The 57,671-nt window shown below is 60.2% G+C and carries 52 protein-coding genes and 2 pseudogenes (2 of these 54 cut by a window edge); 34 read left to right on the forward strand and 20 right to left on the reverse strand.

Going from position 1 to position 57,671, the window contains the following annotated elements:
* On the reverse strand, window positions 1-486 hold the 5' portion of the coding sequence (locus CK228_RS24830) for a DUF4142 domain-containing protein (RefSeq protein ID WP_095789571.1). It extends 258 nt beyond the left edge of the window; 486 of the gene's 744 nt are visible here — the first part of the coding sequence; its start codon is at window positions 484-486; its stop codon lies beyond the left edge, outside the window.
* 703 nt (window positions 487-1,189) lie between these two features.
* Here CK228_RS24830 and CK228_RS24835 point away from each other — a divergent pair.
* Window positions 1,190-3,301 carry a catalase gene (locus tag CK228_RS24835; protein ID WP_095789572.1) on the forward strand — a complete coding sequence of 704 codons (2,112 nt, stop codon included), beginning with the start codon at window positions 1,190-1,192 and terminating at the stop codon, window positions 3,299-3,301.
* 361 nt (window positions 3,302-3,662) lie between these two features.
* On the opposite strand, the gene CK228_RS24840 is transcribed toward CK228_RS24835, so the two are convergent.
* The 3 genes from CK228_RS24840 to CK228_RS35395 form a co-directional block, all read right to left on the reverse strand.
* Window positions 3,663-4,220 carry a group 1 truncated hemoglobin gene (locus tag CK228_RS24840; RefSeq protein WP_095789573.1) on the reverse strand — a complete coding sequence of 186 codons (558 nt, stop codon included), beginning with the start codon at window positions 4,218-4,220 and terminating at the stop codon, window positions 3,663-3,665.
* 818 nt (window positions 4,221-5,038) lie between these two features.
* On the reverse strand, window positions 5,039-5,506 hold the full coding sequence (locus CK228_RS24845) for a DUF2231 domain-containing protein (RefSeq protein ID WP_095789574.1): 468 nt from the start codon (window positions 5,504-5,506) through the stop codon (window positions 5,039-5,041).
* A complete protein-coding gene (locus tag CK228_RS35395) occupies window positions 5,487-5,915 on the reverse strand; it encodes a hypothetical protein (RefSeq protein ID WP_179296029.1) in 429 nt (142 codons plus the stop codon). Before CK228_RS35395 ends, CK228_RS24845 begins: the two co-directional genes overlap by 20 nt.
* Before the next feature lie 449 nt (window positions 5,916-6,364).
* On the opposite strand from CK228_RS35395, the gene CK228_RS24850 reads away from it, so the two are divergent.
* Entirely contained in the window at window positions 6,365-6,994 is a 630-nt protein-coding gene (locus tag CK228_RS24850; RefSeq protein WP_095789659.1) for a methyltransferase domain-containing protein, read from the forward strand.
* Here the strand turns inward: CK228_RS24850 and CK228_RS24855 are convergent.
* Window positions 6,988-7,305, reverse strand: coding sequence for a YMGG-like glycine zipper-containing protein (locus CK228_RS24855; protein WP_095789575.1), 318 nt, complete (start codon window positions 7,303-7,305; stop codon window positions 6,988-6,990). The genes CK228_RS24850 and CK228_RS24855 overlap by 7 nt on opposite strands.
* A gap of 218 nt (window positions 7,306-7,523) precedes the next feature.
* Between CK228_RS24855 and CK228_RS24860 the strand changes: the two genes are divergently transcribed.
* The 6 genes from CK228_RS24860 to CK228_RS24885 all read left to right on the forward strand — a co-directional run bounded on the left by CK228_RS24860 (window position 7,524) and on the right by CK228_RS24885 (window position 11,988).
* Window positions 7,524-9,086: a recombinase family protein gene (locus CK228_RS24860; protein WP_095789576.1), complete on the forward strand. Its 1,563-nt coding sequence runs from the start codon at window positions 7,524-7,526 to the stop codon at window positions 9,084-9,086.
* Between the two features lie 14 nt (window positions 9,087-9,100).
* Window positions 9,101-10,015: a plasmid partitioning protein RepB C-terminal domain-containing protein gene (locus tag CK228_RS24865; RefSeq protein ID WP_095789577.1), complete on the forward strand. Its 915-nt coding sequence runs from the start codon at window positions 9,101-9,103 to the stop codon at window positions 10,013-10,015.
* Between the two features lie 91 nt (window positions 10,016-10,106).
* On the forward strand, window positions 10,107-10,262 hold the full coding sequence (locus CK228_RS35400) for a hypothetical protein (protein ID WP_179296042.1): 156 nt from the start codon (window positions 10,107-10,109) through the stop codon (window positions 10,260-10,262).
* A gap of 475 nt (window positions 10,263-10,737) precedes the next feature.
* Window positions 10,738-10,941 (forward strand): CsbD family protein, encoded by a 204-nt coding sequence (locus CK228_RS24875; protein WP_095776116.1) that lies wholly within the window; start codon window positions 10,738-10,740, stop codon window positions 10,939-10,941.
* A 435-nt stretch (window positions 10,942-11,376) separates the two neighbouring features.
* The gene (locus tag CK228_RS24880; RefSeq protein WP_095789579.1) at window positions 11,377-11,697 is read left to right on the forward strand and encodes a DUF982 domain-containing protein; all 321 of its coding nucleotides are present in this window, start codon (window positions 11,377-11,379) and stop codon (window positions 11,695-11,697) included.
* A 6-nt stretch (window positions 11,698-11,703) separates the two neighbouring features.
* Window positions 11,704-11,988 (forward strand): DUF982 domain-containing protein, encoded by a 285-nt coding sequence (locus CK228_RS24885; protein WP_095789580.1) that lies wholly within the window; start codon window positions 11,704-11,706, stop codon window positions 11,986-11,988.
* Between the two features lie 866 nt (window positions 11,989-12,854).
* Here CK228_RS24885 and CK228_RS24895 read toward each other — a convergent pair.
* The gene (locus tag CK228_RS24895; RefSeq protein ID WP_095789582.1) at window positions 12,855-13,262 is read right to left on the reverse strand and encodes a DUF427 domain-containing protein; all 408 of its coding nucleotides are present in this window, start codon (window positions 13,260-13,262) and stop codon (window positions 12,855-12,857) included.
* 566 nt (window positions 13,263-13,828) lie between these two features.
* A complete protein-coding gene (locus tag CK228_RS24900; protein WP_095789583.1) occupies window positions 13,829-14,740 on the reverse strand; it encodes a hypothetical protein in 912 nt (303 codons plus the stop codon).
* Between the two features lie 580 nt (window positions 14,741-15,320).
* On the opposite strand from CK228_RS24900, the pseudogene CK228_RS35925 reads away from it, so the two are divergent.
* From CK228_RS35925 to CK228_RS24925, 4 genes and pseudogenes are all read left to right on the forward strand, one after another.
* Window positions 15,321-15,836 (forward strand): annotated as a pseudogene (locus CK228_RS35925) (type IV secretory system conjugative DNA transfer family protein); the annotation flags it as partial.
* Between the two features lie 275 nt (window positions 15,837-16,111).
* Window positions 16,112-16,357 carry a WGR domain-containing protein gene (locus CK228_RS24915; protein ID WP_095789586.1) on the forward strand — a complete coding sequence of 82 codons (246 nt, stop codon included), beginning with the start codon at window positions 16,112-16,114 and terminating at the stop codon, window positions 16,355-16,357.
* Window positions 16,358-16,735: 378 nt separating this feature from the next.
* Complete coding sequence (locus tag CK228_RS24920; protein ID WP_095789587.1) at window positions 16,736-17,602, forward strand: Ku protein; 867 nt, start codon at window positions 16,736-16,738, stop codon at window positions 17,600-17,602.
* 12 nt (window positions 17,603-17,614) lie between these two features.
* Window positions 17,615-18,424 (forward strand): Ku protein, encoded by an 810-nt coding sequence (locus CK228_RS24925; protein WP_095789588.1) that lies wholly within the window; start codon window positions 17,615-17,617, stop codon window positions 18,422-18,424.
* 141 nt (window positions 18,425-18,565) lie between these two features.
* On the opposite strand, the gene ligD is transcribed toward CK228_RS24925, so the two are convergent.
* Complete coding sequence (ligD, locus tag CK228_RS24930; RefSeq protein ID WP_095789589.1) at window positions 18,566-21,214, reverse strand: DNA ligase D; 2,649 nt, start codon at window positions 21,212-21,214, stop codon at window positions 18,566-18,568.
* A gap of 1,034 nt (window positions 21,215-22,248) precedes the next feature.
* On the opposite strand from ligD, the gene CK228_RS24935 reads away from it, so the two are divergent.
* The 3 genes from CK228_RS24935 to CK228_RS24945 all read left to right on the forward strand — a co-directional run bounded on the left by CK228_RS24935 (window position 22,249) and on the right by CK228_RS24945 (window position 23,851).
* Window positions 22,249-22,539 carry a hypothetical protein gene (locus CK228_RS24935; protein ID WP_245437891.1) on the forward strand — a complete coding sequence of 97 codons (291 nt, stop codon included), beginning with the start codon at window positions 22,249-22,251 and terminating at the stop codon, window positions 22,537-22,539.
* 20 nt (window positions 22,540-22,559) lie between these two features.
* Complete coding sequence (locus CK228_RS24940) at window positions 22,560-22,766, forward strand: KTSC domain-containing protein (RefSeq protein ID WP_095789590.1); 207 nt, start codon at window positions 22,560-22,562, stop codon at window positions 22,764-22,766.
* Between the two features lie 161 nt (window positions 22,767-22,927).
* On the forward strand, window positions 22,928-23,851 hold the full coding sequence (locus CK228_RS24945) for a cytochrome c (RefSeq protein ID WP_095789591.1): 924 nt from the start codon (window positions 22,928-22,930) through the stop codon (window positions 23,849-23,851).
* Between the two features lie 2 nt (window positions 23,852-23,853).
* Here the strand turns inward: CK228_RS24945 and CK228_RS24950 are convergent, their stop codons facing one another.
* From CK228_RS24950 to CK228_RS25010, 10 genes are all read right to left on the reverse strand, one after another.
* A complete protein-coding gene (locus CK228_RS24950) occupies window positions 23,854-24,228 on the reverse strand; it encodes a c-type cytochrome (protein ID WP_095789592.1) in 375 nt (124 codons plus the stop codon).
* Between the two features lie 34 nt (window positions 24,229-24,262).
* Window positions 24,263-25,141 (reverse strand): cytochrome c oxidase assembly protein, encoded by an 879-nt coding sequence (locus CK228_RS24955; RefSeq protein ID WP_095789593.1) that lies wholly within the window; start codon window positions 25,139-25,141, stop codon window positions 24,263-24,265.
* A 292-nt stretch (window positions 25,142-25,433) separates the two neighbouring features.
* Window positions 25,434-26,036: a cytochrome c oxidase subunit 3 gene (locus CK228_RS24965; protein ID WP_095789595.1), complete on the reverse strand. Its 603-nt coding sequence runs from the start codon at window positions 26,034-26,036 to the stop codon at window positions 25,434-25,436.
* Window positions 26,033-27,904, reverse strand: a complete 1,872-nt coding sequence (ctaD, locus tag CK228_RS24970) for a cytochrome c oxidase subunit I (protein WP_245437894.1) — start codon at window positions 27,902-27,904, stop codon at window positions 26,033-26,035. The genes CK228_RS24965 and ctaD overlap by 4 nt, the downstream gene beginning before the upstream one ends.
* Before the next feature lie 38 nt (window positions 27,905-27,942).
* Complete coding sequence (gene coxB / locus CK228_RS24975) at window positions 27,943-28,920, reverse strand: cytochrome c oxidase subunit II (protein ID WP_095789597.1); 978 nt, start codon at window positions 28,918-28,920, stop codon at window positions 27,943-27,945.
* 11 nt (window positions 28,921-28,931) lie between these two features.
* Window positions 28,932-29,492, reverse strand: a complete 561-nt coding sequence (locus CK228_RS24980; protein WP_095774659.1) for a cytochrome c — start codon at window positions 29,490-29,492, stop codon at window positions 28,932-28,934.
* A gap of 56 nt (window positions 29,493-29,548) precedes the next feature.
* Window positions 29,549-31,942 carry an FdhF/YdeP family oxidoreductase gene (locus CK228_RS24985; RefSeq protein WP_095789660.1) on the reverse strand — a complete coding sequence of 798 codons (2,394 nt, stop codon included), beginning with the start codon at window positions 31,940-31,942 and terminating at the stop codon, window positions 29,549-29,551.
* Between the two features lie 333 nt (window positions 31,943-32,275).
* Window positions 32,276-32,500: a hypothetical protein gene (locus CK228_RS24990; protein ID WP_245438106.1), complete on the reverse strand. Its 225-nt coding sequence runs from the start codon at window positions 32,498-32,500 to the stop codon at window positions 32,276-32,278.
* Window positions 32,501-34,012: 1,512 nt separating this feature from the next.
* Window positions 34,013-34,390: a response regulator gene (locus CK228_RS25005; RefSeq protein ID WP_095789599.1), complete on the reverse strand. Its 378-nt coding sequence runs from the start codon at window positions 34,388-34,390 to the stop codon at window positions 34,013-34,015.
* Entirely contained in the window at window positions 34,387-37,497 is a 3,111-nt protein-coding gene (locus CK228_RS25010) for a CheR family methyltransferase (RefSeq protein WP_095789600.1), read from the reverse strand. Before CK228_RS25010 ends, CK228_RS25005 begins: the two co-directional genes overlap by 4 nt.
* Window positions 37,498-37,763: 266 nt before the next feature.
* Here CK228_RS25010 and CK228_RS25015 point away from each other — a divergent pair, with 266 nt between their 5' ends.
* Window positions 37,764-38,423, forward strand: coding sequence for a response regulator (locus tag CK228_RS25015; protein ID WP_095789601.1), 660 nt, complete (start codon window positions 37,764-37,766; stop codon window positions 38,421-38,423).
* A 42-nt stretch (window positions 38,424-38,465) separates the two neighbouring features.
* Here CK228_RS25015 and CK228_RS35930 read toward each other — a convergent pair.
* Window positions 38,466-38,737, reverse strand: a pseudogene (locus CK228_RS35930) (hypothetical protein).
* A gap of 220 nt (window positions 38,738-38,957) precedes the next feature.
* Here CK228_RS35930 and CK228_RS25025 point away from each other — a divergent pair.
* From CK228_RS25025 to CK228_RS25065, 9 genes are all read left to right on the forward strand, one after another.
* Entirely contained in the window at window positions 38,958-40,064 is a 1,107-nt protein-coding gene (locus CK228_RS25025) for an NAD-dependent epimerase/dehydratase family protein (RefSeq protein WP_095789602.1), read from the forward strand.
* Entirely contained in the window at window positions 40,061-41,140 is a 1,080-nt protein-coding gene (locus tag CK228_RS25030; protein WP_095789603.1) for an NAD-dependent epimerase/dehydratase family protein, read from the forward strand. The genes CK228_RS25025 and CK228_RS25030 overlap by 4 nt, the downstream gene beginning before the upstream one ends.
* Entirely contained in the window at window positions 41,137-42,429 is a 1,293-nt protein-coding gene (locus CK228_RS25035; protein ID WP_095789604.1) for a TIGR04295 family B12-binding domain-containing radical SAM protein, read from the forward strand. The genes CK228_RS25030 and CK228_RS25035 overlap by 4 nt, the downstream gene beginning before the upstream one ends.
* Complete coding sequence (locus CK228_RS25040) at window positions 42,414-43,514, forward strand: glycosyltransferase family 4 protein (RefSeq protein WP_095789605.1); 1,101 nt, start codon at window positions 42,414-42,416, stop codon at window positions 43,512-43,514. The genes CK228_RS25035 and CK228_RS25040 overlap by 16 nt, the downstream gene beginning before the upstream one ends.
* 2 nt (window positions 43,515-43,516) lie before the next feature.
* Window positions 43,517-44,647 carry a glycosyltransferase gene (locus tag CK228_RS25045; protein ID WP_095789606.1) on the forward strand — a complete coding sequence of 377 codons (1,131 nt, stop codon included), beginning with the start codon at window positions 43,517-43,519 and terminating at the stop codon, window positions 44,645-44,647.
* Window positions 44,644-45,738 carry a glycosyltransferase gene (locus CK228_RS25050; RefSeq protein ID WP_095789607.1) on the forward strand — a complete coding sequence of 365 codons (1,095 nt, stop codon included), beginning with the start codon at window positions 44,644-44,646 and terminating at the stop codon, window positions 45,736-45,738. The genes CK228_RS25045 and CK228_RS25050 overlap by 4 nt, the downstream gene beginning before the upstream one ends.
* Complete coding sequence (locus CK228_RS25055) at window positions 45,735-46,838, forward strand: glycosyltransferase (RefSeq protein WP_095789608.1); 1,104 nt, start codon at window positions 45,735-45,737, stop codon at window positions 46,836-46,838. Before CK228_RS25050 ends, CK228_RS25055 begins: the two co-directional genes overlap by 4 nt.
* Before the next feature lie 23 nt (window positions 46,839-46,861).
* The gene (locus CK228_RS25060) at window positions 46,862-47,908 is read left to right on the forward strand and encodes a UDP-glucuronic acid decarboxylase family protein (RefSeq protein ID WP_095789661.1); all 1,047 of its coding nucleotides are present in this window, start codon (window positions 46,862-46,864) and stop codon (window positions 47,906-47,908) included.
* Window positions 47,909-47,989: 81 nt separating this feature from the next.
* Window positions 47,990-48,190 carry a hypothetical protein gene (locus CK228_RS25065; RefSeq protein ID WP_245437890.1) on the forward strand — a complete coding sequence of 67 codons (201 nt, stop codon included), beginning with the start codon at window positions 47,990-47,992 and terminating at the stop codon, window positions 48,188-48,190.
* A 6-nt stretch (window positions 48,191-48,196) separates the two neighbouring features.
* On the opposite strand, the gene CK228_RS25070 is transcribed toward CK228_RS25065, so the two are convergent.
* Window positions 48,197-50,023: a hypothetical protein gene (locus CK228_RS25070; RefSeq protein WP_245438107.1), complete on the reverse strand. Its 1,827-nt coding sequence runs from the start codon at window positions 50,021-50,023 to the stop codon at window positions 48,197-48,199.
* Between the two features lie 69 nt (window positions 50,024-50,092).
* On the opposite strand from CK228_RS25070, the gene CK228_RS25075 reads away from it, so the two are divergent.
* The 9 genes in view from CK228_RS25075 to CK228_RS25115 are tightly spaced (at most 14 nt apart) and all read left to right on the forward strand, a layout consistent with a single transcriptional unit that may run on beyond the window.
* Window positions 50,093-51,196: an inositol-3-phosphate synthase gene (locus CK228_RS25075; protein ID WP_095789610.1), complete on the forward strand. Its 1,104-nt coding sequence runs from the start codon at window positions 50,093-50,095 to the stop codon at window positions 51,194-51,196.
* A complete protein-coding gene (locus CK228_RS25080; protein ID WP_095789611.1) occupies window positions 51,193-51,789 on the forward strand; it encodes a histidine phosphatase family protein in 597 nt (198 codons plus the stop codon). Before CK228_RS25075 ends, CK228_RS25080 begins: the two co-directional genes overlap by 4 nt.
* 14 nt (window positions 51,790-51,803) lie before the next feature.
* Window positions 51,804-52,904 (forward strand): glycosyltransferase, encoded by a 1,101-nt coding sequence (locus CK228_RS25085; protein ID WP_095789612.1) that lies wholly within the window; start codon window positions 51,804-51,806, stop codon window positions 52,902-52,904.
* Window positions 52,904-53,707, forward strand: coding sequence for a sugar phosphate nucleotidyltransferase (locus tag CK228_RS25090; protein ID WP_095789613.1), 804 nt, complete (start codon window positions 52,904-52,906; stop codon window positions 53,705-53,707). Before CK228_RS25085 ends, CK228_RS25090 begins: the two co-directional genes overlap by 1 nt.
* A gap of 2 nt (window positions 53,708-53,709) precedes the next feature.
* Window positions 53,710-54,471, forward strand: a complete 762-nt coding sequence (locus CK228_RS25095; RefSeq protein ID WP_095789663.1) for a TIGR04290 family methyltransferase — start codon at window positions 53,710-53,712, stop codon at window positions 54,469-54,471.
* Window positions 54,464-55,498 (forward strand): beta-xylosidase, encoded by a 1,035-nt coding sequence (locus CK228_RS25100; protein WP_245437888.1) that lies wholly within the window; start codon window positions 54,464-54,466, stop codon window positions 55,496-55,498. Before CK228_RS25095 ends, CK228_RS25100 begins: the two co-directional genes overlap by 8 nt.
* Window positions 55,495-56,559: a glycosyltransferase family 4 protein gene (locus tag CK228_RS25105; RefSeq protein ID WP_095789614.1), complete on the forward strand. Its 1,065-nt coding sequence runs from the start codon at window positions 55,495-55,497 to the stop codon at window positions 56,557-56,559. The genes CK228_RS25100 and CK228_RS25105 overlap by 4 nt, the downstream gene beginning before the upstream one ends.
* 11 nt (window positions 56,560-56,570) lie before the next feature.
* Window positions 56,571-57,548 (forward strand): GNAT family N-acetyltransferase, encoded by a 978-nt coding sequence (locus CK228_RS25110; protein ID WP_245438108.1) that lies wholly within the window; start codon window positions 56,571-56,573, stop codon window positions 57,546-57,548.
* A 4-nt stretch (window positions 57,549-57,552) separates the two neighbouring features.
* A protein-coding gene (locus CK228_RS25115; protein WP_179296044.1) for a class I SAM-dependent methyltransferase crosses the window boundary here: on the forward strand, window positions 57,553-57,671 show its 5' end (the start). Its footprint extends 847 nt past the window's final position; the window shows 119 of its 966 coding nt (coding positions 1-119); the start codon lies at window positions 57,553-57,555; its stop codon lies beyond the right edge, outside the window.

Below are 57,671 nucleotides of genomic sequence, written 5' to 3' on the forward strand. Positions count from 1 at the left end.
TGCAAGCTTCTGGATCATGTCCTGATGCATCTTCAGCGTGGGCAACGTCTCCGATGCGAAGGCTTTCAGGGCGGGATTGTCGCCATCCTTCGCGTACGTCTCGAATAGACTGACTGCATCGGCATGCGCCGCCTTCTGCAAGTCCGCATACGGCCTATCGACCGGTGCTGGGGCTGATTTTAGCTTGTCGACGTCGGTCTTGTGAGAAGCATCGAGGTCGGCAGGCACCTGCAGTTTCTGCTCGCCGGCGATGCTTTCGAGCTTAGCATTGGCAGCCCCATGATCGGAGATCATCTTCTGGGCGAAATCCTTGAGCGTCTGATCCTGAATCTTGTCTTGGACGACCTTACTCGACTGGACTTCGAACATTCCGCCAATCGCGGCCTTGGTTACGAAGTCTTGCGCGGTTTCGGCGGCGAGCGACGGCAATGCAAACGCCAGTGAGGTGGCGAGCGATAGAGACGCCAGGCGAAAAGAATTTCTCATGCAGCTACTCCCTTGTTGGCGATGACGATGACAGGCAAACCTCCCGGACTTTGCTTGGTTCCAATGGAAAAACGCTCGGGCCGATTGTTAAGCGAGTGGGGTGCTTTACGCCCCCGATCGAGACTTTAGGTTGGAGAGACGGTTGCCAGGTCCTTCACATGGATGATGTCATGGCAGACAGGTCGAATACCGATATCGAAGCTGGCCCGCATTACAGGGAGCAGCGCGGAAGACGAGTGCCGACCCGCACCTCATGTCAGGCTAGCCGGGAAGCGTTATGCGCTGACTTGGAAAGCCCCGGTGAGATTTCGGTGAGCGTGATGCTTTATGCCGCCTTCCCCGGTTGAACCTGCCATGGTTCGTGCCGCGCCAGCTGCACTAGCCAGGAGCAGTTACGCGGTCCCGTTTCAGCGAGGCGAAAGCGTCGCGTTGCCATCAGTAGATCGAGGGCGGCGTTCTTTGCCGTGCCCCTGCACGCGTTCGCAATGACCGATCGCCCATTAAGAACCGCGCAAGCTAACTCCTCCGCGTGTAGCGCGCCAACGGTCGCTAACCGCGCAGTGACGGCAGCTGCCCTCAAATCCCTTCGTCATCAGTCCAATTAAAGAAATCCGACAACTCGCAGTTTCGGGCGGAACCTGTCGCTTCTGCGCTGGTTGCTGAGCAGCTTGTTCAGTGAAACTGTTCCCTCAAGGAGGACCATATGGCGCGCAGGGCGACGACCAAGAAGATCAATACTGCAACCATCCATGATCAGACCCTTGTAAGAGGGGAGGGTGGAGAGCTACACCAACTTGCTGGAAGCAGCGACAAGGCCCTGACCACCGCGCAGGGAAGCCCAATCGCCGACGACCAGAACTCTCTCAAGGTCGGCGCGCGCGGGCCAACTCTCATCGAGGATTTCCATTTCCGAGAGAAGATTTTTCATTTCGATCATGAACGCATCCCCGAGCGGGTGGTGCATGCGCGTGGATATGGCGCGCACGGTTTCTTCGAGACCTACAAATCGCTAGCCAAATACACGCGCGCGGATATTTTCCAGCGCGCCGGCGAGAAGACACCGGCGTTCGTGAGATTTTCCACCGTCGCAGGAAGCAAGGGCTCATTCGACTTGGCTCGCGATGTGCGGGGATTCGCGGTCAAGCTCTACACGCAGGAAGGAAATTGGGACATCGTCGGCAACAACATCCCAGTTTTCTTTATTCAGGACGCCATCAAATTTCCCGATGTGATCCACTCCGTGAAGCCTGAGCCAGACAGGGGATTTCCGCAAGCGCAGTCGGCACACGATACATTTTGGGATTTTATCAGCCTGACGCCGGAATCGATGCACATGGTCATGTGGGTGATGTCGGATCGTGCTATCCCACGCTCATTCCGCTTTATGCAGGGTTTCGGCGTTCACACATTCAGGCTGGTCAATGCGTCAGATGAATCCACTTTCGTGAAATTCATCTGGAAACCAAAGCTCGGCATGCAGTCTGTCATGTGGAACGAAGCCGTGAAAATCAACGGCGCCGATCCGGACTTCCACCGCCGGGATCTTTGGGACGCGATAAAGTCGGGCAATTTCCCGGAATGGGAGCTCTGCGTCCAGCTCTTTGACCAGGAGTTTGCGGACGGTTTCGACTTCGATGTCCTCGATGCGACAAAGCTGATCCCCGAAGAAGTCCTTCCACCGATCCCCGTTGGCCGATTGGTCCTTGACCGGATGCCCGACAATTTCTTTGCCGAGACGGAGCAGGTCGCGTTTATGACGCAGAATGTCCCTCCCGGCGTCGACTTCAGCAACGACCCTCTTTTGCAGGGCAGGAATTTCTCCTACCTGGACACCCAATTGAAGCGCCTTGGAAGTTCCAACTTCACCCACCTGCCTATCAATGCACCGAAATGTCCCTTCCATCATTTCCAGCAGGACGGGCACATGGCGATGCACAACCCCACAGGACGGGCCAACTACCAACCGAACTCCTTTGGTGAAGGGCCCAGGGAGTCACCTGACCGAGGATTCCGATCCTTTGCCGACGGCGAGGACGGCCAAAAGGTGAGACTGCGCCCCGAAAGTTTCGCGGATCATTACAGCCAGGCAATCCAGTTCTTCAACAGCCAGAGTTCTACCGAGCAGCGCCACATCGCAATGGCCCTCGCGTTCGAACTGAGCAAGGTCGAGGCACCGGTTATCCGAGAGCGAATGATTGCTCATCTCCTCAACATTGATGAGGGCTTGGCACAGACGGTGGCGGACAAACTTGGCATCGCCGACATGCCTAAGGCGGCGGACGCTGCCGTGACACCGCGAAAGGATCTGGAGCCGTCTCCTGCCTTGAGCATCATAGAAAATGGCCCTGACAGTTTTGAAGGACGCAAGGTCGGTGTGCTCGTCAGCAATGGTATGGATGCTGCTCTTTTCACCGCGCTGCAAGCGGCCCTAGAGGCGGAGGGAGCAACAATGGAGGTGATCGCGCTGAAAGCAGGCAACGTAGTCGCCGACGATGACACTACGATCGTCGCCAGGCACATTGTGGATGGCGGGCCGTCGGTGCTCTTTGACTCGGTTGCTCTGCTGTTAACGGAAGAAGGTGCGGAACTGCTGACGAGGGAAGCGGCGGCGCGGGATTTCGTGGCAGACGCGTTTGCGCACTGCAAATTCATCGGGTTCACGCCAGGGGCATTGCCTTTGCTTATGAAAGCTGGCGTTGACTCCGCCGCCGATGAAGGCCTCGTACCATTGACGGACGCGGACGCCGTGGACGCGTATGTTGAATCCTGCAGAAAGCTGCGGCTTTGGGCGAGGGAGGCCAGCGTAAAAGTTTAGGACAATAGCGAAGAACGCCACCGCACGCGAAAAAGATGCCCGCCGCAGCATCAGCATAGCGATGGTCTGGGTCTGGTGGGTTTTGGTCAGCGTGCCAATCTACACAAAGATAAGCCGCGATACTGAGACAACTACTTGATTTAAAATAATAAAAAATGGTTCCATAATGTATGTTATGCAACTTTACATTGTAGCATCTATTTAGTAATGCGGTTAGAGATGCGACACTTCCCTCTTCCGAGGCTGGTCGGCTCAGATGACTGTACACATTTCCAGGCAGGCCGGGACTTCTACGAGCAAAGCAGCCCTTTCCGACAAGGCAGGCGATGAAGGTGCGCAAGCGCGTGTTGGGCGAGCCTCTTCAGCCCTTTTCGCGGTAGCCGGCGGTAACCTCGTCTTTGTGCGCGGCGAAGGCTGCCAGCACTTCGTCCTTCTCGGGCTTGGCAATCTTGAAATGGTCCAACGTGCGCCCGAGCTCCGCTGCGACCTCATCGAATTCCGGGGGCGAGATTTTCAGGCGGCGATGGGCTTCCTCAAGGCCGAGTGGCGTCGAGCCCGGCCTGGTGGCCACAAACTTGTAGGGCCCGCCCGAAACGTCGCAGACCCAAAGTGTCCGCATGAACTTAAGACCGGGCAGCCGTTCGAGATTCTTAGTGTGCCATTCCCGTAGCTGCGGGTTCTTGGACTTCTGGCCGACAATGGGATTCTTCACGACGGCGTCGCTGAAGTAGTCCACCACGGCAGCTATGGCGAACACGCCACCCAGCCGTTCATATAGACTTTTCTCAGGCGTGGTTTGCTTGGTCTGCGCCAGCGCATTGTGAGCTGGCAATATTGCGGTCGACGCGGCGGCCGCGCCCAACACAGCAACAGTGACGACGCCCCGTCTTGTAAAAGAGGTTGGGATAGCCGTTTTCATCTCTAATCTCCTCCCTGCTACGCCAGGGCAAGCTGCAGCTTGTCCGGTGGCTTCAATGAAGTCGTTTCGGTCATTTGATGCTCTTTGCCCGTCAGAAGAACTTGGCGCAGCCAACGGCTTCGTCAACATGAGCATTGGCTAATATAACAGAAAGAGGTACCCGCGGGCCGAACATTTCCGGCACTATGATGGCGAGAAGCCGCGCCGCAGCTACGATCTCGATAATGCGTGGGTCAGGATCTCTCCTGTGAAGTGGGACCGTAGGCCGCCCGGCCCCCATACATGCAGCATCACCACAAGTACCAGCCAGAGATCGTCTTCGGGAACGTCAACTGCGATCCGGCGGGAATAAAAGCTCAGAGTAAATAAATCGGCCCCGGCTTTGCCGCCGCCTTCTCCTGAGACTTCTCCGCCGGCTCCCTCTATCCGATGTTCGGTCTCGGCCTGACAAGATTGAGGCCTTATGTGGACGATGGGCCGAGGCGATCGTAGGAGCGTCGCAGGGGCGGAAACGCGTGCGATTAATAACGGCGGTTCTCGCGTTGCACACCAAGCGGGCCTTAGACCCATTCTCGTTCCAGTGCCATTTGCTGCTGGCATTGGCATGCACGGCGCAAATGTTGCGAGTCCACCGGTTATACCGAATCAAGTGGGACTTATGCAGATCGACAACGTGTCATGGCAACAGGTGCCGGAGAGCTTGGTATTTCGCCCGAGGCCGATTGAGGAACACTGCGGGAGATGCGCCACAACTGACCACGAGGCTCTTCGGCCGACATCACGATTGAATGTCTCGAAATCGCGATGACGCCAGGCGATCAGCGCACCTCACCTGAGCCGTCGTCGGCGACACCTACGCGACGCCGGTAGACCATTTCCCAACCCATCCAGCCGGTGAACAGCATGATGAGCACCACGATCAATGACAGGAGCAGTCCAGTGGGCACCACCGCCGCCTCGCCATGGGCATAACGCGAATACCAGTTGTATACCTCGATCAGGACAACAACCACATTGCCGCCGGCGTGAAGCCAAGCTTCCCGAAGATTGCGGATTTGAACGTCACCGAACACGTCCGTCAGGCCGGCAAGAGCGGCCAGCGCAGCCATAATCAGGCCTGCCCCAAGAAGCCAGAGTGAACCGGCCACCCACGCCGGATTGGCCGTTCGCCAGAAGATCAAATCGCAAACAAAGGTCGCTACGAAGAAGGCTATCGGAAACGGAATCAGCATCGGGTGGATCGGATGGCCGGCAATGCTTGCCGTGCTACGCGGGTTGTTGGTCATGCGACGTCTCCACAGCAGGGCGCAAAAAGTGCACAATCCAAAAGATTCGTGCAGCATCAACCGAACCTATATGGAACGCGGGCCTTGGGGGGATGTTCCATAAATCCAGTGCTGTCGGTGGCTTCACTGCGTCGACGACGATAGCGGCCGCTACGTGTGCCGCACCGTTCCTGGGCTGCCTGGCTGCTCTATCGCCGTCATAACGTCGCCGCTTCAATTCTAGGGTCAGATAACTGTCCACACTTCCTAGCGCTTCTTGGGATTCGGTGTGATCTCCTGCACCGCACTCGTTGCCGCTCCCCTTCGCCGTATCGAACGCTTTCTGCTTGTCCTTGGTGGTCAGAACGGTGCGCCAGTGCGGCTTCTCGAAGACGCTTACCAGGTAAGTCGTTTCCGGCTTGTCGACCATCGCTGCTCCCCCTTAATGTCGAAAGCCCACATTCCTCTGGCGGAGAGAGCGCAGGCTGAACTGAGGCCCGATCTTCGCCAGGCGATGGAGGGCACCAACCTGGCGCTCGCATCAACTTTTAGAGACGGCTAATGTCACAGATCAAGGAGCCGTAGACTGCGGTGTCGATCTCGGGGAATGGATGATCAGGAACTATGCGGTCGACTGGCCGAAATACAGCGCAGGATTATACCCGGGTCGGAATGGAAGCCAGGACGGCCAACCGCGGCCATTGGCTGGAGCGCTCGATCGGCCGTGGGAACGGCGCAAACAGATGACGGTTCAGTAGGCTATTCGCGCCTTTGCTGATCTCCTCCTGGCGCTCTTGGAGAGATCGGCTGTTCTGTCATCTTTTGCCCATTTGCCTGGGCTAGGCTGTTTTCACGGCGGGCTTGGAGGAGGTCGATCTGATGACGACAAGCCTTGCCGGCACCCTGAAAACCCGCGGCAAACAGGTGGCCAAACGCCTGCTCGGCTATGATTCCCGCAACTGGCTGCGGATCCGCCAGATCGAGGCCTTCACTGTCTTTCTCGAAGCCGGCAACCGCAAGGCCTCCCACGTCATCGAGATCTCACCAGGCTGGAACCGCTACTGGCGAGCGATGTGCCCCAACTACCGCTCGGTCGATTTCCCGGCCTTCGACATCTGCAAGGACCGCACCGAGCAACAATATTCGATCGTCATTGCCGACCAGGTGCTGGAACACGTGCAGCGGCCGCTGGCCGCGGCCCAGAACATCCACGCCATGACCAGGCCCGGCGGCTGGGCGATGGTAGCGACGCCCTTCCTATTCAGGGTCCATGCCCGGCCGCACGACTACAACAGATGGACACCCGCCGGCCTCAAGCAGCTGATGGTCGAGGGCGGTTTTGCCGAAGAAAACGTCAAGGTGGATGGCTGGGGCAACAAAGCGTGCGCCCGGGCTCACATCGGTGGCCCGGTACGCGCCTACGGCCTGTGGCGGGACCTCAGCAACGACGAGGAATACCCGCTAATGGTCTGGGCCTTCGCAAAGAAGGAGCCAGCGGCGCCTCAATAATTGCCGTTGTAGTAGCGATCGTCGCAGGGCGCGGTGTAGATGCGGCCGTAGCGGTCCTGGTAGCGGCACATTTCCTCGCCGCGGCGCTGCGGGGTGGTGGCGGAGCCGACGACGGCGCCGAGCAGCGCGCCGCTGGCCGCTCCAATGACCGTGCTCTTGGTGTTGCCGCCGATCGCCTGGCCGACGAGAGCGCCGCCGGCGCCGCCGACCAGGGCACCGGTCGTGGCCCGTTGCTGGCCTTCGGTCTGCGACTGGCAGCCGGCAAGTGCCGCGGTCATCAGCACGGCGGCTATGGCTTTGTGAAAGGTCATTTGAGGTCTCCCTTAAACGTCTGAAATCCCTATCGATCGTCCCGTGAGGCCGCATTGCGGCGGAACGGGGGCACGCGCTCTCACGAAGTGAGTCAGCGTTTACCGACAGTTGAAGACCAACAAGAAAAGCCGGGCATTCGACATAAACTAGAGAGGTATTTTGAACCAAACCTCAGGCCGAAGATCGTTACCATGTCCGATTGGCGGGAGCGCAAGCGATGGACGAGGTTGTAACTATCCCAAAAGCTCCTTCGGGTAGGCGCGTAGTGCGTGCGGCCCAATATCTGCGCATGTCGAAAGACCATCAGACCCACTCGATCGACAACCAGAAAGATGCCATCCGCGACTATGCCGATGTGATGGGCTACGAGATCGTCGCCACTTACGAGGACGCTGGTCGCAGTGGCCTTAATTTGGGCGGACGCCTTGGCCTTCAACGCTTGCTGGCCGATGTGGAGAGCGGGCGTGCCGATTTCGAAACCATCGTTGTCTATGATGTCAGCCGCTGGGGGCGATTTCAGAACATAGATGAAAGCGCCTCCTACGAATACCGTTGCCATATGGCCGGCGTGCGGATCGAATTCTGCGCCGAGCAATTCATGAACGACGGCAGCGTCGGCTCTGATGTTCTTAAGGCCATCAAACGCAGCATGGCGGCCGAGCACAGTCGCATGCTCTCGCAAAAGGTGTTCATCGGCCAGGCAAGGCTGATACGGATGGGGTTCCGCCAGGGTGGTAAGCCGGGTCTCGGCCTACGACGCCTGCTGGTCGACCATTCGGGCCGCCCCAAATTCATCCTTTCAAATCGCGAACAGAAGAGCGTGCACACCGACCGAGTAATCTTGGTGCCCGGACCGCCGGACGAGATCGCGACGGTACAGTGGATTTTCAGCCACTTCGTCAAAACGCACCGGACAGAGCTTGAAATCGCTAGGCTGTTGAACAGGCGTGGCGTGATGTCGGACCTTGGACGCCCTTGGAAGCGGGAAAGCGTGCGTAGGCTTCTGACTAATGAAACGTACATTGGCAACAGTGTCTGGAACCGGCGTTCCTGTAAGCTCAGAGGCAAGGGGGTAGACAATCCTCCCGACCAGTGGGTGCGAATGGAGGGTGCATTCGAGCCGATTGTTGACCGCAAGCTATTCAAGCGGGCGCAACTCATCCAAAAGACGCTCTATTTGCGCATGAACAATGACGAGATGCTGGCTGCGCTCAAGAAGGTCTTGGCGCGCCGTGGCGCCTTGTCGACCGCGATTATTGACGCTGCACCCGAGTGCCCCGCAGCTAGCCTCTATTACACACGTTTCGGAAGCCTTCTGAAACTCTACGAATTCATCGGATATCAGTTGCCAAGGAATTGCCGGATCATCGCCGCGAAAAAGCGGCTGAAGACGGTGCGTTTGAAGGCAATAGATGACCTGCTGGTCGCGATTGAGAGGACTAGCGGACAGGCGACTTATGACCTAAGAACCGGCCTTCTCCGGATCAACGACGAGTTCACTGTGGCGATCGAAATCGCGCGTTGCGGTGCTTCCGTGTTCGGATATCCACTTTGGTCGCTGGACATCAAGCGCCGGTTACTGCCCGACGTTTTCGTCCTGATCAGAATGAGTCCGGGTGACCTTGTCATCCGGGACTATCTGATTGCTCCTACATTGGAAATCGTCGGCAAATCAAAGCTGCGCGCTAATAATGGCGCACAACTGGACACCTACCTTTTTCCCACGCTCAGCCCCCTCATCATGCTGGCAGAGCGTGCAGGTGCGGAGAACATAGTGTGAGTCCGAAGCATCCTATGACCAGCGAGGCCGCTAACAATGCTCTGCAAAACAGCGACCAGAGACACGCCCGTAGCATTGCTGCCGATCAACCAGGGTCAAAGTTGAAGCTGTTCGCGCCCAAGCTCTTGGCAGCCTATGAAGCAGAGTGCCGACGCAAGCGCGATTTCATAAGAGAAGCCGTGGAAACTGAAGAGCGGTTGGGCAGCCTGGTCGAAGCGCTTCGCCCGATAATGAATGATAAAAGGTTTCGCTCGTTGTTGGTGTCCGAGGGGCTTGCCACCATACCAAAGACCTTGGCCGAGAGGTTGCAAGGCGAGAAGTTTAGACCGGGAGCAGCACCGCGTGCCAGCAACCCCTTTCCTAGCAAGAATGCAGGCCGTCAACCTGTCAGCGGGATTTGCCCGGATGTCCTCGATTTCCTTCAAGACCACCCTGTGAAGGTGAAAATCTTCGGCTTGCTGCGGTATGTGCTCCCCGACAGGCAGTTGGAAATTGCCCGACTGATGGTCGCGATGGAGCGGGTCACATTCACATATGCCAAGATCCTTATCGCTTTTACGCCGCGTCCGCTGCTGGCCGAGGGTTTCTATCCGGCGATGATTGCCAACGTGTCTGAAGACCAACTGGGCGCGATGACGCCGGAACTTAGCAGGCTAAGCAGTGAATTTCTGAGCGCTATGGAGCGACTTGGCTCTGTGAGCCTGGAACTGTTGGCGGCCGGCCGTTATTTGGACCGGCTGATGGATAACTCCAGGGTCGTGCGCTACCTGGCTCATACTTTTCCCGGCAATTTTGAAGAGTTTCACAAGTTGTCGGGTGGCCAGGCATTTTCCAACTCCCTCAGTTTGGCGGCAGGCTGTGGACCTCAAGGCGAACCGGCCCGCCGCCATCGCAGTTCGTGCAGAAAAGCGCCCGCTCGCCCGAGCTGAACAGTATCCCGATCGAATAGTCGCAAATACCGCATCTAGTTATAAAACGAGCTCTCGGCCGCCGCGAAGAAAAGGTGCGCGGATAGTGCTCGTGGAACCACGTCGCCGACAACCTGTTCTCGAAATGGGTAATGGCAGGCGTGTCAACACCATCATCAGGGCCTTTTTCGCCATGATGCTCGGCATTCTTCTGGGTGTCGTCGCGGCCATCATGCGCATGTCCGACATCCGGTGCTCCGAAGCATAGCGGCTGGTTATGTCTGGCTATTCTGCGGCACGCCGGCGCTGTGCTCTCTTGTGGTTCAACCTGGCATTGGATCAAACATCTAGGGAGGAGGCGGGGCGTTCGGGTGGGGGCAGTCAGAGAATTGCTCACACCCAGAGGGCCGGTGTCCAACGCCACCATAACGTTCCACGAGTTTTGTGAATCCGTAGGCGAAGGCCACAAGAAGCACCAGGACAGCCACTATTCGGACGGCCATGAGACATTATAGCAGGATCGTCCCGCATAGGATCCCGCAATCCCCGCTACCTTGTTCAAATCGTTAAACGCGTTGTCGAAAGGTGCCGGCTTGCGCACACCAATAGTTGCGCGGTTGTCCCATCCAGGGCTGGGCCGGCCCCCGGCCCCCGAACACGGCGCTGCGGTCCAACAGCCTGGGGTGGCCTGGAACTTCCGTGGCGAAACGACGTTCGATCTGTTTGTAACTAAGGAGGTCGTGATGGACTGGAACCGCGTCGAGGGAAATTGGAAACAGGTGAAGGGCAAGGTCAAAGAACAGTGGGGGAAACTCACTGATGATGACCTTGATCGCATCGCCGGCAAACGCGATCAACTCGAAGGTAAGATCCAGGAGCGCTACGGCATCGAACGCGACCGTGTCCGGCGCGATATCGACGACTGGTACAACAGGCAAGGCTGGTAAGAAAATAGCCCGCCGCCTCCTTCGCGGCGGCGGGCCTTTGCCGGCCGGCCGGGCGCGTTCGAGACCTGCAATGAGCCCAGCCGGTCATGGAATAAGTCCTCGCAATCCTTTGACACCGCGATTTCTTCCTCCACCATCAGGCCAAGGCTCCGGGAAGTATCAAGCTCGGCAACGATGTGGCAATCAAGGCACTTGAAGCGGCATGATCAAGCTTCAGACGTAGCTCATCCAACATTGGATGCGGCAAGGCGGCGAGCCCGCCACCAGACGGCCGCAGGATGGTTGCGGAGGTGGAAACGGTCGCGCCAATTTTTTTGAGGCCCGTTTTGACCGATCTTGACGGCCAAAATCCTTAGACCCATATCGCCGTCGGGCGTTCACCGTAAGGTGCGCCAGCATCAAAAACTCAGTTGTTCGTTCGACTTGGAGGATCCTATGAACGATCGGATTTTCGACAGCCCTGTTTTCGTAAACGGCGGCGGCAATCTGGTACAGGAAATTGCTGATCTCGAGGACGCCCTGGAATTCCTCTACGAGTGGCCAAAGGAGAGACGGGGTGCTGTCTACCAAACCGCTCTTCGCGCCTGCCAGAGAGCGTTCGACAGCGACTACCCGCTTTCGGCTGCCCGCCAAGCATTTTGTGGATTCGCAAAGACAGCCAAGATCCATCAAGAAGTAACAGGGGCATCCCCTGGGTGGTTCCCGAAGGCCGGAGCCGAAGCGGCGGGTTGGTCACGTGAGCATGGGAGGAGGTAGTCAGCGATGCTATCAAAGCCTTTTGAACAACCGGTTCGCGTCTGGGTTGGGTTAGGCTTTCCCCGTCAACTCAACACAATTGCCGAGGCCTATCAATTTGCAGTGGAGTGGTGCGGCAATAGCCCGGAACAGAAAGCGGCTATTCGAGCCTGCAAAGCCGCTTTGGTAGGCGATATCGACCCTGAAACCGCACGGGGCATTTTTACGGCCTTCGCTCGGAAAAAAGATATACTGATGGATGATGGGGTCACGACCTCGCCCCTCTCAACGTGGACGCCCGACCACGTCTAAGGCCAAAAAAGGCGGTTGCCACAGCCGGCGGCCGCCTTTCCCTCAATCTTGTTATTTTCACGAGAACGTTGATGGTAAAGGAAGCCGCAATTAGACCCCCAACTCATGAGGTAATCGCGACTCCGTATGACGCCGATTGCCAAGATGCCTTAACGTCCCATGTTGACGAGCTGATAACCCGCGCCGAAACAGCCGGTTGGGACCGAGGTCGTGTTGCTTCGGCGTTAATGTACTTGGGTGCCAAGCGGCTCACTTCAGCCTCTTAGGCAATGCCATAATCCTGGGCGGTGACGCCTATCTCGACTCGCGACCGCCTCTACCCTTAGCATCGTAACTCCGGCCGAGACATCCGAGTGGCCGAGCGCGTCCTTCCGGCCCTAAATCGGACACTTACAGCGAAGCCAGCCCTTGTTCGAACTGCCGGGAGGTGGGCGGGACGCTCGGAGGCAACAAAGTTCTGGCGTTTTATGGCGAGAGCGGGCCGCCGCTTTGCGGGGGTATAGAGTGCAACGCCATGTCGTTTGCATGCGCTTGCCAAAGGTATCCCTGCGCTTGTGGGTTGGCCGCCGCGGTAAAGAATCTCGCCTGCTCTGCAAAACTCCTTGAAGCGGCGAGCGCCTCTTTCCTGGGTGGCGATATTGCAGCGTGCGGCGGCGCAAAGCCCCCCGCGGAGGCTTTGAGCGGTTGCAGCTTTGAGGGGTGCTGCGGACAAAGAAGGCTGAGATCGGAACGACCAACCTTGGACGCTTTCCAGCCAGTCCATCCTCACTGTTTCGGCCCGCTGCGCAAACCTTGACCGACGCCCCGTCGTCAACCGATGCGCTGCTAATCGAGATCTCGGCGGTCCGTACGCTTCCTCCACACAACTATTCGGGGAGGTGCGGCGTATGCTGCTTGTCCTCTGCCGGATCGGCATCAATGCGAGCCTTGTGGGGGTCGAAAGCGCCGTGCCGAGCGATGGCCAAAGCGGCCCTTTCAGGAGTCTCATAGGCCCACATGAAATTATCGGCGGATGCTCCGGCTGCATGAACGCGCCAATAGCCAGCCGTGCCCCACGGGGATTCCGAGGCGGCGTTGGTTTTCTCGAAAAGCTCGAAATAGATATCCTCGAAGGGGATGTAGAAGACCGGATTTCGTCCGTCTTCGTAGAGCAATTTTGCGTGCTCGCTGGACGCGACAATGGCGTCGGAGAATCTGACTGTCACTGTACCATGAAAGGGAACGATGGCAGGCGCCATCGCAGAATGCTCGGGACTCAGGGGGGAGGTTTGCATTCTAGCTCTCCTTGACTGCGTGTCCCTGGAAACGTCGCTCCGTCATGCCAGTTCCTGCCAAGGACGCAATTGGTGCAAATCCTTTTACCCCTACGCGTTGTTCATGGATGTTTTTAGTCCCGGCATTTTGCTGGATCAGGGCGAGTTTGAAGCCTGCTCGGTGTCATCCCCCATTTGAAGGTCAAACCTTGAGGGTGCTGCTCCTGCGGGCGACGTCGTAGGCGGCCGCGAAGTAACGCGATGAGTTCGGAGTTGTCGTGGCTCTCGCCGCCGAAGCGCTTGAGGGTGGCGTCTCTAATGTCCGGTTCATTCTTCGGAGGCGGCGGCGAGCGACAGCGATGACCGCCTCCTCCTAAATCATGAGCACCGTCCATCTTGGTTCCTTCGAGCCAGCAGGTAGATCGGCGACCGAGGCTCGCCTGTTTCATCCTGACCTTCCTCTGGTTGATCGCGAAGCCTGATCAGAGCCCAGCAGATCCCCTGAGGCGCGCCCGAAAGCCGGGGTGCCTCAGGTAACCCGCCGCTTATCGAAGAGCCCAGTATGTTTGCTGTCTTGTTGATCCGTCTCATTCAGACTGCAAGTCAGCTCGCCGTCTTAGCTTGCGACTTAATTCTTTCCGTTCGAGGCTCCGGGCATTTCGACGGGCGACTCTCAGTTCGGCAAGCGTCGGTTGCCACCAGCCGCGCAAAAGTTCGTCCGCTCCTGGCGGATTGCGTGCGGGCCACGTCCTGACCAGCTCGGCGAGCGTAGCCGAACGCCACCTACCCCAAACGCAGTCGATTTCTTCACCCATTGCGTTTGGATATGAAGCCATCAAGGCCGACGGCTCAACATGTTCACCCGACACTTCGGTGAAAACGATGACACCGTATTGCGCTGTCGCAACCGGTCGGCCAAGAGGCGGTAAATCTTCGGCTGGCAGTGGATAGCGATGACGCCGACGTTCGGCATTCCGGATTTTCGAGGCCTTGTAAGCTTCAGTGTCTCTGGCGGCCTCTCGTCGTCGCATCCTTTCTGCGGGCTCGGCATGTCGGGCAGCCTTTTCTATGTTCGGCCATCGGCGCCGAAGCTCCTCAAACGAACGGAACGGCACCCGCCAGGCTCGCAGCTCGTCGTCCCAACTTGCCCAGGGAATTGCCCGCAGTTCCTCGAGGACGGACTTCGAATAAGGCGTGCGAACACGTAGGTCGTCGGAAACCTCTAGATATGAGCTGGATAGCGGATCGAAGGCGAAGGCATCACGACCCTTGCTGTCGTCGTGGAGAGCGAACATCTCTGTTTCTTGTGTCAACCAGCGGTCGATCCGGCGCCTTGCCGTCTTGCCAGGGACAAACCAACTCTTGCGCTCGTCACTCCACCTCGCTCGGGGAAAGGCGCGCCGAAATCGCTCGATAGCCATTCTATCGAACGCAAAGCGAGCTTCGGCGCCGGGAGCATTGCCCTTCCGTGGCACGTGATGAGCGTCCGAGTGTACCATCGTGCTGATTAACGGCGTTTCCCTTCCATGAACGCCTTCCCCAGCCTTTAGGTTCACGAGCGTTGATCCACAATGCACAGGTCAAGGGAGCGCCACAGGCCCACCCCATCTAACGCATCGCTGTGGCCGTGAAACCTTCTCGTCCGCCGGTGATTAACTCTGATCTGAAAGGCGAATCCATGCCGAGACGACAGGAAATGGCTACAAAAGACCTACGGCCAAAGAAGCCCCGTTCACGCCCGCTAAAAGGCGAGGAGTCGGAGGTGAGGCATATCGTGGCGAGCCATAACGTCTCGCCGGACCAGGCGCGGGAACTTTTGCGCCGATATGGCGACGATTGGCGCAAGATAGAAGAAGCCGCCAAGTCCTACAAAGACGAAAAGTAAGTGTTGCTCATGGTGCGCTGGAATTGAGCATCTGATTGGCCTCAAGAGGCACATGGCGGGCCGCCTATCCGCTTCCGGGCCGCGCTTTTGGCGTAATGGTGTCGGTGGCCGCAATCAGCGAAACCGCCAGGCTGCGTTTACTTGCACATCAGGTCGTCGCTCCTCTCCTTTGAGGCGGGCAAAACTCACGTCGTCTCAACCTCGACCTCAAGGCACTTCAGAACCGGAGCCTTGCGCGCGTCATAATCCGTTCGCTGATGAACGCCATCTATAACCGTAACGGTGAAGACGGCACTTCTTCCAAGAGGTGGCATCCGGCTTCATACGCGTTCTCCAAGCAGCGAGGGATGCAGGGCGCAAGACCGGCATTATGCTATTTGAGGCACTCGGCCAGATGCGCGAGGCCTATGGCGAACGCAACGCCTCCGAAATGGTTCAAGTCGGCCTCTTGGATATCGTTCGCGGCCATCACGATCCGGAGACCGAAGAGTATGTTCGAAGCGTTGCGGCTACACGACTGTCGAGGTCGCACAAACCAGCACATCCCCGCGAATGAATGGGATGTCGAGAACCCGCTTAAGGCTACTCATCTGACACCCGCTCTCCTGCTTCACGGAGTCATGCAAAGGTGCACCGACGAACAGACCCTCTTCACCGCTGGCAATCCGCCTCCGCGTTATGGGTGCGCGATCTATTTCCGGCGAATGGAGACGATCCCAGTCGCGCGCGCTAACAGGTTCGGACCGAAGAAGAAGAATGACTTGGCGCATCGCTCAGGGCTTTTCTTTCAATTGAAGCTCCGGGGCTTCTCTTCGGCGCAGTTTGGATTGCGCGCTCAGCCCCTCCGCTTCTCAGTCGGCATGCTCGCCGGCGGTCTTTGGGCAGCGGCTCCGGTTCAAATACATCAGTATTGTGAATCAATTGGGTGTGATCGATTCATCGAACTCGTTGGACGCTTCGGCGCTCGAGAGCGAGACTCCGCAGCATGTGTACCCTACAGACACGACCAGCTCATCTGCACCGCATTGATGCCGCCCGCAACATGGCCAGGTTCTATTCGCTGACTATTCAGCCGACCCTGTTCGGCGGCGCATCACTCATCCGCAATTGGGGGCGGATCGGGACGAAGGGCCGTATCAAAATCGAGACCTTTGATGAGCCACAAGACGTCGACGGCGCATTGGTTCGGCTTGAGCGCGCAAAGCGACGGCGAGGCTATGTTGTTCCTTAGCTCAAAAGCTGAATATGAGGGTTATCGCCGAGAGCGTCGAAGCCGACGGCCACGGGGCCTTCCTGCTCAAAAACAACTGTGATGAAATGCACGGCTACCACCACAGCAAGCCGGTCTCAGCTCGAGCAATCGAGACATTGCGCAAGGCAGCGGCCTCGCTTCCATTCCGCTTCCCGCTAAAATCAGCCGGACTGAAACGCCTCCGCGACCGAGCCAGGCGCCATCGCCATGCACTTGTCGATCGCCTGCCGGGTGACGCCTCTCGTCCTCTCGACCGACGCCGCCAACTTGTTGAATTCAGATTCTTTTTGACTCTGGAACCATATCGGCGGCCAGCGGCTTATTGACTCGCAAAAGTTGTGCTGGAGGGTGAGTGTCGTGGTTGCAGCGCGAGCGAATTGGAAGGGGTACATCAAATTCGGCGAGGTTGCCTGCGCGGTGGCGCTCTATAGCGCCGCGTCGTCGTCCGAGCGCATCGCCTTCAACACGCTTAACCGAGCTACCGGTAACCGCGTCCGCCGCGAGTTTATCGATAGCGAGACTGGCGATCCGGTCGAGCGCGACGATCAGGTAAAGGGGTACGAGATGGAGAACGGCGACTACGTAGTGCTCGAACCCGAGGAAGTCGCTGCCGCAGTCCCGGAGAGCGACAAGACGCTTAAGATCGAGGCCTTCGTGCCCTGCGATGAGATTGACGACGTCTATTTCGACAAGCCGTATTATCTCGCGCCCGACCGGATGGGCGCCGACGCATTCAAGCTGCTGCGCGACGGCATGCGACAGGCGAAAGTCGCTGCGCTGGCCCGAACGGTCCTGTTCCGGCGGCTGCGCACGGTGCTGATCCGCCCGCATGGCAGCGGCCTGATCGGCACCACGCTGAACTTCGACTATGAGGTGCGCTCGGCGAAGGAAGCGTTCACGGATATTCCCGCGATCCAGATCGAGGGTGAAATGCTCGATCTCGCCAAACACATCATCAATACGAAGAAAGGCTCGTTTGACGCCAAGACCTTCAACGACCGCTACGACGCAGCGGTCGCCGAGCTCGTCAAGGCAAAGATCGAAGGTAAGCCACTGCCGAAGAAGAAGGCGCCGCCATCGTCGAAGCCAAGCGATCTTCTGGAGACCCTGCGCCGGAGCGCCGGACTGGTACCTACCCAGAAGCCGAAACGCGCTGCTGCCGCCAAGACCGACCGCAACCGAAAGCAGCCCAAGCGCGCCGCCGGTTCCAGACGCGCGGCCTGATCGGAGATCATCATGGCCGTTCGACCTTATTGGAAAGGATATCTGAAGCTCTCGTTGGTCACCTGCCCGGTGCAGATGATGCCGGCAACGTCGGAGAGCGAAAAGGTCCGTTTCCATACGCTCAACCGCGAGACGAACAACCGCGTGGTCAGCCACTACGTCGATGCCGTCACGGGCAAGGAAGTCAAGGAGGAGGACGAGGTCAAGGGGTATCAGCGTGGGGAGAACGATTACATCATTCTCGAAGACGAGGAACTGGAGGACGTCGCCCTGGACAGCACCAGGACTATCGATATCGATGTGTTCTCGCCGCGCGATTCCATCGAATGGATCTGGCTCGACACCCCCTATTACCTGTCGCCAAACGATCCGGTCGGCCAGGAGGCCTTCTCGGTCATCCGCGACGCAATGGCAGCAGAAGACATGGTCGGTATCTCCAGGCTGGTGATCTCGCGGCGCGAGCGCGCGGTGATGCTAGAACCCCGCGGCAAGGGCATCGTACTGTGGACCCTGCGCTATGGCGACGAGGTCAGGGACGAGGACGCCTATTTCGAGGGGATCGACGCGAACAAGTCCGATCCCGAGATGATGCCCCTCATCCAGCAATTTATTAAGAAGCAGACCCGCCATTGGGACAGCAAGCTGGTCTCCGATCCCGTGCAGGACAAGCTCCTGGACATCATCGAGGCTAAGCGCAAGAAGACAAAGCGTCCGGCCAAGGCGAAGGCCTCCCAGCCGAAGGCGACGCCAAACAACGTCATCAATATCATGGATGCCCTGCGCAAGTCCGTCGAAGCTCAGAATCGTCCCGGCAAGCGCTAGACGTCGAGATAGAGCCGTTTCAAGGGTCGGGCTGCCCCGGTCTCCCAGGCCACCTCGTGGACCATGTCCGGGGCCAGGCGATCATGCCCTGCAAGCTCACATTCTCGGTGACTTCGTATGGTAGGAAACTCCCGTCGCGCGTCAGACCGCCCGCCGCATCGATCTTGCCAGTCGCTTGAGGGATGCTTCCAGGGGGCGATGGCCATCGCCATAGTCTTTCCAGGCCGTGCTCTTTGCCAGGAGCCCGGGCACCGTGCGCAGGGTGAAGCGCTTCGGATCGAGATCGGTTTTGACCTGCGCCCAGGTGAGCGGCATGGAGACTGTCGCGCCGGGTCTGGCCCGCGGCGACAGCGGAGCCACGGCGGTCGCCATGCGATCGTTGCGCAGATAGTCGAGGAAGATGCGGCCGAAGCGCTGGTTCTTCGCCATCTTGGTCAGGTAGAGGGCTGGATTGTCCCGCGCCATCTGCAGGCAGACATCATGAGCAAAACTTTTGGCCTCCGGCCAGGTGAGCTTGCTGCGCTTGGTGACCGCTAAGGGCGTGACGACGTGCAGCCCTTTACCGCCAGTCGTCTTGCAGAAGCTGACGAGCCCAAGTTCGTCGAGGCGGGCGCGCATTTCCTTGGCCGCTTCGACAACCGTTTTGAACGGAACGTCGGGACCTGGATCAAGATCGAAGACGAGCCGGCCCGGCACCTCCGGCTGCTGTGGCTCGCAATTCCAGGGATGCAGTTCCAGCGCACCGATCTGGCCGACGGCGGCGAGGCCCTCCATACGGTCGATCTGCAGGTAGGGCTTCTTGTCGCCGAACACTTTCACCAGTTCAAGAAGATTTGAGGTTCCCGGCATCGCATGCCGCTGGAAGAACTGCTCGCCGCCGATTCCATCCGGCGCGCGGATGATTGAGCAGGGCCGCCCGCGGATGTGCTCTATCAGCCAGGGACCGACCGCTTCGTAATAGCGGGCGAGATCTTCCTTGGTTACCGGGGTGCCATCATTGGCATCCGGCCACAGCGGCTTGTCCGGGTTCGAGATCAGCACACCCATGACATCGACCTTGCCGCCACTGCGGGAAGGCTTCGCTGAGGTCGGCTCCCGCGGCTGGGGCACCTTGGTCTTCTCCGGCGAGGCAGGTCTATCGGCTTCGACCTCCTCGGCCGGTTTGTCCTCACGCAAACCTTTGAAGGCGGCTTGGCGCACGAGCCCGTCGGACGTCCAGCCGGCGAATTCGATCTCGGCCACCAGCTCCGGCTTCAGCCAGACGACGCCGGGTTCGTTCTTCGGCGCGCCGGTGCCGGTGAAGGGTGATTTCCCAGTCGCGGCAGCTTCCAGCTTCGGCAGCAGGTCCCTGACCTTGGCTGCGCCATAGCCGGTGCCCACGCGGCCGACATAGACGAAGTGATCGCCGCGGTTGACGCCGACCAGAAGCGACCGGAACTTGCCATTGGTTGTGGCATAGGCGCCGATGACGACTTCATGGCCCGCACGACACTTTGACTTCGCCCACGTCTCGGTGCGGCCGGAAACGTAGAGCGCATCCGCGCGCTTCGACACGATGCCTTCCAGGGACAGCCGGCAGGCCGAGCGAAGCACTGCCTCGCCGCCAGTTTCGAAATGCTCAACGAAGCGGATGCGATCATCCTGACCCGTGTCGGTCAGAAACTGACTCAATCGCGCCTTGCGCTTACTCAGTGGCAAGACACGCAAATCCTCAGCGCCTTCGAACAGCAGGTCGAAGGCGAAGTAGACAAGCGCATCAGTCTTGCCCTCGGCCAGCGCTGCCTGAAGGGCGGCAAAGTCCGGGGCGCCGTTTTCGTCGAGCGCGCAGATCTCGCCGTCGATGATCGCATCGGGCAGATTGCCGGCGGCTCGGGCAATGGCGGGATATTTGACCGTCCAGTCGAGACCCTTGCGGGTCTTCAAGATCGCTTCGCCCCCCAGAACGCGCATCTGGATGCGATAGCCGTCGAACTTGATCTCGTGCAGCCATCCGCTCTCGGAGGGCGGCCGTGCCAGCGTCTGGCAGAGCTGTGGGGCAATGAAGTCGGGAAGATCGGCGTGAATGACTGTCCCGTGCTTATTCCTTTTTCCGCGAACGTTTGTTTTCCGTTCCTGCGCCGCCAAGCCTGTACGACTGTCCCACACAGCATCGGCCTCGGCCTTGCCGCCTTGCAGCATGAAGGGTTTCGGGCTGCGGCCCTTGCCGGCAGCAATTGTCTCCATCTTGCGTCCGGACGCGACAGAGATGTCATTCTTGTCGAGGATAGCGGCGCCGTTTGTCTCTACGGAATATTCATCGCGATGTTTGATCAGCAGCCAGTTGGTGCGCTTGCCGCCTTCGCGGTCGTTGGCCATCCGCACCAGCACGAAACTGCCATGCAGCCGCTCCCCTTCGAGCGTGAACTTGAAATCGCCCTTGGCCAGCGCCTGCTCGGGGCTCTTCTTTCCCTCGGGCTCCCAATAGCCGCGGTCCCACAGCATGACCGTGCCGCCGCCATACTGGCCTTTTGGAATCGTCCCTTCGAAATCCCCGTAGTCGAGCGGATGATCTTCCACCTCGACGGCGAGCCTCTTGTCATGAGGATCGAGAGAGGGACCGCGCGTCACAGCCCAGGATTTGAAAACGCCGCCGAGCTCAAGTCGCAGATCGTAATGCAGTCGCGTCGCGTCATGTTTCTGAATGACGAAACGGCGGCGGCTCGAAGGCTTGACCGACCCTTGACCGCTCGGCTCCTGCGTCTTCTTGAAATCGCGCTTGGCCTTGTATGTTGTTAGCTTGTCGCTCGCCATTCGATGCCCTCGGACCACGGACCAATCGGCCTACAAGCAGGAATGTTCGGCGTGGCAAACATGTTCCCCCCGGGCGTCGCGCCCGCGCTGGCGTTATGCCAGTGCGGGCTCGGGATAAGCAAAGGCACCGCCACCGCCAGTTCTGGCGGAACGGCTGCAAAGGCAGGACAAGGCGGCGGGTCGTCATCGTCATCGCGCCGGCGATGGCGCGTGATGCGAGCCCAATGCGGGAAACACAATCTCCCGCGACGCCGGGCCTGCCTTCGCGACGGACCTGGTGCCTGCGTGCTTGCGGAAATGTCCGCATCCAGCGCCTTGAGCGCTTGGAGAATCTCATCCCACGCGGCTATCGCTTGCTGAGGTTCTCGCCATGCTGTTTGCGAAGATCAGCCGCTTCGGCGCGCCGCCCAAGCCGGCGGCTTTTCAGGGCTGCCCGCCTAGCGAGCGCGCAAACGGGATCGACCGCGTCGCGGCTCGAACCGATCAGTCAGCGTCTGGTATTGCGCGCGGCGGCTATCCGTCATAGGCGTATCGATGCGTGGCTTCAGTTCTCGACGCCATTGATGGAATGGCCGACGCGGCTGGGCGCGATCCGGTTACCATCGTTTTGAGCAGCTCATTGAGTTGCTTGCCCCGCCCGACGTTTGGGGTTCCAGCGCCATCTCATTGAAACCGGCGCTGGGGCACTCATCGCCACGCACTTACGGGCCCGTGCTAGGCGGATGCGACGGCACTGCCGTACTCGCGCAAGTAGAGCAGGCAAAGGTCACAGCGTAGAAGGCTGCTGACGCGGCACCAAATCCGACGCAACCGTTTGCCTTATTGGTGCACTGTCACTCATCGCCGGCGCTTTCATTGCCAGCCGCTGCGGCAGCCAACGCGGAGTCCATGGCAGCACGGTGGCGCGGCGAGAAGGCGTCGACCCATTCGACGAACGCGCGCGGAGTGAGCACGGCCAGGCATAGCAGAGGTCTTCAAAGAAAGGGAACGCGGTAGGCTCCGCAATCGTTAACTGCGGTCAGCGAGTATCGAGCATGCACCTTTTCCAGATCCTTCTCCCCCGGGCCGATAAGGCGGGCCAGCCTTTCGCGAGGAAAAATTTCGATCGGGTCAAGGAGGAACTGGCGAGCCGATTTGAAGGCGTCACGGCCTATCTTCAGGCTCCTGCGGGTCTGTGGCGGCAAGGCGCGGAATCCGACAGCGACGAGATCGTTATCTTCGAGGTGATGACGGAGGAAGTCGATCTGGCGGATTGGCTCGAGCGCCGTGCCGCACTCGAACGAAGATTCCGGCAGGATAAGTCATCATCCGCTACATGCCGATGACGATCGTCTAGGTCGACGCCATGCCTTCGACGTCGATCCGCAAGAGTGAATACGATCCCGAGAGCGAAGTTCTCTCCGTCTGGTTTGTCGCGAGCGGCAAGCGCTATGACTACGAGGGAGTTCCAGTGGAGGTCTACGCCGCATTCCGAAGCGCCTTCGCAAAAGGCCGCTTCTTTAATGACTGCATTCGGGACCGTTATCCATATCGGCGGTCAACGGACGTCTAACGACCACCTTGATTAAGCGCCGGCGGTAGAGGAACTAAAGTCTCAAACCCACGTTTGGATCTCCGCGTAGTCATCAAATTTCATCTGTTTGGGGGGACACAGGACTTTCCGCAGTCACGGGGGAAAGCGCGGTGCAATCAAGACCCGGACGTGGGAGCATCATGCTGGGCGGTTCACGTAAATCCGTTTTTATTGCCTTACTGCTTGCAGGGGCTGCGCTTGCCGTGGCTGCGTGGTATCTATCGAAAGCTCGCCCTCCTTTTTCTCAAGACGACCCGCAGTTTCAAGGCACCGGCGACGCCTCGCTTGGCAAGCTCGTTTTCGCGGCAGGCGATTGTGCTTCGTGTCATGCGACACCCGGGCAATCGGACCGGCTGAAGCTCGGCGGCGGGATGGCACTTGGCTCGCCATTCGGCACCTTCCGGCCGCCAAACATTTCTCCCGATCCGATCGACGGTATAGGCAGGTGGACCGCGGCCGACTTGGCGAATGCACTTGTCGGGGGCGTCTCGCCAAGCGGCGAGCATTACTATCCCTCCTTTCCCTATACGAGCTTTACGGGAATGACGGTTGCGGACATAAAGGATTTGTATGCTTACCTGCGGACGCTTCCGGCGGTCTCGGGCCGGCCGCCGCCCCACTATCCCAAAATTCTGTTTATGGTCCGCCGGTCAATCGGGTTCTGGAAACTTCTGTTCTTTCGGCAAGGTCGATCGGCGGCAGACACGAGCGGGATACCCACGCGTGATCGCGGGGCCTATCTCGTTGAAACGGTATCGCACTGCGCAGAGTGCCACTCGAGCCGCAACGCGTTCGGAGCGATCAAGTCCGGCACCCTTTTTGCAGGTGGCATCGATCCGCAGGGGACGGGGTTCGTGCCCAACATAACTCAGCAGAGATTGCGCAGCTGGGGCGAGGCGGATATCGCAACGATGCTCAAGACGGGCGAGACGCCCAATCATGGACGCGTGGGATCGTCCATGGCCGATGTGGTAACGAACTCTGCGATGTTGCCTGATAGCGACCGCCAGGCGATCGCGCGCTACGTCAAGGCGCTTCCTGCGATTGCAACGCCTGGTCCATAGGCTCATTCGGCATAGAGATAGGCCGCAAGGTCTCGTGCTTCCTGTTCGGAGATACCGGTGGATGGCATCGCCGTCCGCGGGGAAAAGCTACTCGGCGAAACGATCCAGGCGACGAGATTGTCGGAGCGGTTTTCCAGCACGCCAGCGATGTAGACGCGCCTCGATAGTCCCGTAAGCGGAGCGGCTGTCTGACCGTCCGCCCCCGGGATCCCGCGAATCGTATGACATCCGGAGCAACCATACCGCCGAAAGATTGCCGGAGCGCGATCGGGATCGCCACCGGTCACCGTTTTCGCGGTGGCGGCTCGGGTATGATTGTCACGCGCAATGTTGGCCGTGACGAACGCAGCTGAAGCCACGATAAGGCCGCCGGCCATTAAGGCTGCTCGACCGGGAACAGACCCCAGCAAGCTAGGCATTTTGCGCCTTTCTTCCGCTCGAGTGCCGGATCCAGAGCGCCAGCATCGTCATTGCCGCGGCCGCATAGACCGTTCCTGCCGGCACCCACATGATCATGCCCGCCAATTGCTGGTCCTCCAGCGGCGTTAGTCCCCAGTCCATCGCGGTTTGGGTCTGCGCGACATAGAGCACGCGCGGGGCAAGCGCCATCAAGACCCCCAGGATGCTGGTGTGGATCATGGTCAGGAACAAATGCCATGCCGAGGCGCCATAATCACTTCGCCAGACAATTGCCCACCAGAACAGTATCGCCGTCGCGAAGAAGCTCAGATGCTGGAGGCGGTGAAGGAGCGTGTCGGTCACGGCGGCGTCGAACAGGACGGGCACGTGCCAGGCCCAGATGGCAACGCCGTGAATGATGGTCGCGTTGGTGGCGCCAATACACCAATCCCATGCCCTGCGGACAACGGCCATACGCATCACCGAGCCAGCGGCGTGGCGCGTTGTTCGGGGCAATCCCCAAAGCAGGAGACCCACTGGCCGAGCCAGCACGATCAAGGGCGCCGATACGGCCATGACAATCTCGTGCTCGATCATATGGAAGGTAAAGAGGTGTTCGCCAAGCCAATGAAGCGGCGAAAGCAGTGCACCTGCCAACGCCAGCGTGCCGCCGCAGTAAGGCAAGACCCGGATCAACATGATGCCCGGTCTCCTGATCCGCCAAGTCAACCTTATGACGCCAACGCCGTACAGTATGGTAAGTACAGCTAGCGGCACGACGATCCACGGGTCAAACGTCCAAGGGTATGCCGAACCGTGTGTCTCGTTCCCATGCGCCATAGCCGGGCTGGCGATGATCAAGCAGACCAGTGTGCGGATCAGCGTTGGCATGGATCCAGCAGCATCGTAGCCGCCCCCTGCAACGACAGCGCCAACACAAATGCCAGCGCGATCAGGAAACCCGCATCGGTGATAAATCGCTCGGATCTGGCCAATCCGGCGGAGCCCGTACGTGATGCCACGACACCAACTATCGACGCCGCTAGGAGCGCGGCACAAAGGGCGGCCGTCCAGGGAAAATTCTGTCGGCAATCCACATAGGGCGTGATTTGTCCAAGCTGGGTGGTGACCGCCCAAGCGGCAGGCGGCACGACCAATCCCGTGTATCGCAACCAGCGTCTGCTCAAAGTCGTGGAACCCAATAGAGGCACACGTACATCGGCAACCACGTCAGCACCACAAAGTTCCAGTACATCGCATTGTCGGCCACATCGCCAAACCGTCGTGCATTGTCGCCATGGCGCGTGAACATCAGGCTGGTCAGCACGACGGTCTCACCCAGATCGGTCAAGATGTGTGTCGTATGCAGGCCGAGCATCACCCATACAATCGATCCATAGGCGTTTTGGTCCCACTTGATGTGCATGGCGGGAAACTCGAAAACACGCAAGATAAGCGGCAAGACGCCGACCAGCGACATGACAATGAGGCCCATTCGGACCTTTCGTAGGTCTTGGCTACGCGCCCAGCGTGTAACAAAGACATTGGGTATGAGGCTTACAAGCAGCACGACCGTCAGGGTCGTGCCTGCAAGCAGATCAGGCGGCGCAGTATCCAGCGGCCACCGCGGTGCCACGCTCATCAGATAGAGATAAATCACGATCGAAAGGACAAAACCGGTGCCTTCGATAAGCATGAAGGCGAGCGTTCCCCACCAGGACAGGCTGGCAGTGCCAAGGCCATGCGCGGGAAGCTCCGTCACGTCAAGGACGACGTCGTGCTTCATGTCTCGTCCTCCGGGTCGCCCTTTGGCCAGAACCAGCCAATGAGTGCGACTGCAATCGGTATGGAGCCCCAGACCACGGCCCAAGGGGTAAAGATCGACCAAATCAGCATTGCTGACGTAGCGAGCGCCGCCAGGAGCGGCCAAATCGAACTCCCGACCGATGATTCACGCGCTTGCGCACGCGCCTCCACGACACCGGTGATAAGCAGTTCGCGCCTGTCCGTGTACAGACCCTCGACGATACCAAGTGGGTCCGATCTGTCCGACAAGGGCTCTAGGCGTTCTATGACAGGCAGCCGCGCGAAATTATAGGACGGCGGTGGCGAAGACGTCGCCCACTCCAGCGTTGAGGCGCCCCACGGATTGGCTGGTGCGACGGGACCTGATCTGGCGCTGCGTATGGCGTCAATGAAGAACAGCAGGAAACCGGCGGCCAGCACGATCCCGCTGAGACTGATGAACATGTTCAGGCCGGACCACGGCATCTCCGGCTGATAGGTATAGATGCGCCGCGGCATGCCTTGCAGGCCGAGAATGTGCATGGGGAAGAAAGTCAGATTGAAACCCGAGAAGATGAGGCCAAACGACCAGCGGCCAAGCGTTTCGCTCATCATTCGGCCTGTCAGTTTCGGAAACCAGTAATAGACGGCGCCCAGCAAGGGAAACACGGCGCCACCGACCAGGACGTAGTGGAAGTGCGCGACGACGAAATAGGTGTCGTGAACCTGTGTATCGAACGGAACCGATGCCACCATCACGCCGGTCAGCCCACCAATGACAAACACGACAATGAACCCGATGACGAACAAAAACGGCGTCTTGAAGATTGGCCGTCCCGCCCAAATCGTCGCCAGCCAGCAAAAGATCTGCAGGCCTGCCGGAACGGCGATCGCCATGCTTGAGGCGGTGAAGAAACTTTCGCCCAGCCGCGGAAGGCCGGCCACGAACATATGATGCACCCACAGCCCGAAGGCCAGAACGCCCGTCGCGATCAAGGCCATCACCATGGCCAGATATCCAAACACCGGCCGCTGTGTGAATGTAGCGACGATGCTGGAGACCATGCCCACCGCGGGCAGGAAGATGATATAGACCTCAGGGTGGCCGAAGAACCAGAACAGATGCTGCCACAGCAGCACGTCACCGCCTTCGGCCGGGTTGAAGAAATGCGTCCCCACGAGCCGGTCGAGGATCAGACTGGTGCTGGCGATCATGATCGCCGGCATGGCGAGGATGACCAGAAAGGACGTGACCAGCATCGACCAGACGAACAGCGGAATCCTGTCGAGTGACATTCCCGGCGCCCGTTGCTTGAACACGGTGACGACGATTTCGACGGCGATGGCGAGAGCGGAAACCTCGGTAAAGGTGATCATCTGGGCCCATATGTCGGCCCGCTTCCCGGCGGCATATTGAGGCCCCGATAGCGGTACGTAGGCGAACCATCCAACGTCCGGACCGGTATCGACGGCGAAGGCGATCCACAACAGCAGACCGCCGGCAAGGTACATCCAGTAGGAAAACGCGTTGAGGCGCGGGAATGCGATGTTTCGCGTTCCCACCATCAAGGGCACCAGGTAGATGGCCATCGCCTGCATGACGGGCACGGCGAACAGGAACATCATATTCGAGCCATGCATGGTGAAAATCTGGTTGTAGCGATCGGGCCCGACGAACCGGGCTTCGGGTTGCGCCAGCTGCAGCCGCATCAGCAAAGCCAGCACTCCGCCGAGTGCCAGAAAGACAAACGCCGTGACGATGTAGCGGCGGCCGATAATCTTATGATCGACAGTCGATAGGGCACCCCATAGGCCGGGGGGCGTTGACCAGGTCGCGGCAAGTCGACGATCAAGTTCGACGGCTTCCATCCCGGTGTCCCGAACGCCTTCGCGATCCGCTACTGCCCTCATTTGAGACTTTCCATATAGGCGGAGATATTCTGGAGCTCGATGCTGGTCAGCGGAACCATCGGCATATTGTTCCCCGGCTTCAGCGTCTGCGGGTCGGCAATCCAGGCCGCCAGCGAACCGCGCGTGGTCTCCAGCAATCCGGCGGCGATTGTCTGGCGACTGCCGATATGCGTCAGGTCGGGTCCCGTCGTACCGGTAGCTTGCGTTCCGCGGACGGTATGGCAGGCCGCACAGGGCTTTGCCAGAAAGGCCGCCTGCCCCGACGCGGCATCGGGATCGGCCGGCATCATCGCATCGGCGCGCTGTGATGTGATCCAGCGCGCGTAATCGGAGGGAGCCTCTGCGACGACCATAACCGCCATGTGGCTATGCTGCAGGCCGCAGAACTCGGCGCATTGCCCGCGATAGATGCCAGGCTTTTCCGCCCGAAGCAGCAAATCGTTTGAGCGACCCGGAACGAGATCCTGCTTCCCGGCCAGACTGGGAACCCAGAACGAATGGACGACGTCCGCGCTTTCAAGCTGAAGCCGGATATCTTGACCGACGGGGATATGGATTTCGTTGGCGGTCTGGAAGGTGGGCGTGCCATCGGACCCGGCGTAGATGACCTGCCACCACCATTGCTGTGCTCTCACGGTGATCGTCACGGCAGCACTTTGCGGGACCCCGATGCTGCGGGTGGTGAAGAAGCTGGCGATTGTCATGCCGGCGATAATGGCCACCGTCACCGCGACCGCGGCCGAGACCGTCATTGTGAGCCGACCTTCCGATGTCCGGCCTTCCGTCTCGGCCCCACGCCCCCGCCTGAGCGCCAGGACGAGCATGACCATCACCAGCAACCAGATCATCGCGGACAGGGCAACTATCCCGATGATCAGATTCTCGAGATGAATGGCGGGAGCCCCGTAGGGGTTAAGCGCAGACTGGCTGCCATTGCAGCCTGACACCAGAGCACCCGTCGACAACAGGCCCATGCAAGGGGCTCTCACGGCGAAGGTCCCTGATCTGGATGGACACCCACCGGGCCCTCATCGAAGAGAATCTTAGCGGGGCCGCGGTTCTCGGCCGGGCGGGTCTGCTTGTCATCGTTGCGGCTAGGCGCCGCTGTCTTCGGCGTATACGAGCCGATCGTCTGGACATAACCCGCGAGCTGCCAGATCTGCTCGATAGTCATGCGGTCGTGAAAGGCGGGCATGCCGTGCGGGCGGCCATCGCGGATCGAGGCGACGATGGAGACCACTTCAGGACCATACAGCCACCAGCCGTCAAGGAAGGAGGGGCCGACACCGCCGCGTCCGTCTCCATGGCATGTCGAGCACCCGAACCAGGCGTAAAGGCGCTTGCCTTGGCTCAGATTGTAGGCATCCGTTTCATAAAGCTTGCCCTGCGCAAAATAACTCTCTGGCGGTGTTCCGCTGATCGCATTGGGCATGAGCCGGAATTGATCGAGATCGGCCGCTACGGGGGGATCCACACGAAGCTCCCTGGCCTGGCGAAACCAGCCCAACCAGGCACCGACACCGATCAGCAGAAACGCTGCCGCCACGAATGCCCAGTTTGGGTTTCTTGAATCTATCAAGGGGCCCTCAGCCCATAAATGAATTAGCCGTCCGGATTAAGGCTCGATCTGGTAAGGCGCACAGGTAGAAGTTTATAGGAAGGTGTTTTTGCCTTCGGATCATGATGAGCCAAAGGGAAAAGCGGGTTTGCCTCGGGGTAATACGCCGCACAGCATCCCTTCGGAATGTTGTACTGAACGATCCTCAGGCCAGTGACCTTACGAATGTTATTATCGTCGATCGCCGTCGTCACATCGATGTGCTCGCCATCGACGAAGCCCAGGCGGCTAATATCCTCGCCGTTCATGAACACGACCCGGCGAGTGCCTTCAACGCCACGGAATCGATCGCTGTAGCCGTAGATCGTGGTGTTGAATTGGTCGTTGGATCGCAGTGTCGAAAGATGCAGGACGTCGGCCCTCCCCGATGTGGAGAACTCGGGAAACAATCTGTGCGGCGTGATGAAGTTGGCCTTTCCCGTTTTCGTCACCCACTTGCGTTCTCGCGCGGGCAACGGCCTGGCAAATCCGCCTGGTTGAAAAAGCCGCTTGTTGAAATCCTTGAACGTCTCCGGGTAAGTGCGCTCGATAGCGTCTCGTATCTGCGCATAGTTCCCGACCCAGGCGTCCCACGGAACCTTCGTTTGTCCGAGTGTAGCCTTGGCGATGCCGGCAACGATGGCAGGTTCGGAGAGAAGCTCGGAGCTGGCCGGTTTCGCCTTGCCGCGAGAGCCATGGAAATGAGCTATCGAACTTTCAATTGACACCGCCTGCGGACCGCTTGCCTGCTGGTCGACTTCAATGCGCCCCAGGCACGGCAGCAGATAAGCGACCTCTCCATGCAGCACATGGCTGCGGTTGAGCTTTGTCGCGATCTGCACACTCAAATGCAGCTTGCGCCATCCCTCTTCCATGGCGGCCGTGTCGGGTATCGCTTTCAGGAAGTTTCCGCCCAGGCTGATGAACGCGCGGCACTGGCCGTTGATGATCGCTTCGCAGGTCTCGACCGTCGAGCGGCCCGTCCATGTCGGCGGCTCAAAGCCGTAGAGCTGGGAAAGCTTGTCCAAAGGCGCCAGCCCGGGTTTCTCGGTGATCCCGACGGTCCGCTGGCCCTGCACGTTGGAATGGCCGCGCACGGCGCAGATATTTGCTCCGGGCTTGCCGATATTGCCGCGCAGCAGTGCCAGGTTGCAGACCATGTGAACGTTCTCGACACCCAGGAGGTGCTGCGTCAGGCCCATGCCGTAAATCATCATGACGGCGCTGGCGTTCGCGTAAGTTTTAGCAGCCTGCATCATCTCTGAGCGGCTGAGCCCCGACACGCGTTCGAGTTCCTCCCACTGATGGGCTCGCGCGGCCTGAGCAAATTCCTCAAAACCGGTGGTGTGTTCCTGGATAAAATCGTGATCGAGCACGTGCTTCTTGTCTGCCGAGGCCATCGAAGCCGCAAAGGCGACCATCGCCGCATTGTCCTGGTCCTTCGGCTTCCCGTCCTGCCCCGCCACGCGGCTCTCGCCCGATGCCTTGAGGGCGTCGTCAGCTTCAATCAGCGCCTTGCATACCCCGAACAGTGCTGCGATATCGCCGCCATTCCTGACCTGATAATATTCCGACGAGATCTTTGTCTCTTTCCCGGTCAGCATCTGTGCCGACTGCGGATTGACAAAGCGCTCCAGCCCCCGTTCGCGCAGCAGGTTGAAGGTGACGATCTTGACGCCCCGGTTGACGGCGTCCTGGAGATCATGAAGCATCCGAGGCGACGATGTTCCAACGTTCTGCGCGATGTAGAAAATGCAGTCGGTGTTCTCGAAATCGGACAGGATCGCCGTCCCGACGGATGAGCCGATGCTTTCCGGGAGCGCCACGGAGGAGCTCTCGTGACACATGTTGGAGCTGTCAGGCAAATTGTTGCTGCCAAACATACGTGCGAACAGCTGGTACATGTAACTGGTCTCAAGCGAGGCACGCCCGGACGTGTAGAGATCAACCTGATGAGGATCGAGAGAACGCAACTCTCTCCCAATCTCATCAAAGGCATCGGACCAGGCGACCGGAATGTATTTGTCGCTGGCTGCATCCCAACGCATGGGATGCGTCAAGCGACCTTGTTCTTCCAGGTCGTGATCCGACCAGGTCTCCAGCTCGCCCAGCGTGTGGTTGGCAAAAAATGCCGGACCGGCTCGACGCGACGTCGTCTCCCACGCAGTAGCCTTGGCGCCATTTTCACAGAACTCAAGCGGATGTGGCTGAGCAGGCTTTGCCCAGGCGCAGCTGACGCACATATATCCTTCAGGCTTGTTCTGGCTCGAAAGGAGCTTTGGGTCTCGCAAGAGGACACGTTCTCTCGAGTTAATCGCTGCGACGGATTTCGCCGACCCCCAGCCGCCAGCGGGTCCCTTATATGGTCGGATGGTTGGGGACCGTGTCTTTGATGTCATTTCCGCCTCGCCGCTCACTTCGCCGGCGTGGCACGAGTCTTGCGCCGGCAATATAGAACTTAGCAGTTGTCGGACGGTTCCACGGATGACGCCCATCTCGTCGGTGTCGCCCTGGGCGAGCGACGAGGTCAGCTTCCTGATCTGGTCATATGTGAACTGCGGTGGCGACACTTCGCGATGGGTTTTGACCTTGAGGATCGACCATGCGATCGGATGCCAGGGCTTGGTCCCAGGCTCCGCCAAGTTCTTCGGGGTGATCGGCGAACAGCCCCTTCAGCCCGATCAGGTCCGCGAAGCGACGACAGGGTAGGGAAATTGCCTCTACCAGATCTGCTAATCCTGCTCGGCCGCGCCGGCAGGGTTCTCGATCCTGTATTCGTGGACAAGCCCGAGGACCTGTCTTCTCACTACCTCGCGCGCTTCGGGCTGAATGAAAGGCATCAGCCGGTCGACGTTCCGACGACCGCCCTCGGCAGGTCGGCAGCGGGTTCGGTAAGCTCGCCCCTGTTCATACAGATTGTCCGTCAGCTTCTTGTCCAGATCGGCAAGGATGCCCATCACCACGCTCCATGCCCGTATTCTCACCGTGTGTTATGATCAGCCCAGCAGAGATGTTCCGCACCTGGACGCCCCCAGACGGCTGGAGGCATCGTTTCCGATGAGCACGTCAATACGATGTCGTCCGCCTTCGTCGAGTGGCGCGTGCGGGGCTTGCGCGCGAAACTCTATTGCTTGCCCAAAGGAAACTGCGCCAGCTAATATCAGAGCTCAAACTCCTGGTGCACCGCGCCAAGAAAGCCCATGCCCGCCGCGAAATCGGTTCTAGTAAGAATTATTGGCAGGATGTCGCTTCGCATTTTCCCGGCGACGTCGCAAACCCGGATAAGCAGCGGCGGCCACCTGAACCGCCGGATGGCCGCTAACCGCTAGAGGGTTTGGGCGACACGTGCCTTGGGTTCCCTGCCAGCACTAGTATCCATCTTCGAATTCTTGCCGACTGGCTGGCTTTGCGTCGTATTCGTCTTGGATTTGACGAGAACGACATTGTTGTTGCGCCAACGCCAGCAACGCCGATGCCGCACAGCGACCACAAGGCTTTCATGCTGGCTTTTCCCCTGTGAGTTCGGGCAAAGCAGTCGACAAGGGACCTATTCGGTCGAAGCGCACGGAAAGTCCTTGTTTTACCGCACTTCGGGCCAGCAATTGGTCGAGTTCGGTTGGATCGGGCTGCGAACCACTTGGCGGGTGGCCTTGCACGCCAACTCGGTCGAGACAAAATCATGCCTCCTGCTTCTGGCGAGAACGTATGTTCGACCAGCATCTTCACGCGCCTGAATGCAATTTCATCGGCATAGTGGATTCCGATTCTCCTGAACGCCGAACCGTCGAACCGGTGGGTTGTTCCCGCCTGTAGTCAAAACACGATCGTTCGGCCAACGTAAAAGCCCGCGCCTCCCGGCAAAGGAGAGCGCGCGGGCTGATCAGGTTGAGGGATCCCGATCGTGCAGCGTCAACGAAGGGGGGCGACGACGCCGTGCGACACGCAACCTGCATCGACGTAAGTTGTTCCACTTCGCCTTATTCGAGTCGCTCGCGTCTGAGCGGAAGACACGCTTCAGGCCAAAGGTTCCAGAACGGCGAGATCGACCGTCCTTCATGATCTGCGGCCGACCCTCCGAGCCGGAATAAATCTCTTCGAGGCGGTTGCAGCCGCCAGCCTGGTATCGTCCCGGTCCCGGAACTTTCAACCGCGTCGAAGATTGACCTGCCTGCATGAACGTTTTTCCTGCTTTGCAAGGAAAGAAGCCACCATGCCAAAGGAAGGTTCAAACTCGAAACCCGCCGTCCGATCGCCGAACGCGGTGGTCTGCCGCACCCAAAGCGAGATGCCAAACAACGGACGCCGGCGCAAAGCCGGTGACGCCAACGGCCGCCGGCGCATCCCGGCCATTGAGCATGGCGCTGGATAATCTAGTCGCCAATCGAAATGCCGGGCGGCCACGTCAACCGAGCACCACGCCCCGGCCTACCGACAAGCCGCTGGATTGATCGCGACTGGCTGGCTTGAAATCACGACCGCGTCTTGGCGGCGCGAAGCGACGCTAGGTCGGCCACGGCGGTGAGGATGGTCGCCTCGGTTGCGGGTTTTGCCACGAATTTGCAGTTTCGAAACGGGGCTGGAACATCGCGCTCCCCAAATCCCGTTACGAACGCGAACGGGGTGCCGCGAGCCAACAAGACTTCCGCGATCGGTAAGCTTGTTTCACCGTTGAGTTGAATATCCAGCAACGCGACGTCAATCTTGTCCGCCTCCACAAGTTGAAGCGCGGCGGCCACGGACGAAACAGGGCCGACCACCGGATAGCCCGCTGCACGCAACTCGGACGCTATGTCCTGCGCGATCAGCCACTCATCCTCGACCACCAGAACGCGGGGTGTATCGCTCACGGCGTATCCTCATGGTTTGCCGAAAAGGCGATATGGACATCGAGACCTTCCTTGCCAAAAAACGTCTCGACATGACCGCCGAGCCTGTAGGCGATTTCCCCCTTCAACAGGTTCAGGCCAAAGCCATCATTCAACGGCTTCTTGACGGCAGGCCCGTACTTTTCGCGCCAGCGAAGCGTGAAACTGTCGCCATCCATGGCCCATTTGACGCTGATCCTGCCTCGGGGCTTGGACAAGGCGCCATATTTGGCCGCATTGGTAGCCAGCTCATGGATGGCCATGCTAAGCGAAAGGCCCTGTTGCGGGCCGAGTTTTACGTCGTCGCCATCGAGTTCGATCCGTTCGATGCCGAAGGGTTCCAGTTCCTGATGCAGCAATTCCTTGACCGAAGCCTCCTTCCACCTCTCGCGGGTCAGCAGTCCGTAGGCTCTGGACATGGAGTGCAACCGGCCTATCAACGCATCCGCGAATGCTTCTTTCGTATCCGAACTGTCCCGCGTGCGGTTGGCGATGCTGGCGACCACCGCCAGCATATTCTTGACGCGATGGTTGAGCTCCGAGATGAGTACCTGCTGATGCTCTTCCGCCCGCGCCAGCGTGGTCACGTCGACCAATGTCACCACGACGCCCTGTATCCTATTACCCTTGTCCCGATAGGGATTGATGCGTACCATGTGAAACAGGCCCCTGGAATCGCGCGCAAGATGGTGGTTCAGGGTCTCGCCTGTCTCGAACACCTTGTCGATGTGCTGCTTCAACTCTGGATAATCGAGTTGGCTCGACAGATCCGTCAAGGGCCGGCCGACGTCGGAGGGGCGCAGGTTGAAGAAGGAGGAGGCCGCCGGCGTGAAGGTCCGCACCACAAGACTGCGGTCGAGAAAGATGGTCGCGATATCGGTGCTTTCGAACAGGTTCCGCAGATCGCTGTTTGCGTGATCTAGCTCATCTATCTTGCTGGTTAACTCCGCGTTGATCGTGTTGAGCTCTTCGTTGAGCGACTGCATCTCTTCCTTGGACGCTTCAAGTTCCTCATTGGTCGATTGCGCCTCTTCATTGACGGAGACGAGTTCCTCATTCGAGGATTTCACCTCTTCGAGGGCCGTCTCGTATTCTTCTATGGTGGATTGAAGACGCTCTCTTGTGTCGCGCAGTTCCCGCTCGAGATCGGCCGTGCTGTCGCTGTTATGGCTGCCACCGTCCTCATTGGACCGAGCTTGCCTCGGTCCCGACGGCTCGAAGAGGACAAGGTAAAGCGGCTCACCATTGCCTCTCTCGGCAAGCGGTTCGATCGTCAGCTTGATCGGTTGCACGCGTTCGTCATCTTCCTCGACGCTGAGGTTGTCCCGCACAACCGTGCGGCGTGTTGTCGTCGCCTCCCTTAATGCGGCGCGTAGGTCCAGCCGAAGTCCGCGGCGGGCCATCGTCAGCACCTGCCGGCTGGGGATACCTTGCGGCGCTTCGAGGTATCTGCCGGTCCTCGCCGAATAGTAGACGACGTCGCCTTCGGCGTTGACGAGGACATGCGGCGGCGCGAACCGCTCAAGCACCTGCGCTTCGACAGCCTGCCGCAGCGGGTAGCCGACCGTGCCCTTCTTCAAGCCAGCGGTTTCGGCGGGAAAGACGCCGGAAGTGGAATCCCCGAACAGGGCCGGCAGCCTGATATGTGGCGAGGCATGCTCCCGTGCCTGGAAGAGGCGATGTTTCTTGTCGATGGTGGCGAACAGATTTTCGTGCTGCCCGATGCTTTCGGACGTGCCGAGGAAAAGATAGCCACCCGGCTTCAGCGAATAGTGGAAGACAGGAAGAACGCGGCTTTGAACGGCTGGGCCGAAATAGATCAGCAGGTTGCGGCAGGAAACCAGATCCATGCGCGAGAAGGGCGGATCGCGAATGATGCTATGCGGCGAGAAGATGCACAGTTCGCGGATCTCGTTGCTGATGACGTAGCTTTCGCCATCGCCGTTGAAAAACCGGTGTTTGCGCTCCGGGGAAAGACCCTGCATCAAGGCCTCGGGATAGCGTGCGGCGCGAGCCACCGCCAGGGCAGGCTCGTCTATGTCGGTGGCGAATATCTGGACGCGCGGAATGGCTGACAGCATTTCCATGTGTTCACGCAGCAGGATGGCGATGGAGAACACCTCCTCGCCGGTGGCGCAGCCGGGAATCCAGACCCTAACCGTATCGCTCGCCGTCTTGCCCTCGAACAGCCGCGGGATGATCTTTTGTTCTAGCAATTCGAAGGCATCGGGATCGCGAAAGAAGTTGGTGACGTTGATCAGCAGATCGCGAAACAGATTCATCACCTCGCGAGGGTCCTTCTTCAGCCAATCGATATAGGCGCTGATGGACTGAATCTGAGCGATCTGCATGCGCCGCTTGATCCGGCGTAGGAATGTCTTGGTTTTGTAGCCTGAAAAGTCGTGGCCGGAGTGGCTGCGCAAAATGCCGTATATCTGTTCGCGGACCTTATCTATGTCGGCCGTAGGGTCGTCCTCTTCGTTCGGCAGCCCATCCAGCGTGTCGAAGCCGCGGGCGTAAGCCTGGAGCTTCGCACCAATCTCCTCGGCGGGCACGGCAACATCGATGAGACCGCTGGCAATAGCGCTCTGCGGCATGTCGGGGTTGCGCGGGCCGTAGCCGTCCGGTGCTTGCGCCACGGTAAGCCCGCCCCGCTCCTTGATGGCCTTGGCACCCAAGGTCCCATCGGAATCACCTCCCGACAGTACCACACCGACCGCGTATTCACCCTGGTCTTCGGCGAGTGCGCTGAAGAAGATGTCGATGGGTTTGCGCTCCTGGGTAAGCCCATTGGGCCGCCGCAGGTGCAGCACGCCGTTCTCAATGACCAGAGTGACGTTTTCCGGCATCACATAGACGTGGTCGGGTTCAACGGCCACGCCGTCCTCGACCACCACGACAGGCATCTCGGTGTAGCGGTCGATAACCTCATGCAGCAGGCTGTTGCGCTTGGGACTAAGGTGCGTGATGATCACGAACGCCATGCCCGGCCGACCGGTGATGCCCTTGAAAAACCCTTCCATTGCGGGGATGCCCCCCGCGGACGCACCGATGCCGACGATGGGGAACTTGATTGATCGGGCTGTCACGGCATGTCCACCTTTCGCCCGACCGACATGAAGTCTCTCAAGGTCGGATCGGACAGGATATGACCATATAGCGCGCTTGGAGGATGGAACAAGTCAGCATGGACGACGTTGGCCCGATGTCCATGATGGTTCAATGACAAAACGCTTTGCTGGCTTGAAACTCCTGGCGCTCATGGTGTGGGGGGCGCCTGAGTGAGTGGAACGTCTCGGTGGGCCCGTACCGGATCGCATGCTCGTGCTGGCGAAACGATTGCAGGCGGCACTGGATGACAGGAAAATGGGAGTGCCTTCTTTGCATCCTCAACACCGTTCGAATAAAGGATAACGACGTGCGCGATCTGCGGGGGGTGCATATTCTGATTGTCGAAGACGAATGGACGCTGGCGGGGGATCTTGCGAGGTTTTTCGGCAACATGGGTGCTATCATCCTCGGGCCCGCGGCTACAGTCGAGCAGGCGTCTGAACATACCGATCAAGCCGAAGCTGCAATCCTGGACGTCAATCTTAATGGCCGACGCGTGTTTCCGATCGCCGACAAGTTGATGCGCCGCGGTATCCCCTTCGTATTCTTCAGCGGTGACAACGAGATCGCGATTCCCGAGCATCTCCGCTACGCCAGCAATTTGCGGAAATCCTCGGGCAGCAAGGCTGTGTTCAATGCGCTTTTTCCGCGGCAGGCATCCGAACAAGCGGACATCTCCGTGCCCTCCCCGCCAGACGACGTTTTCACCCTCTTGCCCAAACTGCGCCTCGCGGCGCGTCTTCTGCTGGGGGACGTCCACGCATCGGACCGGCTGGTCGAGAGGACACTCGAGCAAGCGATCCGGGACGTCGACCACCGGCAGCTTGGCCAGTCCACCGAAAACTGGCTCAACGATGTCATGCGAGAGGTGGCCAAAGCCCGCGGCGCAAAGCTGATGCATTGAATTCTCCTGGGCCGAGGCCAAGTCGCCTCCCGCCAGGACTTCTCAACTCTTGCGATCGCGCTCGACGAATTTGTTGAAACGGCTGGACTTTCCGTCGCTGGTCTTGGCCTGATAGAGGAAGGCCAAATCGTTCTCGTCGAATATGCGGAAGAACTCGTCCCAATCAATGAGTCGAATCCTTCCTCGGGTTCGCCAAAGTCGATCCGCAAGATGCCGCCCTCGCCCTTGGTGCGGACCACTGCCGGCCGGCCCTGCCGCTCCTCGGCCCATTTGCGAATTTCGTCGTGATTGGTGGTCGTGTGGGACTGCGACATTGAAATCTCCCTTGATCATAGGCTTCGCCTTACGGCCTCACGGCGGCTGTCGAGCGCCCTAACAGCATACCGGCGGGAATGTTCCCGCATCGTGGGCCGATGGCGTTGCGCTTGCTTTCAGACGAAGCCCGCGAAGGGAACTTTGTTGAAGCACAGGGAACAAACCTTTTGCCGAAAAGTTCGGGGCGCCGAAGTCACTTGTCCGGGGAGAGGAGTCGTCGTGAAACGCATATTGGTTACAGGAGGCTGCGGCTTCATCGGCCGCCACGTCACACAAGAACTCATCGCTCAGAATTATTCAGTTCGCATTCTCGACGTCCTGCTGGAGCAGGTGCATGCGGGCGAAGCGGTCGCGCTTCCCACCGGTGCCGCTCTGATCAAGGGCGATATTCGCGATCGCGAGGCCGTTGCCGAGGCGCTGGAAGGAGTCGACGCTGTCATTCATCTGGCGTCGGAAGTCGGTGTCGGACAATCAATGTACGAGATCGCGCGCTACGTCGGCACCAACGATCTGGGCACGGCGACACTGCTTGAAGCGCTGATCAAGCATCCGGTCGAACGGATCGTCGTCGCCTCCTCGATGAGCGTCTATGGCGAGGGCCTCTATGCCACGCCCGACGGCCGGCGCATCGACAATGCAAGGCGCAAATTAAGCGACATCAAAAGCGGACAGTGGAATCCGCTGTCGCCGGAAGGCGAACCCCTTTCGCCGCTGCCGACGGATGAAGAAAAGCCGGTCGACCTCGCCTCGATTTACGCGCTGACAAAATACGCCCAGGAACGCGCCGTGCTGATTTTCGGCGAAGCCTACGGCATCGATGCGGTCGCGTTGCGCCTGTTCAATGTCTTCGGTGCCGGCCAGGCACTATCAAATCCCTATACCGGTGTGCTGGCCAATTTCGCTTCACGTCTCGCCAATGGCCAACGGCCGATGATCTTCGAGGATGGGGAGCAGAAGCGCGACTTCGTTCATGTGCATGACGTCGCACGTGCCTTTCGTCTTGCGCTGCAGCAACGTCAGGCAAAGGGCCACGTCATCAACATCGGCAGCGGCCGCGCCTATGCGATCAGCGAAGTCGCGCGATTGCTGGCGGAAGCCATGGGAATACCGAACCGTTCGCCAGAACTGCTCGGCAAGGCGCGCTCCGGGGACATTCGCAACTGCTTCGCCGATATCTCCAAGGCGCGTGAACTGCTCGGTTTCGAACCCGGCCTGCAATTGGAGAATTCTCTCGTGGATTTCGTTTCCTGGGTGCGCAATACGGCCGCCGTCGACCGCGGCACCGAAATGAAGCGCGAACTCGAAGAGCGCGGGTTGGTGTCATGAGCCCGGGCGCACGCAACCGACGCGAAGCGCCGGTCGCCATCCTCGGCGGCAGCGGCTTCATAGGATCAAATCTAGCCGATAGCCTGTTGTCGGATGGCGAGCCGGTGCTGGTGGTCGACAATCTCAGCCGTCCCGGCGTCGAACAGAACCTGGAATGGCTTGTCCAGAAACATGGTAGCCGCCTTACCGTCGAGACCATTGATGTGCGGGACGCCAATGCCCTGGCCCCGGTTCTGATGAGATCCAAGGCGATTTTCCATCTGGCCGCACAGACGGCAGTCACCACGAGCCTGGTCCGGCCGGACGAGGATTTCGACATCAACCTTCGCGGAACGTTCAACGTGCTGGAAGCGGCGCGGCTGAGCGGCGAGGGCATTCCGGTGATTTTCGCCAGCACCAACAAGGTTTACGGCAGCCTCCCCGACGTCGCGGTTCAACCGCACGACGACTGCTACATACCTTGCGATAGCGCGATCCAGGCCAGCGGCATCGATGAAGCCCACAGCCTGAATTTCTGCACGCCCTATGGCTGCTCCAAGGGCGCGGCGGACCAATATGTGCTCGACTACGCCAAATCCTATGGCATGCCCACGGCGGTACTGCGGATGAGCTGCATCTACGGACCGCGCCAGTTTGGAACGGAGGACCAGGGTTGGGTAGCGCACTTCCTGCTCAGCGCCCTGACAGGACGGGACATCACCGTCTACGGCGACGGCAGGCAGGTGCGTGACATCCTGCACGTTTCCGATGCGGTCGCCGCCTACAGGGCTGTGCTGGACCATATCGACATTACCGAGGGCCAGGCATTCAACCTTGGCGGCGGACCAGAAAATGCGCTCAGCCTGCGTATGCTGTTGAGCGAGATCGGCAGCCTGACCGGCCGCGAACTCTCGGTCCGCCATGATGGGGAACGGACCGGCGACCAGCCCTTCTTCGTCGCCGATACCCGCAAGATCCAGACCGCGCTTGGCTGGAAGGCGCAGGTTGCGTGGCGCGAGGGCATTCGCGATCTCGCCGACTGGCTGCAGCGCCACCGGCTTGAGCCCCGCCCCGAAGCCGTGAGGTACGTGGCATGAGAATAGCCCTGGTCAACCCGTCCTGGACATATGACGACAGCATCTATTTCGGCTGCCGCCAACCGCATCTGCCGCTGGAACTCGGCTATTCGAAAGCCCTGCTCGAAGCGGCCGGCCATGAGGTGCTGCTGCTGGACGGGCAATTGCAGAAACTCGACAACTCAGGGCTGTGCGGACGCGTGGCTGATTTCGCGCCGGCAATGACGGTTGTCAGCACCGCCCCGACCTATCTGTTCTGGCGCTGCGCACCGCCGGAGTTGCGCGTGCCGGCCGATTTCCTCAATCGTCTGGCCGGGCGTGGCGGCCGCACGGTCGCGGTCGGCCCACATGGCTCGGCGACGCCGGCGCCGACCTTGCGCAAGCTGGGCGCCGACATCGTCGTGCGCGGCGAATGCGAGGAAATTGTCGCCGAACTTGCACGACGCGACGATTGGAGCGCGGTGCCCTCGACCGCCTATCTGCTGGACGCCAAGCTGGTTTCGAACGGCGGGGTCCATTCCAGTTCGTTTGTCGATCACCCGCCGCTGGAATGGCCATCCGACTGGATCGCCGCCCATTCGCATCATCATCACCGGTTCGATGACCAACAGTTTGGATTCGGCGCCGAGGTCGAAGCGTCGCGCGGCTGCCCCTACAATTGCAGCTTCTGCGCCAAGATCGATTTCCGCGATGCCTATCGCCGCCGCAACCACAAAGCGGTGGTGACTGAAATCGATCGGCTGATCGCCCAAGGTGCCGGCTACATCTACTTCATCGACGAAATCTTTTTGCCGCAAAAGGCGTTGCTGGAGGCGTTGGTAAGCCGCGATGTGAAATTCGGCGTCCAGACCCGCATCGATCTGTGGAAACCTGAGATGCTGGAATTGCTCGGCGCGGCAGGCTGCGTCTCCATCGAAGCCGGCCTCGAAAGCTTGACGGTGGAAGGGCGGGCCATGCTCGCGAAGCGCTGTAGGCTGGACACCGAGGAACTCGCCGCGCTGCTGGTCAAGGCCAGACGCCACGTTCCTTTCGTTCAGGCCAATCTGATCGGCGTCGTCGAGGACGATCCTGCCCTTGTCGATCACTGGCGAGCCCACCTGATCGACAATGGCGTGTGGGCCAATGAACCGGTACCGCTTTATCCATATCCGAGTTCGCCCAGCTATCGCGAGCTTTGGGGCGAACCCGACGACCTTGCCTGGGAGCGCGCCCATGATCATTACCTCGCATCGTTCCAGAAGTTCAGCGACATCCAGGAAAAGCGCCCGCGCCCGCTGGCGGAACTGGAGGCGGCATGTTGCGGACACTGACGCCACGCAAACGCCGCGTCCTGATGACCGTCGATGCCATGGGCGGAGTATGGCGCTATGCGCTTGATCTCGGCCGGGAATTGGTCAATGGCGGCGACGGGGTTGTGTTCGCCGGTCTGGGGCCGCAACCATCTGGGCAACAGGCCAATGAGGCAAGGACTTTCGCGACGCTCATCTGGCTGAATACGCCTCTGGATTGGATGACCCGAAGCACCGGCGACCTCGACGGTCTGCCGCTGGAATTGCGTGCGCCGATACGCGACTACGCGATCGACCTTGTCCATCTCAACGGACCGACGCAGGCCGTGGGGTTGGATGCGCCTTGCCCAGTCATAGCGGTCTCGCATTCATGCGTGACGACTTGGTTCCATTGCGTCAAGGGACAGGCATTGGATAACGCATGGAGCTGGCAGAAGGAGCGCAACAGGCGTGGCTTCGACAGGGCCGACGCAGTCATCGCCCCGAGCCGCAGCCATGCCGAGATGCTCGAGACCTGCTATGGCCCGATCGCACGCCTTCACGTCGTGGGAAATGCCGCACGCCCAGTCCCGCCAGCGGAAACCCGCCAGCCGCTCGTTTTCGCCGCCGCCCGCTGGTGGGACGAGGGAAAGAATGTGGCGGTGGTCGACCAGGCCGCCTCGTTGACGCAATGGCCTCTCTTTACAGCCGGTTCGCTTCACGGCCCGAACGGCGAGCGCGCCACCGTCGACCACGCCGTTCCTCTCGGGGCGCTGCCCTATGACGAGGTGCGCTCCTTGATGGCCCGGGCCGGCATTTTTGTATCGCCATCGCTGTACGAACCGTTCGGTCTGGCGGCGCTGGAGGCGGCTATGTCGGCAACCCCCCTGGTGCTCTCAGACATCCCGACCTATCGCGAACTATGGGACGGTGCCGCGATGTTCTTCGACGCGCGTGACCCGCATGATCTCGCTGCCTGCATCAATCGCCTTTCCAGTGATGCCGGGCACAGGTTAGAGCTCGGCCACGCCGCCTTCCGCCGAAGCCGCGGGTTCACTCTGGCGAGACAGGCAGCGGCCATGCGTGACGTCTACGAAAAGGCGGCGCTGGCCGTTGCGGAGCGCTGATCATGCGCTTTTTATTCTACACCCACTCGCTCGTCTCCGACTGGAACCATGGCAACGCCCATTTCCTTCGAGGCGTCATGCGCGAACTGGTGGCGCGCCGGCATCAGGCCATCGCTCTGGAGCCGGCTGACGGCTGGAGCCGATCGAACTTGCTGGCCGAGAAGGGATCCTTCGCGATCGAACGTTTTCGCAAGGATTTCCCCGAACTGATGCCGGTGACCTATGATGCCGGGTTCGACCATGAAGCATGGATCGCGGAGGCCGACGTGGTGATCGTCCACGAATGGACCGACCCGGAGCTTGTCGCTCGCATCGGCCGTGCCCGGGCCGATGGCGGCAAATTCACCTTGCTGTTTCACGACACACATCACCGCGCCGTGTCCGCCACCGAGGCCATGTCGGCGCTGCGCCTGGAACATTATGATGGCGTTCTCGCGTTTGGCGAAGCGCTACGCGAGAGCTATCTGCGCGCCGGCTGGGGCAAGCGTGTCTTCACCTGGCATGAAGCGGCGGACGATCGGCTGTTCAAACCGCACCCGGAAATGCACGCGACGTCCGACCTGGTCTGGATCGGAAACTGGGGCGACGACGAGCGGACGGCTGAACTCAAGGAGTTCCTGATCGGACCGGTGCGCGATCTGGGTCTTCAGGCCACTGTTCACGGTGTCCGCTATCCCGAACGGGCACTTGCCGATCTGGCTGCCGCCGGTCTGCGCTACGAAGGGTGGATCGCCAATGCCGACGTGCCGAAGGCGTTCGCCGCGCATCGTGTGACGGTGCACGTCCCGCGGCGTCCTTATCGTGAAGGCTTGCCCGGAATTCCGACAATCCGCATGTTCGAGGCACTTGCCTGCGGCATCCCGCTGATTTCAGCGCCATGGTCCGATGTCGAGCAGCTTTTCAGACCCGGCGTCGACTTCCTGTTTGCCGAGGATGGATCGCAAATGCGGCAACACCTCCAGGCGGTGTTGGCCGATCCCGATTTTGCGGCTTCCCTAATGACCTCGGGCCTTGAGACCATCCGCTCGCGGCATACCTGCCATCACCGCGTCGACGAGTTGTTCGACGTGCTTTGGCAATGCACGACCCTGCACACCGCCGAGCTGACCGCCGCAAAGGAAGCCGTTGCATGAAGATCGCATTCTATGGATCGAGCCTTTTGTCCTCCTATTGGAACGGCGCCGCAACCTATTACCGAGGATTGCTGAAGGCGCTTTCGCAACTGGGCTACGAAATCACTTTCTACGAGCCTGACGTCTATGACCGGCAGAAGAACCGCGACATCGAGGCGCCGAACTGGTGCTCTGTCGTCGTCTACGAGGCAACCCATCAAGCCCTGATGCAGGTTGCGGCGCGTGCCGCCGAGGCCGATATCGTTGTCAAGGCGAGTGGCGTCGGCTTCGAGGATGAGGCGCTGCTGCGCGCCGTGCTCGGCTACGCCCGCAGCGATGCGCTCATCGTGTTCTGGGACGTCGACGCGCCGGCGACGCTCGCCCAGCTGCGCGACGAGCCGGACCATCCGCTGCATCGTGCGCTGCAAGAAATCGATCTTGTGCTGACCTATGGCGGCGGCGATCCCGTGGTCTGGGCCTATCGCGCCCTGGGCGCGAACGAGTGCGTGCCAATCTACAATGCACTCGATCCCGAAACGCACCACCCGGTCGCCAGCAATGCGCGTTTTGCCTGCGACCTGGCGTTCCTCGGAAACAGGCTGCCGGATCGTGAAGCGCGCGTGGGATCGTTCTTCCTCGATCCTGCGAGCCGGCTGCCGGAACAACGTTTTCTGCTCGGCGGATCTGGGTGGGGCGACAAGCCGCTCCCCGCCAATGTCGACTGGCTCGGCCATGTCGGCACCTGTGATCACAACGCCTTCAATGTCACGCCAAAGGCGGTGCTGAACATCAGCCGCGACAGCATGGCCGCGAACGGCTTTTCACCCGCCACGCGTGTCTTCGAGGCGGCCGGCGCCGGCGCCTGCCTGATCACCGATGCCTGGCTCGGCGTCGAGCTGTTCCTGAAACCCGACGAGGAGATCCTTGTGGCGCGCGACGGCGGCGATGTCGCCGAAATCATGCAGGCGCTGACGCCTGTCCGGGCAAAGGCGATCGGCCAGGCCGCACTTCGACGCGTTCTCGCCGATCATACCTACGCGTTGCGGGCGGCCGTGGCTGATGCGGTCTTCAAACGGCATTTGACGCACGGGACCGTGGAGGCGGCCGAATGACCAAGCAGCTGGACATTGTCTTTCTCGGCCTGTCGCTTTCCTCGTCTTGGGGAAACGGTCATGCCACCACCTTTCGAGGTCTGCTGAAAGGCCTCCACCAACTCGGCCATCGCGTGACTTTTCTGGAGCGCGATGTGCCGTGGTACGCCAATCACCGCGATTTGCGCGATCCGGATTTCTGCGCCTTGCGCTACTATGAAACTGTGCAGGCACTGCAACGCGACTACGGCCGGTGTCTGCAACAGGCCGATGTCGTGGTGATCGGCTCTTTCGTGCCGGAAGGCCGCGCGGTGATCGACACCGTCGCTTCACTTTGCAAAGGACAACTCTGCTTTTACGACATCGACACACCCGTGACCCTGGCGAAGCTGTCGGCGGACGATTGCGACTATCTGAGCTGGCGCCAGATCCCCTACTTCGACATCTATTTCTCTTTTGCCGGTGGCCCGATGCTGACCGATCTGACACAGACCTTCGGCGCACGCCGAGCCGAGCCGCTCTACTGTTCGGTCGATCCGGAACGACATCACCACACCGCCGATCCAATCGGCTGGGACCTCGGCTATCTCGGCACCTACAGCGCCGACCGGCAAGCCACGCTCAATGCACTTCTGCTCGAGCCGGCACGGCGCATGCCGGATCGGCGTTTTGTCGTGGCTGGCTCGCAATATCCGTCCGACATCGACTGGCCCGACAATGTCGAGCGCATTGAACACTTGCCGCCGGCCGATCATGCCGCATTCTACAGCCGTCAGCGCTACACGCTGAACGTCACACGCAGTTCCATGATTGCGGCGGGATGGTCGCCCAGCGTGCGCCTTTTCGAAGCCGCTGCTTGCGGCACGCCGATCATCAGCGACCGCTGGCCAGGCCTCGACAGCTTCTTTCCCTCATCGACGATCCACACGGCCAAGAAGGCGGACAAGGTCGTCGCGATCCTATCGCGGGAATCGGCTCGGACACGTCTGGCCATGGCCGAACGGGCACGCGAACTCGTCCTTGCTTCCCATACCGGTGTGGCCCGGGCTTGCGAATTTATCACGGCGCTTACGCAAAAGGGGGCGGTGGTCCTCGATCTCGATATCGGAAGTGCAGCATGACTGGCAGACAGGAGAAAATCGCGATGCGACAATCAAAAAAGGCGCAAAGGGCAAAGACGGTGCTCGTCGCCGGTGGCGCGGGCTTCCTCGGTTCGCATCTTTGCGAAGCATTGTTACGCGATGGCTGGCGTGTGATCTGCGCCGACAATTTTCTTACCGGTCGCATGGAGAACATCAACGCGATCATGGACCAGCCGAGTTTCCGGTTGATCGAGCAGGATATCTGCCGTCCATTGGACCTTGGCGAGCCGGTGGATCGCATCTTCAACCTGGCATGCGCCGCCTCGCCGCCGCGTTACCAGGCCGATCCGATCCACACCACGCGAACCTGCGTCATCGGAACGTTGAACCTGCTCGAACTCGCCGCGCGCAACGACGCGGGATTGCTGCAGGCCTCTACGAGTGAAGTGTATGGCGATCCGGAGCAACATCCGCAGAGGGAAGACTATGTCGGCCATGTGAACTGCACCGGCCCACGCGCCTGCTACGACGAGGGCAAGCGCACGGCCGAGACACTCTGCTTCGATTATCTGCGAGCCGGGAAGGCCGACGTTCGTGTCGCGCGTATCTTCAACACCTACGGGCCGAGGATGGATCCGGCGGACGGCCGCATCGTTTCGAACCTGATCATGCAGGCGCTCGAGAAGCGCCCGCTGACGATTTTCGGCGACGGCATGCAGACGCGATCTTTCTGCTACGTCTCCGATCTAATCGACGGGTTGATGAGTCTCATGGATATCAACCCCAATCCGGGCAAGCCGGTCAATTTGGGCAACCCCGGCGAATTCACCATTGTGCGGCTGGCGGCATTGGTGAAGGCTATGACCGGCACCAAATCGGATATGACGTTCCTGCCGCTGCCGCAGGATGATCCTCGACGCCGGCAGCCCGACATCTCGCGCGCAAAAGCGCTGCTCGGCTGGACGCCAAGAGTGTCGCTCAACGAGGGGCTCGCGCGGACGATCAGCTATTTCGCCATGCTTGAAGGCGGCTCGATCGGCGATCAAATGGCAGGACGTTCGGCAAGGACGAGACCCACGTCAGGCGGGCTGCAGAACCTCCCTGCCTGATGCCGGGACCCCAGTCACATCTTCGCATCGATTCGCGTGGAACATCCGCGCAATCTTTTGGTTTGACGAGAGGACCACATAATGGAGGACCTCCTCATGTACCCCAAGCAATCTCGGACCGATATCGACAAGATGGCGGAACGAGAGACGGCTGCGTATCTGCGGCGAGCCTCGATCACCTATCTGGAGTGCTGTGTCAGCCTGATGATGACGCATCTGCAGCGGGAGGAGGTGGCCAGTATTCTTGAGCAGGAAGCAGACATGCTGCGAAGCCTGGATTGACGGCGACTATACCTTCATGGCCTGGCCCAGGAACTGTGTCAGTCCTGCCTCATATCGGTTTGCCGTCTCTTCCAGCCTTGCTCTTTCCCGGCCATTTTCGGATTGAGCGGCCATGCTCCACAACCCGAGCTGAAACGCCAAATAGCAAGGTTTGAAATAATCGATGAGTCCGGCGTCAACGCTGCTACCCATGCCGCCGATCAACGTCGCCGCCTCGGCTTTGGACAGCCCATATTCTACGCAGGCGCCGGCAAGGTCCCATTCTATCGGCTGGCAGCCGATCAGATCGTGTCCTCGGCAATGGTCGACAGCATCCGTCTTGATCAGCGTGCCATCGGAACCGACCAGAAACTCCCAGGGATGCAGCCTGCCGTCGATCTCGACCCGTTCCGATACCTGTGTGGGCGTCTGCTTCGAGAACCAGGTTCGCAGTCTCGCCGCCTGGCTTTCGCCCAAGGCTTCGGAAGCATTGTGAACGGCCATCTCCGCCAGCGCGAGCAATGATGCACCGGGTTCGCTGGTTCGCAGACTGGTCGCGCGCCAGGCCAGATAGCGTGTGACCGCCGCGACAAGTCTCTGCCTGGACAGCGGTAGCTGATCCATCGTGGTGCCATCGGTCCACCGTTCGACCAGAAAACCGTGGCAGAACCCCATGACTTGCGATCCGAATCCGGCGTGATGCAACATCTTGGCGGCTTCCATCTTGCGCAGCCCAGTTTTGCCGAGGCCGACAAATTTGACGAGCCAGCGATCTTGATCTGCGGAGGCCAGGAACTTTCGCCGTTCAGTGCCGCGTGCGCTCGGTGGCCAGCGCCTTTCGTCGGCGTAGTGAAGGGGGCGCCACGCTCCGCCGGATATTTCGGTCAAGCGCAATTTCGGACTGCCAACCACCTCGGCTACCCAATCGCGCAGCGTTTGCGAGCTTTCGGGAAAGGTGCGTTCGAACGTCATCGCCACTTGCTTGCGGCAGCGTCCCCATGTCTCCCGAACATCCGGCGACGCTTCGGCCCCCGGATCGCCCGAATGGCTGGGGAACAGGTGAATGCGCTCCGTATCTATGCCCTGTTTTCTCAGCCACGCGACGACAGCGTGGATCGAACTTCCCGACAGGCCGGGACCTTCATCGACGACAGCGAAGCGAGCCCTGGGCTCACTCCTCCAGGCAGCAACCAGCCGCGGATCGGCATTGACCCGCCGATCGAAAGGATGGCCGATCGGGCGCACGCTAATGGGCGCCGGCGCACCGATCGCGGCCGCCACCATGGCCGCCAGCCCCAGGCCGATGCTGCGGATGCCGATCACGCATGTGTTCGCATCGAGACCCGACTCCCGCCCCGCGCCGAGATAACTCTCTGGATAAAGCGCATAATGTGCGTAGCCTTCGGCCGAGCCGGTCAAAATTTCTGCCTTGCAATCGAGCCCGGCCAGCAATTGGAGAAGTCGCGAATCGATGCCGGCGCCCACGACGAACCCACTTCGCCACGATCTCGCCACCTCTGCCGCAAGTCCGACCAGCAACTCGGCGCCTAGCCGTTGTGAAGGCGAATTGGTGTCGACGCCCAGGACCTTGAAGTCGGCATCGGCGAGCCCCTGAACCAGCTCCGACGCACTGATGAATAACCCGACCAATGCAGCATGGCGCCGGATGCCGCAAGGCATCCGATCGAGGCTTTGGGCCAGTTCGATCGCTGTCTTTTGAAGTTGTGCTGCGTTCTGGGTCCGCTTGCTGTCGCCGTAGACGATCATCGACCGATTTCCGATTTTTGTCGTGCGGGCAACGCGGCGGGTGCAGCTTCGATCCATGCCGCCTCGCGCAATTTTTCGATAGACCAAGGAACATTCTGGCGCTGTGGCGGTTCGGCGCAAGGAACTTACCTTTGAACAGCATAAGGCGGCAGTTTCGTGGGATCGAAAAAGGTTCGTGTTGGTATCGTCGGGCTTGGCAATTGCGCATCCTCCCTGGTGCAGGGACTCTCCTACTATCGTGATGCAAAAAGCAACGAACCGATCCCGGGGCTGATGCATGCCGATCTCGGTGGCTATCACGTCGACGACATCGAGATTGTCTGCGCATTCGATGTCGCCAAAAACAAGGTTGGCCGCGACGTCGCCGATGCGATCTACGCCACCCCGAACAACACGTTCCGCTTTGCCGACGCGCCGACTACCGGTGTTCGCGTCGAACGCGGACCGACGCTTGACGGGATCGGCAAATACCTGCGCGACGCAATCGAGGAAGCGCCTGAACCGGTTGCCAATGTCAGCGATATCCTGCGCGACAGCGGAGCCGACGTAGTGGTCTCCTACCTTCCGGTGGGTTCGGAGGAGGCGACGCGCTTCTATGCTGAATGTGCTCTGGAGGCCGGCTGCGCCCTTGTCAATTGCATACCGGTTTTCATCGCCTCACGTCCGGAATGGCGCCGGCGTTTCGAACAACGCGGGCTGCCGCTGGTCGGCGACGACATCAAGAGCCAGGTCGGCGCGACCATTGTGCACCGGCTGCTGGCCAATCTCTTTCGCGAGCGCGGCGTGCGCGTCGATCGAACCTATCAGCTGAATTTCGGCGGCAACACCGATTTTCTCAACATGCTGGAACGCGAGCGGCTGGAATCGAAGAAGATCTCTAAGACGCAATCGGTAACCAGCCAGCTCGATGTTGCCCTGGAGCCGGGCAACATTCACGTCGGACCAAGCGATCATGTGCCTTGGCTTACTGACCGAAAATGGGCCTACATCCGCGTTGAAGGCACGACCTTCGGCGGCGTGCCGCTGAATGCCGAGCTGAAGCTGGAGGTGTGGGATTCGCCCAATTCCGCCGGCGTGGTGATCGACGCAGTGCGCTGCGCCAAGCTGGCCCTCGACCGCGGCATCGCCGGCGCGCTGACAGGCCCTTGTAGCTATTTCATGAAGTCGCCTCCCGAACAGTTCACCGACGCCGAAGCACGCCAGCGCACGCTCGCTTTCATCGCCGGCAAGGACGATCCTCTGCTGGATGCCGCGGAATGACGACGACGTTCTTTTTAATCCGCCATGCGGCGCACGACAATGTCGGCTCATATCTTGCCGGGCGCATGGCCGGTGTATACCTCGGCGAGTCCGGCAAGGCTCAAGCAGAGCACCTTGGCGGGCGCATGGCCCGAGAGACGATCGCGGCCATCCTATGCAGCCCGCGCGAACGCACCCAGGAGACGGCGCTGCCAATCGCACTCGCTTGCGGTGTCGGCGAAATCGCGATCTGCGCCGAACTCGACGAGATCGATTTCGGCGACTGGTCGGGCAAGACCTTCGATCAATTGAGCAGCGACGCCGGTTGGCGCGCGTGGAACGACCAGCGGCAGGAGGCCAGGACGCCCAGCGGCGAGACCATGCTGGATGTCCAGCACCGCATCGTCTCTCTAATGAACGGCGTCCGCCAGCTGCATCAGAACGAATGCGTCGCCCTGGTTAGCCACGCCGACGTGATCAAGGCGGCCGTTTGCAAGGTGCTTAACTTGCCGGTCGGCGACTGCTTTCGCTTCGACATCGATCCCGCCTCGATCACGACGATTGTGTCGGGCGACTGGGGCTCAAAGCTCGTGCGATTAAATGAAGCTGCCTGACGAGGAAGTTCCCGATGCGGATGGTCATTTTCGGTCTCACCGTTACATCTTCATGGGGGAACGGCCATGCGACGCTCTGGCGCGGACTGATCCGCGCGCTCGCCCGTCTGGGCTGGTCTATCACCTTTTTCGAATGCGACACTCCCTATTATGCCGGGACCCGCGATCTGGATCAGCTCGATGGAGGCAACGTCGTTATCTATCCGGACTGGGAGGATATCCGCCGCGTCGCGGAGCGTGCGATGAAGCAAGCGGACGTCGTCGTCGTCACGTCCTACTGTCCCGACGCCGTTGAGGCTTCGCGCCTGGCCCAGCATACAAGTCGTGGACTGCGTGTCTTTTACGATCTCGATACTCCGGTGACGCTTGCCCGCCTCGAGCACGGCGAGCGTCCGCCCTATTTCGGACCAGAGGGACTTGCTGACTATGACCTTGTACTGAGCTACACCGGCGGCCCGGCGACCGAGGCGCTGAAGACTGTGCTCGGCGCGCGCCGCGTGATGCCGCTCTACGGCCATGTTGATCCGGACCGGCACCGGCCGGCAGAGAAGCGGGCGGAATTCGTCGGTGGTCTGTCCTATCTCGGGACCTACGCGACGGATCGCCAGGCCGGCGTCGATAAGCTGCTGGTCCGCCCGGCCATGCGCCTGCCTGATCAACGCTTCATCATTGCCGGCGCGCAATATCCGCAGGAATTCCCGTGGAGCGACAACATCTTCTTTGTCAGGCATTTGCCGCCAGCCGATCATCCGGCCTTCTTCTCGTCGTCGCGGCTGACGCTGAACGTCACCCGGGAAGCTATGGCGCAAAAGGGCTGGTGCCCGTCGGGGCGCCTCTTCGAAGCGGCCGCGTGTGGGGCTGCCATCGTCACCGACGTATGGCCAGGCCTTTCGGACTTCTTCGAACCCGGCCGCGAAGTCCTGCTAGCCCATGAGACGGATGACGTAGTCGCCGCGCTGGAATTGCCGGAGCACGAACTTGACGGCATCCGAAGACGCGCCCGCGAGCGGGTCTTGAGCGAGCACACTTCCGCTAAGCGTGCAGCGGAACTGGACAAAATCCTGGCCGACGCCTTGCAAAATCCCGTCAGCAAACCGATGGAGGAAGCAGTCTGATGTTGGGCATTGTGCCCGCCGCCGGGCGCGGTAGCCGCATCCAACCGCTCGGCTTCTCGAAGGAGCTGCTGCCGGTTGGCAGCCGGATCGACGGTCAGACCGAACGTCCTTGCGCCGTAAGCGAGTATCTGGTGAGGCGCATGGTCCAGGCCGGCGTCGACAAGATTTGCTTCATCATCGGATCGGGCAAATCCGACATTCTCGAATACTACGCCGCCGGTTATGGCGAGGCAGCGGCTCTCTTTGTGGTGCAGCCCAACCCCGTCGGTCTCTGCGATGCGATTTTCCGAGCAGCGCCCCTCGTCGCGGCCGACGAGGTCGTCCTCGTCGGCCTTCCGGATACGATCTGGTTTCCCGAGGACGGGTTCTGTCATTTGCCTGACGATCAGCTTTCATTTTTGCTATTCCCGGTGGGTCGCCCGGAGTTCTTCGACGCCGTCGTCACCGAAGATGACGAGCGCGTTATCGAAATCCAGGTCAAGCGACAGGACGCGTCCACGAATTGGGTTTGGGGGGCGTTCAAAATGCCTGGCCAGATCCTGCATCGGCTTGCCACACTCTGGCGCGAGCGCGACGGTCGTGACGAATATATTGGCACGTTGATCAACGCCTATCTCGCGACCGGGGGGGTGGCCTACGGGATCAAGGCAGGGTCCGCTTATGTCGATGTCGGCACTTTCAACGGCTATCGCACAGCCCTGCGGTTGCTTGAAGACGGCGTTCCGTCCGCTCGTCACCAGCCCACTACGATCATGTCCGGGGCGCATTCGCATGTACCTGTCGTTCCGGGGGAAGGAGCGTGACCATGTTGCATTCCCATGCCGAAATCCGCCGCCGCATCGACGCGCTCGGCCCTTGGTTCCACAACATGGAACTGGCCGGCGTCGAAACCGCGCCTAACCACTTTCTCGGCAACTACCCGCTGATCAAATGGCGCAAATTCGCCGATGCCATACCCGCGGATCTGGCCGGCAAAACTGTGCTGGATATTGGCTGCAATGCGGGTTTCTATTCGATCGAGATGAAACGGCGAGGCGCTACACGCGTCCTCGGCATAGATTTCGACGAGGCGTATCTGGCACAGGCCCGCTTTGCCGCCGAGATCGCGGACTGCGAGATCGAATTCCGGAAACTTTCGGTCTACGACGTCGGCGCCCTGCGCGAGACATTCGATGTCGTGCTGTTCATGGGGGTGCTTTACCATCTGCGCCACCCCCTGCTCGCGCTCGACCTGATCCGTGAGCACGTCGCCGGTGACTTGATGATCTTCCAGTCCATGCAACGCGGCAGCAAGGATCTGCCCGAGTTGGAAGAGAACTATCATTTCTGGACGCATGATTTGTTTGAGCGGTCGGAATTTCCCAAGCTGCATTTCATCGAACACCGCTATGCCGACGATCCGACCAATTGGTGGATACCGAACCGGGCCTGTACCGAGGCGATGCTGCGCAGTGCCGGTTTCGAGATCGTGCTGCATCCCGAGCAGGAGGTCTATTTCTGCCGCGCTGCCGGCGATCCGGCCGGCGGTGGCGCGATATATCCGTCGAAAGGAAAGCTCCATGATTGAAGCCGCGATGATCTGGAACGAGCCCAACAACAAATCGCATTGGGACCCTGAGCTCGACCCCGATTGGAGCCGCTTTGCCAGGATGGCAATCCTATCGGCGGACGCGATCGCGTCCGAGAACCCAGCTCTGACAAAAGTGCTTGGCGGCATCTCGCCGATAGATCCCGGCTTTATCACGCGCATGAAGGAATTCGGGGTGTTGGACCATGTCGACGCCGTCGCGGTTCACGGCTTCCCCCTCGACTGGAACCTGTGGCAAATTCAGGAATGGCCGCACAAGATCGGTGAGATCGCGGCCGTCACCGATCTCCCCATCTGGGTCAGCGAGGTCGGCGTGTCGACCTTCGGGGCCGAGGAAATACAGGCCTGGGGCCTCAAGCGAACCGCCGAATTGCTGCTCGGCAACGCACCCCGCATCCAGTGGTACAGCCTCTACGACCTTCCGCGTGAATGGGAAGCCACGACACGGCATCGCGAAGCGGAGGGATCCTCCTATTATCGTCACTTCCACATGGGGCTGCTGCGCCAGGACGGCACGCCGAAGCCGGCGCTTGAGGAATTCCCGCGCTACACACCCGAAATGGGACTGGTGCAGTGGTTTCATTTCGAGGACCCGCGACTGGACAACTCTATTGCCTGGATGAAGAGGCTCGGCGTTACCAACATGCGCACAGGGCTTTCCTGGGCCGACAGCTTCAGGCCGAATGCGTTGGACTGGTTCGATCGACAGATGGAGGCACTCGCCGATTTCGACGTAACGGTCACCTTCTGCTTCACGCCCGAACATCGGGGGATGATGCCTCACCACACCAGCCCTCCCCTGGTGCCCGAGGAATTCGCCGAGTTCTGTGCAACGATGATCCGCCGATACGCGCCCGGACTGACGTCCGCCTCGCGCCCGACGCAGCGGGCCTCGCGTGAGGCCCTCATGCGACCCGGTCCGTCATTAGATGAACCGACCGGAGTAGAAGCTCACGGTTCCGCCACCAATTCACTGGCTCTGGCACCGTGGCTCAGCCGGCCATGACGCTCACCGTCCTCAATGTCGCCTATCCTCTCGCGCCTGTCGGACCGGATGCGGTTGGGGGTGCCGAACAGGTCCTGTCGCTGCTTGACCGAGCGCTGGTTCGCGCGGGCAATCGATCAATCGTCGTCGGCTGCCGGGGCTCCAGCGCGAGCGGCACGCTTGTGGAAATACCGGCTGAAAGCGGCGTGCTCGACGAAACGGCCAAGAGCCGCGCGCAGCAGGCTCATCGCGCTGCGATCGCCGCCGCCCGCGCCAATTGGCCGATTGATGTGGTTCATCTGCATGGTATCGACTTCGACGCTTATCTGCCAGACGACGGCCCGACCTTGGTGACCCTTCACCTGCCGCTGGACTGGTATCCGGCCGAGGCATTGCGCCCGAAGCGCGACGACGTGTGGCTTCATGCAGTCTCGACCGCCCAGCAGAAAACCGCGCCACCTGGCGCCAGGCTAGCGGCGCCAATTCCGAACGGCGTCGACATCGAGGCGCTCGGCCTGCCGCAAGCGAAACGCGACTTCGCCCTGGTTCTCAGCCGTATCTGTCCGGAAAAGGGCATCCACCTAGCGCTGGATGCCGCCAAGCAAGCAGGTGTGCCGCTGGTTGTCGGCGGTAAGGTTTATTCCTATGAACTGCACACGCGCTACTTTCGCGATGAGGTCCAACCCCGCCTCGACGGCCGCCGACGCTTCCTTGGTCCGCTCGGTTTCACCGCCAAGCGGCGCTTTCTCAACGCGGCGCGCTGTCTGGTCATCCCGAGCCTTGCCGCCGAGACCAGTTCGCTTGTCGCCATGGAGGCGCTGGCCTGCGGCACACCGGTGGTCGCCTTTCCGCATGGTGCGCTGCCCGATGTCATCGAGCATGGCAAGACTGGCTTTCTCGTCAACACGATCGAGGAGATGGCGCAAGCCATCATTGCGGCGTCCAGCCTGGACGCCGAGGCATGCCGGGCCGAGGCACGGCGGCGGTTTTCGCTGGAGCGAATGATCTCGTCTTACATGGACGCCTATCATGCGCTGGCGCGACTTGGCACAGATGCCAGGCGCCTCGCCATCGCACCGTGAGCGAAGCTTTGTTGCGCAGCGAGATCATCGATGACCCGGCGCAATTCGAAACGCTTGCGCCACACTGGTGGAAACTGTGGGAGCAGAGTTCTTCGGCGACCCCGTTTCAGTCTCCCGCCTGGCTGGTGCCATGGTGGCGCACATTCGCGCCCGGAGGTCTAGCGATGGTCGCGGTTTGGCGCGGAGGCGATCTGATGGCGCTGGCGCCGCTCTATCTCGAGCACGGGATCGACGGCTCGAAATTGCTTCCGGTCGGCATTTCGCTCAGCGACTACCTGGATATCCTTTGTGTTCCCGGCACCGAGGCTCCGGTCCTCGCTGCTGTTGTCGACAAGATCCTCTCGGTTGAATGGTCTCAATGGATCTTGTCAGATTTGCCGGAGGGGGGTGTCGGTTTTGCGATCACGCATCCTGACCTGAAAGCCGGACGGCCAGTCGCTCATAGCGCTTGCCCCGTGCTCGCCCTTGCCGGCGACGAAACTCTTACGGGCTCTGTGCCCTCCCGACGCAGGCGCCAGTTGCGGCGGGCGCGCCGGGCCGCGTCCAGACGCGGCCGGACCGCGTTGTCCTCCGCACGCGGCGATCCCCAGGCTTGCCTCGATCATCTAATACGCCTGCACGACGCGCGCTGGACCGGGCGCGGAGGTGGCGTGTTGGCCAAAGTCGCCGTAGAAGAATTCCACAGGCGCTCGCTTCCCTTGCTCGACGCTCGCGGCTTGGTCCGATGCTGGCTGTTCGCGATCGACGGCAGGACCGTCGGCGCCTATTACGGCTTCCATGATCGCGGTCGTGCCTATGCCTATCTCGGGGGCTTCGACCCTGCCTATTCCGAGGAGAGTCCAGGCGCGATTTTAATCGGCCACGCGATCGCGGAATCGATCCGCGAAGGTGCCCGCGAGTTCGATTTCCTGCGTGGTCAGGAGGCCTACAAATATGGCTGGGGCGCCGTCGACAGGTGGACCATGCGCAGGATCTGGACGCGGAGTTGATAGGGTGAGGGCAACCGGGTCAAAATCCGCCCACCGCCGCAGATCGATTAAAGCGGTCGTAGAAGACTGCATGGCGGACGCTGTTTGCGCCGAAGCCGTCGTAGCCAGGCTGGCGCTTCATCT

The sequence above is a fragment of the Mesorhizobium sp. WSM4312 genome, assembly GCF_002294875.1.
In the GTDB taxonomy this organism is placed as follows: domain Bacteria; phylum Pseudomonadota; class Alphaproteobacteria; order Rhizobiales; family Rhizobiaceae; genus Mesorhizobium.

Coding starts and splice junctions, on each gene's coding strand:
- CK228_RS25055 (WP_095789608.1), top strand. CDS start 45,735: ATGACCAAGCAGCTGGACATTGTCTTTCTCGGCCTGTCGCTTTCCTCG.
- CK228_RS24860 (WP_095789576.1), top strand. CDS start 7,524: ATGGACGAGGTTGTAACTATCCCAAAAGCTCCTTCGGGTAGGCGCGTA.
- CK228_RS25090 (WP_095789613.1), top strand. CDS start 52,904: ATGTTGGGCATTGTGCCCGCCGCCGGGCGCGGTAGCCGCATCCAACCG.
- CK228_RS25040 (WP_095789605.1), top strand. CDS start 42,414: ATGTTGCGGACACTGACGCCACGCAAACGCCGCGTCCTGATGACCGTC.
- CK228_RS24850 (WP_095789659.1), top strand. CDS start 6,365: ATGACGACAAGCCTTGCCGGCACCCTGAAAACCCGCGGCAAACAGGTG.
- CK228_RS25095 (WP_095789663.1), top strand. CDS start 53,710: ATGTTGCATTCCCATGCCGAAATCCGCCGCCGCATCGACGCGCTCGGC.
- CK228_RS25045 (WP_095789606.1), top strand. CDS start 43,517: ATGCGCTTTTTATTCTACACCCACTCGCTCGTCTCCGACTGGAACCAT.
- CK228_RS24875 (WP_095776116.1), top strand. CDS start 10,738: ATGGACTGGAACCGCGTCGAGGGAAATTGGAAACAGGTGAAGGGCAAG.
- CK228_RS25065 (WP_245437890.1), top strand. CDS start 47,990: ATGGAGGACCTCCTCATGTACCCCAAGCAATCTCGGACCGATATCGAC.
- CK228_RS25050 (WP_095789607.1), top strand. CDS start 44,644: ATGAAGATCGCATTCTATGGATCGAGCCTTTTGTCCTCCTATTGGAAC.
- CK228_RS24945 (WP_095789591.1), top strand. CDS start 22,928: ATGCTGGGCGGTTCACGTAAATCCGTTTTTATTGCCTTACTGCTTGCA.
- CK228_RS24955 (WP_095789593.1), bottom strand. CDS start 25,141: ATGCCAACGCTGATCCGCACACTGGTCTGCTTGATCATCGCCAGCCCG.
- CK228_RS25035 (WP_095789604.1), top strand. CDS start 41,137: ATGAGAATAGCCCTGGTCAACCCGTCCTGGACATATGACGACAGCATC.
- CK228_RS24900 (WP_095789583.1), bottom strand. CDS start 14,740: ATGGTACACTCGGACGCTCATCACGTGCCACGGAAGGGCAATGCTCCC.
- CK228_RS24885 (WP_095789580.1), top strand. CDS start 11,704: ATGCTATCAAAGCCTTTTGAACAACCGGTTCGCGTCTGGGTTGGGTTA.
- CK228_RS25060 (WP_095789661.1), top strand. CDS start 46,862: ATGCGACAATCAAAAAAGGCGCAAAGGGCAAAGACGGTGCTCGTCGCC.
- CK228_RS25030 (WP_095789603.1), top strand. CDS start 40,061: ATGAGCCCGGGCGCACGCAACCGACGCGAAGCGCCGGTCGCCATCCTC.
- CK228_RS24990 (WP_245438106.1), bottom strand. CDS start 32,500: ATGGGCATCCTTGCCGATCTGGACAAGAAGCTGACGGACAATCTGTAT.
- CK228_RS24880 (WP_095789579.1), top strand. CDS start 11,377: ATGAACGATCGGATTTTCGACAGCCCTGTTTTCGTAAACGGCGGCGGC.
- CK228_RS24915 (WP_095789586.1), top strand. CDS start 16,112: ATGTGTACCCTACAGACACGACCAGCTCATCTGCACCGCATTGATGCC.
- CK228_RS24865 (WP_095789577.1), top strand. CDS start 9,101: ATGACCAGCGAGGCCGCTAACAATGCTCTGCAAAACAGCGACCAGAGA.
- CK228_RS24925 (WP_095789588.1), top strand. CDS start 17,615: ATGGCCGTTCGACCTTATTGGAAAGGATATCTGAAGCTCTCGTTGGTC.
- CK228_RS24965 (WP_095789595.1), bottom strand. CDS start 26,036: ATGAAGCACGACGTCGTCCTTGACGTGACGGAGCTTCCCGCGCATGGC.
- CK228_RS25085 (WP_095789612.1), top strand. CDS start 51,804: ATGCGGATGGTCATTTTCGGTCTCACCGTTACATCTTCATGGGGGAAC.
- ctaD (WP_245437894.1), bottom strand. CDS start 27,904: ATGGAAGCCGTCGAACTTGATCGTCGACTTGCCGCGACCTGGTCAACG.
- CK228_RS24935 (WP_245437891.1), top strand. CDS start 22,249: ATGCACCTTTTCCAGATCCTTCTCCCCCGGGCCGATAAGGCGGGCCAG.
- CK228_RS24950 (WP_095789592.1), bottom strand. CDS start 24,228: ATGGCCGGCGGCCTTATCGTGGCTTCAGCTGCGTTCGTCACGGCCAAC.
- ligD (WP_095789589.1), bottom strand. CDS start 21,214: ATGGCGAGCGACAAGCTAACAACATACAAGGCCAAGCGCGATTTCAAG.
- coxB (WP_095789597.1), bottom strand. CDS start 28,920: ATGGGCCTGTTGTCGACGGGTGCTCTGGTGTCAGGCTGCAATGGCAGC.
- CK228_RS25105 (WP_095789614.1), top strand. CDS start 55,495: ATGACGCTCACCGTCCTCAATGTCGCCTATCCTCTCGCGCCTGTCGGA.
- CK228_RS24840 (WP_095789573.1), bottom strand. CDS start 4,220: ATGAAAACGGCTATCCCAACCTCTTTTACAAGACGGGGCGTCGTCACT.
- CK228_RS24855 (WP_095789575.1), bottom strand. CDS start 7,305: ATGACCTTTCACAAAGCCATAGCCGCCGTGCTGATGACCGCGGCACTT.
- CK228_RS24940 (WP_095789590.1), top strand. CDS start 22,560: ATGCCTTCGACGTCGATCCGCAAGAGTGAATACGATCCCGAGAGCGAA.
- CK228_RS24895 (WP_095789582.1), bottom strand. CDS start 13,262: ATGCAAACCTCCCCCCTGAGTCCCGAGCATTCTGCGATGGCGCCTGCC.
- CK228_RS25080 (WP_095789611.1), top strand. CDS start 51,193: ATGACGACGACGTTCTTTTTAATCCGCCATGCGGCGCACGACAATGTC.
- CK228_RS25015 (WP_095789601.1), top strand. CDS start 37,764: ATGACAGGAAAATGGGAGTGCCTTCTTTGCATCCTCAACACCGTTCGA.
- CK228_RS24845 (WP_095789574.1), bottom strand. CDS start 5,506: ATGACCAACAACCCGCGTAGCACGGCAAGCATTGCCGGCCATCCGATC.
- CK228_RS35395 (WP_179296029.1), bottom strand. CDS start 5,915: ATGGTCGACAAGCCGGAAACGACTTACCTGGTAAGCGTCTTCGAGAAG.
- CK228_RS24835 (WP_095789572.1), top strand. CDS start 1,190: ATGGCGCGCAGGGCGACGACCAAGAAGATCAATACTGCAACCATCCAT.
- CK228_RS25100 (WP_245437888.1), top strand. CDS start 54,464: ATGATTGAAGCCGCGATGATCTGGAACGAGCCCAACAACAAATCGCAT.
- CK228_RS24985 (WP_095789660.1), bottom strand. CDS start 31,942: ATGACATCAAAGACACGGTCCCCAACCATCCGACCATATAAGGGACCC.